We start from the raw sequence: 53274 nt of genomic DNA, 5'->3' as shown, positions 1-53274 counted from the left end.
GCTTCAAGGCTAGTGGAAATAGCCTGGTGATCGGTGTGGCCGGATCCGTCGATGCGAGCGGCAAGGGCAGCACATTGGCGATCGCGAACTATTTTGCCAATGGTGTGCCAGTGGCAAACGTGGGCTCGATTGTGTTCAGCGATGGCAGCAGCTTGTCGATGAGCCAGGTCAATCAGCAGTTCGCGCCAGCTACGTCCGCAAACGCGAACTCGGCCAAGTCGACCATGGTGCTGGCACCGGCGCCTTCTATCGCTGCGGCCACCGATACTTTCAGTATGCCCTCAATGCTCTCGCAGGCCGGTGGGTCCACTGGCCTCAAACGGCAAGGCGCCACAAGCCTTCAAAGTGATGGAGCACTTGCCGTCTCATCCAAGGCTGGAGGCGCGGTGAAAGCGTCACCCGCCAGTTCGAATAGCAGTCAGCCTGGCGCTTCGCCAAGGGCCACCAGCACAGTTGCCGCGTCGCTGCTGCCAGCGGCATCCATCGATGTTGCCTCTACGTCGAGCGGATCGCATCTGTCGACTCAAAGCCGCATGCCGACGCTGACGGCAACGCCCGACGCCTCGCCCGGTGCGCCGCAGGATCCAATGACAAATGATACGGATGACCCATCGCAGGCTCCACTCGGCGTTGAAGATTCAATTGGCGGCATCAATGGGGGCGCGGCCCCGGCTGGCCTGATGTCTCCAGCCGCAGCTGGGTTCAATGGCTCACGCGCACAACGTGGGACGCTGGGTCGAACCATCAATGCGGCCAATGACATGGTCAAGGCGCTGCTGGCGTCGGGCGGTCTGCAACATCCCGCCATGGCAGGAAACACTGCGGCGGCGGCTGCGCAGGTCCAGTTGCAGGGCGGAACCGTGTGGTCACTCAGCACGCTGGATCGAACCATGGCCGCATTGACAACGGGGGCTGCCTCAAGGGCAGGCGGCGTTGGGCCCCATGCGTCCTTAGGATCGGCGGATCTGGCCCACGCGCAATTGATCAGCGCGATGGCGTCGTTCAGTCCCGCAGCTTCGGCTGACACCACGCTGCCGCCGATGGCTTCTGAAGCCTATGCGGTCTCGATCGCGGTACACGCGCACTGAGTCCGAAAGCAGAGCATGCCGCTCCTTCCTCATGAAGGAGCGGGTAAGGAATTCAATCGGTTGATGAAGGCGCGATGGAAGCATCTGAAGCAGTGACGGTAGATAGCGGCTTGGCGTGCCTCGTGGTGCTCGCTCGTTTCCATGGGGTGGCCGCAGATCCAGCGCAGTTGGCACATTTGTACCAGGAGGAAGGCCGCTCATTTGATGTGACGAGTGTCCTGCTGGCTGCCAAGGCGTTGGGATTGAAAGCGAAGCAGGTGAATTCCAGCGTGGAGCGGCTGCTCAAACTGCCATTGCCGGCAATCGCCGTCGATGAGGATGGCGGGTTCTTCGTGATGGCGCGAGCCGATGAGCAGACCGTGCTGATTCATGAGCCGAAAAGTGATCGGCCGCAAATCATGTCGCATGCGCAATTGCAGCAGCGCTGGTCAGGCAAGCTGATCTTGTTCACCTCCCGTGCGTCGATCCTCGGTGAGTTGGCGCGTTTCGATTTCAGTTGGTTCATTCCCGCCATCGTGAAATACCGCAAGTTGCTTGGCGAGATCCTTCTGATCTCGTTTTTTCTGCAACTCATCGGCCTGGTGACGCCACTGTTTTTCCAGGTGGTCATGGACAAGGTGCTGGTCCATCGGGGGTTGAGTACGTTGGCTGTCATTGCCATCGGACTGACGTTTTGCTCAATTTTCGAGTCGCTCCTTAGTGGTCTGCGTACCTATGTGTTTTCACACACTACAAGTCGTATCGACGTGGAACTGGGCGCCCGCCTGTTCCGGCATCTGCTCGCTCTCCCTTTGGCGTATTTTCAGGCACGCCGTGTCGGTGACTCTGTGGCGCGGGTGCGCGAGCTGGAGAATATTCGAAGCTTCCTCACCGGTAACGCCATCACGCTGGTGATGGACGTGTTCTTTTCCTTCATCTACATCGCCGTGATGCTCCTGTACAGCGGCTGGTTGACCTTGGTAGTGGTCGCTTCATTGCCTCTTTACGTCTTGCTGTCGGTACTTCTTACCCCGCTCCTGCGCGCTCGGTTAGGGGAGAAATTCAATCGTGGAGCAGAGAATCAGGCATTCCTGGTCGAGACAATCAGCGGCATCCAGACGCTGAAGGCGATGGCGGTGGAACCGCAGATCACGCGCCAGTGGGACAACCAAGTGGCTGGTTATGTGGAAGCGGGATTTCGCACGACAACGTTGGGCACGCTGGCTCGCGAGGGTGTGAATTTCGTTGGCAAGGTTGTCACGGTAGTCACCATATGGATGGGCGCCCGACTTGTGATCAGCGGTGAACTGACAGTAGGCCAGTTGATTGCCTTCAATATGCTGGCTGGCAGGGTGGCACAGCCGATCATGCGTATTGCCCAGCTTTGGACGGACTTTCAGCAAACCGGGATTTCCATGCAGCGATTGGGCGATATTCTGAACGCCCCGACCGAAGCCCCCAGTACGAGTCGCAGTCCGCTGGCCACTCTGGAAGGGCGGATTGAGTTGGATGCGGTGACCTTCCGCTATCGACCAGACACGCCGGAAGTATTGCGCGACGTGAGTCTTTCCATTGAGCCAGGTGAGGTGATCGGGATCGTCGGGCGCTCGGGATCAGGTAAGAGCACGCTGACCAAGTTGGTGCAACGGTTGTATGTGCCCGAGCGCGGTCGAGTGCTTGTTGATGGCATCGATCTGGCGATGGTGGAGGTGTCTTCGCTGCGCCGCCAGATTGGGGTGGTGCTGCAGGAGAACGTGCTATTCAACAGGACGGTACGAGAAAACATTGCACTCGCGGATCCGGGTGCGCCGCTGGAAAATATTGTCACGGCAGCCAAGTTGGCCGGTGCACACGAATTCATTCTAGAGTTGCCGGAAGCCTATGACACGGTGGTCGGCGAGCAGGGCTCCTCGCTTTCCGGTGGTCAGCGGCAACGCGTGGCAATCGCGCGCGCGCTGATGACCAACCCGCGTATCCTGATTTTCGATGAGGCGACCAGTGCGCTCGACTATGAGTCCGAACGCATCATCCAGAACAATATGCGCGCGATTTGTCAGGGGCGTACGGTGATCATCATCGCGCACCGCCTTTCGGCGGTGCGCGATGCCCAGCGCATCGTTGTGATGGATCATGGACGCATTGTGGAACAAGGCAGCCATACTGAACTGCTCGATCATCAGGCGGGCCACTATGCGCGCCTCTACCGGCTGCAGCAGGCATGAGTGTGCGGCAGGCTTTGCGCGATCTGCGTCAGCGCTATATGCAGGTATTCCAAGCGGCATGGAGGATTCGGCACGAACTGGATACAGTGCCGCGGTTGCGTCACGAGAGCGAGTTTCTGCCGGCCACCCTGGCCTTGCGCGACACGCCCGTGCACCCGGCTCCACGCGTCGCAATGAGTGTGATCATCGGCCTGCTGGTGATAGCGGTCAGTTGGGCGTGCCTGGGAAAGGTGGATGTGGTGGCCACGGCGCCGGGCAAGATCGTTCCGAGCGGGGATGTCAAATTCATCCAGTCACAAAATACCGCGGTGATAACCGCCATTCACGTGAAGGACGGGCAGCGGGTCACGCGCGGCGAGGCGCTGATTGATCTGGACGCCACCGATTCGATTGCCGATGCGGCGCACGCTCAATCTGATCTTTTTGCGACACGTGACGAAATCGCCCGCGCTCAGGCCATGCTCGATGCAATCGATCATCACCATGCGCCGATACTGAGAGCCGATCCAGCCTTGGGTACCATGGCGTCGCAGGACTCGGAACGAAATGTGCTGAAAGGGGAATATGCCGACTACGTCAGCAACATGAGCAAGATGCGGGCCGACGTCGCACAAACTGTGGCAAGTTTGCATCAGACCGAAGACGAAATCCGCAAGTTGGAAGGCACGTTGCCGATTGAGCAGCGCAAGGAAAAGGACTATGCCGAGCTGATCGTCAAGGGTTACGTCGGCAAACACGAGTACTACAACGAGCAGCAGGCGGTCATCCAGATGCAGCAGGACCTGGCCGCGCAGCAGTCCAAACGGATGGAGACCCTGGCGGCACGCGACTCTGCATTGCGCAAGCGGGACGCCTATGTGAATGATGTTCGCCGCACCTGGCTGGAAAAAATCCACGACGACGAGCAAAAAATCGGTGGTCTGGCTCAGGAGCTGGTCAAGGCAAATCAACAGCGCCACTTGTTGCATCTGACGGCACCGGTGGACGGAACCGTGCAGCAGCTGGCCGTGCATACGGTGGGTGGTGTGGTGACGCCTGCTCAGACGCTTATCACGCTGGTACCCGACCATCAAACCTTGCTGGTCGAAGCGATTGTGGATAATCAGGACATCGGTTTCATCAAGGATGGACAGCGCGCTGAGGTCAAAGTCGAGACATTTTCCTTTACGCGCTACGGTACGCTGCATGGCACGGTCGTGCAGGTCGCCAACGATGCCAAGCAAGACGACAAACTTGGGTTGATATTTACAGCCGAAATTTCACTGCCGCAGGACACTATGCAGATCGATGGTCGGCGTATGCGCTTGACGCCAGGGATGGCGGTGACCGCCGAAATCAAGACCGGTCGCCGCCGTATCATCAGCTATTTGCTGAGCCCGCTGATTCAAAATGCTAGCGAGAGCTTGCATGAGCGATGACTGCTTTCAGCTTGGGCATTTCATTCGATCAACCTGTTTTGCGACTGGACGGTAATTTACCTTGCGTCTCTTGTTCATTCACCAGAACCTGCCGGGCCAGTACCGTCATCTGCTGATCCACTATGGGCAACAGCCCGGCCACCAGGTGGTCGGGTTGGCAGAGATGAAACGGCTGCGGGAAAACATACAGCGGCCCATCGCGGGTGTGCGATTGGTTGGCTACGACAGCCCTCCCGCGGCCGTGGGAACAACGCTTGCTACGCTGCGTACGACTGAAGCCGCAGTGCAACGCGGGCAGCTTGTCCTGTCTGTGCTGCTCAAGCTCAAGAAGGCTGGCTTCTATCCGGATGTCGTCTATGCACATCCTGGCTGGGGGGAGACTTTGTTTCTTAAGGACGTATTTCCTCGGTGCACGCTGATCCATTTTTGCGAATTTTACTATCACACCGATGGCCAGGATTTCAACTTCGATCCCGAATTCCCCAATAGCGCGGATGACGTTCTGCGGCTGCGGATACGCAATCTGCACCATCTGATGGCCTTGGAGCAAGCCGACATCGGCATTGCGCCAACGATGTGGCAGCGGACGCGCTTTCCAGCGATCTATCAACCTAAGATTTCAGTGGTTCATGACGGGGTCGACACTTCCGTCGTCAAGCCCGATTCCGAAGCCTTTCTCAAATTCCCTCATAAGAATCTGACATTGCGACGACATGATGAGGTGATCACGTTCGTCAGCCGAAATCTTGAGCCCTACCGTGGTTTCCACACCTTCATGCGGGCACTTCCCGAGTTACTCAAAGCACGACCGAAGGCTCACGTGATCATCGTGGGGGGGGATGACGTCTCTTACGGCCGTCGGCTGGTCAAGGGCAGCTACCGCGAGAAGTATCTCGCCGAGATCAACGGCCACTTCGATTCCAGTCGTGTGCATTTTGTCGGCAAACTGCCATACGCGACATTCCTTCGCGTGCTGCAGGTCTCTACCGCGCATGTCTATCTGACTTATCCGTTCGTACTGTCCTGGTCGATGATGGAGGCCATGGCCGCCGGTTGTCTGGTGATCGGGTCCCGAACGGCGCCGGTCGAAGAAGTGATCTCCGACGGCAAGAACGGGCTGCTGGTGGACTTCTTCTCTCCTAGCGAGTTGGTTCAGACAATCCAGCGTGTTTGCGACGACCCAACGAGAATGCAGGCCGTGCGCGCTGATGCACGCCAAACCATCCTGGAGCGGTATGACCTGCAGACGGTCTGTCTACCTCGACAGAAGGAGCTGATCGAATCCAGTCGTGATCTGTCCCCGGGCACTCCTCATGTCGCACCACGCAACCCCTTAATGGCGTGGTCATTTCAGCACTAGGTTGAGCCTGAGGCACTCGCGGGATCGTGAAGTCCTGGGGTTCTACAGATCGGGGCAAGTCTACCTATTTCCGGCACCAGAACTTCAGAGGCCCGCCAACGCGGGCTTTTGCTTTTTTTCTTGTACACCTGCTTCCCTCATGTTGCCGATACTGCCCGCCTGCGTGCCAGGTGACATTCGCAGGGTGACGGTGTTCGCTTTTTTTGCGGCGCCACGGACCGCTTGTCGGGCAATTCCTACCGTTTGTCGGATGGGGGCTGGCCGGGGCCGGTCGGTTGGGTACAGTGGATGCAGGGGTATCAGGGAGAATTCCATGCAAGTCTTGTTGCGTCAGCGAGGCGTCTCGTTGATCGAGGTGCTGGGGTCGACCGCGTTCCGCGGACGCCGGTGGAGTTCCCATCTGTTGCAGCCGGCCAATCAGGGGGCGGTCGAATGATGCTTACAACTGCGCGGCGCATCCGTGGTTTCACGCTGGTCGAGCTGATGATCACCGTCACCATTGCGGTGGTGCTGATCATGATCGCCGTGCCGAGTTTCAAGACGATCATTCTTTCGAGCAAGTTGACCACGACGGCGAATGACGTGGTCGGCGCGATCAATCTCGCCCGCGCCGAGGCGGTCAAGCACAACGGCAACGTCCAGTTCTGCAGCGATTCCGCCACCAGCAATACATCCAGCACGCTTGGTACTGCCTGCGGTACGGAGGTCGGCGCGGTTTATTTCCAGACCGTTACCCCGACGACTAAGTCCGCAACGCAAATTCGCTCCGGAACGGTGGGGCTCACCTCCTCGCTCCAATTGAGCGGCAATGCGGTCGCCTTGAGCTTTTCCGGAGACAGCCTGGGTCACAAGGTCGGTGTGGCTGCGCCCTATTCGGGCACGGTGATGACCATATGCACCGCTTCGCTGACTACCGACAACATGCGGGTCATTGGGTTGACCTCCGGCTCGATCCTAGACGTCACCAACAAGACAGGAACCTGCCCCTGATGAACGGCCTCGATCCCACTGCACTTCCAGTTTCCGCTGGCTTGGTCGGTGCACCCGACCGGCTTGTCGGTCGGGCTGCCGCGAGCAGGGTGCGCAGTAACTACCTGACCGCCATCACCGTGCCCCGGCGGCAGTCCGGCGTCGGCCTGATCGAAGTGCTGGTGGCCGTGCTGGTGGTCTCGATCGGTTTTCTCGGCATTGCGGCATTGCAGGCGATGTCGATGTCCACCAACAACAGCGCGATGGCGCGCAGCATGGCCACAGTCGCCAGCTACTCGATTCTTGACGCGATGCGAGCCGATATCAACAGTGCCAAGCATGGCGACTACAACGGTACCGTCACACCGGCTACAGCCGCCGTTCCTGCCGTCGGCGGCACAGCGGCTATTCCGGCCAACTCCGCCGCCTGCCCAGCGGCGGGGACAACCTTGGCTGCGTACCAGCTAAGTCAGTGGTGTGGTCAGCTCAGTACGAGCCTTGGTTCATCGACCAACACCACCGGTACGATCAGTTGCGATGCCAATGGCCAATGCACCGTCACGATCGTCTTCGACGACAGTCGGGCAGGGTTGGGTGGCGGAACTCAACAGAAAGTCATCACCAAGGGGATGTTATGAGCGATTGTCGCGCCATTCGCCCCGGCAAGGGGCGGCGGGTATCCGGGCCGGCAAGATCGTCGCTCGGGTTCACCTTGATCGAGTTGATGATTGCCATGCTGCTGGGTCTGATCGTCATTGCCGGTGTGGTCAGCGTGTTCCTGGCCACTCAGCAATCCGCGCGCACCAATAAGGCCCTTGGCGACGTGGAAGACGGCTCACGCATCGCGTTCGAGATGATGGCGCGCGACATCCGCGACGCCGGTCTGACCGGCTGCGGCAACGCTGGGCGCGTCGCCAACGTACTCCAAAACGGTCCCGGGTCGGCTACGCCGGATTGGTGGGCCAACTGGGGCAATGCCGTGCACGGATACCCGGTCGGTTCCACGACTGACCCGGCCTTGACCGTCGGCACGGCGGCGACCGACCAGGTGACCGGCACGGATTCATTGCAACTGATTGGCGCCGCCGACACAGGTTTGAGCGTGGCCGCCACCCCCAGTTCGACCGCTGCAAATTTCAAGCTCAACGACACCACCTCGGATCTCACAACAGGTGATGTGATCATCGTATGCGACCCCGATCATGCCACCATCGTCCAGATCACCAACTACACCAATTCCAACGTCACTGTCGTGCACAACACCGGCACCGGTACACCAGGCAACTGCTCCAAAGGCATGGGCTATCCCACCGTGTGCACCGCCAATGGCAATGGCTACCAGTTCGGACCCAATTCGCAGATTTTCAAGTTGGCTGCGGTGGACTGGTACATCGGGACCAACCCGATTGGTGGCAAGTCACTGTATCGCGTCAGCGTGGTCACCTCCGGCGCCAAGCCCACGGCGACGGCGCAGGAGATGGTGCGCGACGTCACAGCCATGACCATCAAATACCACCAGAGCAATCCGCTTGGTACCGGCTTCGTGAATGCGACGACGATAGGTGCCGACGCCAACTGGGCCACGGTCGACGCCGTGCAGGTCACGCTCACGCTGGAGAGCGTCGACAAGCGCGCCGGCACCGATGTCAAAGCCATCTCGCGCAACTTTACGGCCACCACCACCGTGCGCAATCGAGTGCCATGAAATGAGCCACGTCTCCGAAACCCATGCGTGTGTATGTCCCTCGGCGAATTCCCGGTCGGCCGTGGCTTCCTTGAGGGTTCGTGATCGCGGCCGTCTGGGATCGCCGGCCCGCGCCGGCCAGCGCGGAGTGGCGCTGGTGGTGGCGTTGATCTTGCTCCTGGTGATTACCCTGGTCGGCCTTGCCGCCGTGCGCGGCACCATCATGCAGCAGAAGATGACCGCCAACATGTACGACCGACAGATCGCCTTCCAGAGTGCCGAGGCGGCCATGCGTGTGGCGGCAGCAAGCATCCCGAGCAGCCCTGCCGATGTGGCGCGCAACTGCCAGTCCGCCAGTGTGGTCTGCCTGTCCGATCCGTTCAACGATACCCACCTGCCGACGGGCAGCATCAAGACTCTCAGTGCCGCTCAATACACGGCAGGCTCACTGGCGAGTGGCCAGCCCCAGTACGTGATCGAAAACATGGGTGATTTCCAGAATCCGGCTGCCGACACGGGCTTCAACCAGAGCGCCAATTCGCACAACTACGGCGTCAATGGCGGCTCCATCAAGAACATCTATTACCGCGTGACGGCCCGCAGCGGCGATCCCGCCAAGGTGGGTAATCGCGCCGTGGTCGTGCTGCAGGCCATGATCAAGCAGGGTTGAGTTTCCAGTCATACCTTGGCAAGGGTGCATGGGCCTTCCCATGCCGCACCATCGCACAGAGCGGAACCGTCATGAAAATCGCCTCTCGTCTGCACAGCAAGCCCGGCAGTTTTTTCGGCAAACTGCTGACCATCGGTTTCTCCGTCTGGCTGCTGGGCGTCGCCTTCTCGCCAGCGCTGGCGGCCGTCACGGTCGATCAGACACCGCTGATCATCCAGAAGCCTCTGCCGCCGAATATCACGTTGATGCTGGATGACTCCGGGTCGATGGCATCGGATTACATGCCGGATTGGGGGTATCTGAAAAATAACGGCAACAACGATGCTCTGATCGATGCAAGCAATAATGGTGTTTATTACAATCCGACGGTTACCTACAAACCTCCGGTCAACGCCGATGGTACGTCCTATGCCAATGCAACGGGCCTGACCAGTGCCTGGGTTGACGGGTTCAAGCAATCCTCGGGAAGCATCGATTTGACTGCATACAGCTCAAATGATGGCAACAATAATATCGATTACTCAACAGGGTCCGCTCAGTACTACAGCACAAGCATCTCCTCCGACAGCGATTGTGCAGATAAATATAGCAACCTGAAAGGCTATGGTGGCTATACGTATAGTTGGTGGAGCAATATATGCTATTTCACCTACCACACATCAAATGCAAAATATTTTCAGTATTCGACTGGCCCTGCGGCTGGCGCATATGTGGTGCATTATGTTGCGCCGTCGGATTGTGGCAGCCTGAGCAGCACCAGTACGCCGATTGACTGTGTATTGGCGTCCGACAAGTCCGGTGCCGCCGCACCCGTGGGTGTCGCGGCCGGGCAAAACATCGCCAATTGGTTTTCGTATTACCACACCCGGATGCTGATGGCCAAAAGTGGCCTGATGAATTCATTTTCCGCCATCGACTCCACGTTTCGCGTCGGCTTTGGATCAATCAACGGACGAAACAATAGCGCACTGCCTGCGCCAACTTCCAAATATAACTACAAGACCATCGCGGACGTCCAGCCTTTTGGTGATGGATCTTCCGGTACTCAGAAAGATAGTTTCTGGAAATGGCTGATTGGTGAAACTCCGGGAAATTCAACGCCCTTGCGGGCGTCGCTCGACGCTGTGGGTCAGTATTATGAATCAGCGCAGCCCTGGCAGACCTCGAGCACAGATACGACCGAGCTCGCCTGCCGTCAGGCATATACGATCCTGACCACCGACGGGTTCTGGAATGGCTCGGATCTCGGCAATGACAATATCGACAACACTGACGGACCTACCATTGCCGGTCCGAATAATCAGAGTTACAGCTACGTGGCGGCTTCGCCCTACAAGGACTCGGCCAGCGATACCCTTGCCGATGTGGCGATGAAGTACTGGAAGACGGATTTGATGTCGAGCACCACCGGCACGTCCGATATTGCCAACGAAGTGCCTACCAGCACCGATGATCCGGCTTTCTGGCAGCACATGACGACGTTTACCCTGGGTCTGGGCTTTACACCGCAAGGCATTACCCCGACGGGTACCACGATCGACCAGATTTTCAGTTGGGCTAACGGCGGTACGGCAATCACCGGCTTCAGCTGGCCGGCACCATCCTCGAACAAAATCAGCACCATCGCCGATCTGGCGCACGCGGCGGTCAATGGTCATGGCGGCTTCTATGCTGCTACCAGTCCAGAGGCATTCGCCGCGGGTCTGGCGGACGCGTTGAAGCGTGCTTCCGAGCGGGTGGGTACCGGTGCAAGCCTGGCGGCGAACTCCACCCAGTTGAAGTCCGGCGCGTTCGCCTACCAGGCGAACTACTACACTGCGAAGTGGAAGGGTGATCTGAAGGCGATTGCGGTGGATCCCAATACCGGCGCGCTTGCCACGACGGTCACCTGGAGTGCCGCCGATCCCAAGGTTCTACCCACCTACGACAAGCGGAATATCTACACCTACAACCCGAGTGTCACCCCGGTGGCGCAGGTGGCGTTCGATGATCCCGCCACACTCTCGAGTACCGAACAGACGGCATTGGGCAGCACCACCGCCAGTCAGCAGGACTTGATCAACTATTTGCGCGGCGATGCTTCGAAGGAGAAGTCGAAGACGAACGGCATTTATCGGAGCCGCGATACCGCGCTCGGCGATATCATCGACTCCCAACCGGTGTATGTGGGGCAACCGGACGCCAATCAGTTCGTCGGTCAGGCGTTCACGGGGTCGGACGGTTTCCTTTCCTACGCCGCCACCACGCGCCAGGGTCTGATCTTCGTGGCGGCCAATGACGGCATGCTGCACGCGTTCAACGCCGACACTGGCGCCGAGGTGTATGCCTACCTGCCGGCGGCCGTCATCACCAATGGATTGAAGAAACTGTCAGATCCCGATTACGGCACCACGGCGGCGTCGCCGCATCAGTACTTCAACGACGGCGAACTGACGGTCGCCGATGTCTATTTCGGATCGGCCTGGCACAGCGTGGCGGTGGGCACCACGGGCCGCGGCCTGGCCAAGGCGGTCTACGCGCTGGATGTCACGAATCCGGCCAAGATCACACTGTTGTGGGAGCGCTCCGCCGGCGACGGTAAAACCAACGCCGACTATATCGGCCAGATGACCGGCAAGCCGATCATCGCGCAGACCAACGATGCCGGCACCACCGACACGACTGGCAACAGTAACTGGTCGGTATTGATCGGCAACGGTTACAACAGCAAAAACGGCACGGCGGCCCTGCTGCAGTTCGCCATCGCCGATGGCAGCCTCGACGTGCACCCGACGGACACCGCCACCGGGAACGGTCTGGCTGCTCCGGCGGTCTGGATGGATGATCTCTCCAACGGCATCAGCACGATGGCCTATGCGGGCGACGCGCAAGGTCGGGTGTGGTCGTTCCAGTTGAACTATCTCAAGAAGTCTGGAAACACTTACACGCCAACGGCTACCCCCAACAGCACCGGTACCCAGCTGTTCGTGGCCAAGGATTCGACTGGCACGGTGCAGCCGATCACCGCTGGCATGCTGGTCGGCAAGAATCCAGTCACGCATGACTTGTGGGTATTCTTCGGTACCGGCCAGTACTTGAGCAGCGGCGATCTCGTCTCGAAGGCGACTCAGTCCTGGTACGGTTTGATCGTGCAGTCCACCACCAATAACCTGGCTGTCGACGGAAGCAAGACTCGCAGCGATCTCGTGAAGCGCTATATCATTGCGGAGACACCGGGAACGGCTGCAGTCGCAGCGGATCCCACGGCCGTACCCCCGGTGCTGGCCGCACCGGCGGTTGCACCGGCGCGGGCCGTGACAGCGGCTCCGTCGTCCTTGGGTGGCAAGTCAGGCTGGTACATGGATCTGTTGTCGCCTACGTCCACCACGGATCCGACAACAAAGAAGGTCACCTATACGCCCAACCAGATTGCCGAAGGCGAACGGATCGTCACCCCTAATCAGTTCCAGGGTAATCAACTGCTGGCGACGACGCGCATTCCGACGGCGGTGGATCTGTGCAATCCCTCCGGGCGCGGCTGGATCATGGCGGTCGATCCGTTCACCGGAACCAGCCCCACGTCGAGCTTCTTCGATCTCAACGGGGACGGCCTGATCAACCAGCCGGCCGACTACATCATGGTGGACGGGAAGGCCGTGGCGACCAGCGGCATGGGCTTCAGCTCGTTACCCAACAACCCGATCTTCATGGGTGGCAGCATGCTGGTGAGCTTCGATAACGGTAGCGCCACCAGTGTCAAGACATCCGGCACCTCCAATACCTTGCAGCGTGTTTCCTGGCGAGAGCTGATCAACCAATAAGGAACGAAGATGAAAAAGCTTTTGTCAGTTGACATCTGCGCGACGGGATTTCGCGAAGGCGGCGCGACCGGTACGGAAGCTCGCCGCATCCGGGCGCGGAATCACCACTTCCGCAGCACGGGATTTACCCTGATCGAATTGATGATCGTGGTGGCGATCGTTGCCATCCTGACCGCGATTGCCTATCCCGCCTACACGAACTACATCACCAAGACGCGTCGGGTGGCCGCCGAAGGTTGCCTTTCGGAAGACGCGAATTTCATGGAGCGCTACTACACGACCAACCTGACCTACAAGGCGGCCGTGCTGCCGGCGCTCGATTGTGCGTCCACCCAGCAGACCGGGAACTATTACGACTACGACCTGCCGGCGAGCTCACTCAGCGCGTCGTCGTACGTCGTGCGCGCCAGTCCCAAGGGGTCACAGCAAACCAACGATGCCAAGTGCGGAGTCCTGACGATTGATGAGAAGGGCAAGCGCGTGGCAGCGGGTGATCCCACTGCCGTGGCGAAGTGCTGGTAAAAGCGCTGCGGCAACCACGTGCTGCAGTCGGGACTGCAGCGCGCCATAGCCCGATGGCTCGGCGGCTGCGCTGATGTGACTTCCCACCGCAGGCGTCAGTCGCCGGCCAGGCGTTCGGCCAGTCCCGAGTAGCGGCGGGTACGTCGTTCGATGGCACCGTCGACGATGTCCCGGCTGCCGACCAGGCTGAACCAGTGGCGGGCGCGGGTGATCCCGGTATACAGCAGCTCGCGGGTCAGCACGTTGCTCGCCTGCGCCGGCAGCACCAGCGCCGTGTGTTCGAACTCCGAGCCTTGCGACTTGTGCACGGTCATCGCGTATACCGTGCTGACTTCGCCCAGGCGTGACGGTGCGACCCGGCGTGTGCGGGTGTCGCTGGGGCCGGTCGCCGCATCGGCGAGAAATACCACCGACAGCTGGGGTTTGCCGCTGTCATCGGGCAGGCGCAGGCAGATGCCGACATCGCCATTGGCCAGGCCCAGGCTGTAGTCGTTGCGGGTCACCATCACCGGACGGCCTTCATACCAGCCGAGGCTGCTTTCGATCAGCCCGCACGCATGCAGCGACTCGGCGATCAGCTGGTTCAGCCCGTCCACGCCGCAGGGGCCGTGACGCAACGCGCACAGCAGCTGGAAGCGATTGAATGCCTGCAGTACGCCGCGCGCCCAATCATCATTTGCCGCCGCATCGTTGCGGGCCGGGCGCTCGCGCTGGATCAGCTCGAGATAGTGCCGATAGCCCGCGGGCAGGGCGGCGGTTGCGCCCGGCGCGAACTGCCCGCAGTTGCCGTCGATGGCCAGCTCGGCCAGCTGTTCGCGAGTGGCCGATGGCATCCAGCCGAGATCGGCCGAGCGGGCGTCCAGCATGGCATGCACGCGGCCGACGTCGCCCGCATTCACCGCACGGGCCAGCTGGCCGATGCCGCTGGCGTCGCCGAAGCGATGGCTGTGACGCAGCATGGCCAGTTGCTGATCCAGCGGCTGGGCGTCCTCGCGCACGAATGGCTGGATATCGTCTGCCGTGGTCACGCGCAGCCAATCGGCGGTGGCGACGCTGTAGTGGCCGTCATCGGCGCGGCGGCACAGGTCGCCGAGTACCGCGCCGGCTTCGACCGAAGACAACTGATCCTTGTCGCCGAGCAGGATCAGCCGGGCCGCCGCGGGCAGCGCGGCGAGCACGGCGGACATCATCTCCAGATCGATCATCGAGGCTTCGTCGATCACCAGCACATCCAGGTGCAGCGGATGGGAGCGGTCGTGGCGGAAGCGCCGGGTATCCGGTCGCGCCCCGAGCAGGCGATGCAGCGTCTCGACTTGGGCGGGAATCACCGCCCGGGTTTCGTCGTCCACGTCGAGACGGGCCAGTTGCGCGGCGATGGATGCGTTCAGCCGGGCGGCCGCCTTGCCGGTGGGAGCCGCCAGGCGGATGCGCAGCGGTCGCGCCTGTTGCCGCAACTGCAGCGTCTGCAACAGGCCGAGCAGGCGCACCACGGTGGTGGTCTTGCCGGTGCCGGGGCCGCCGGTGATCACGCTGAAGGCACCGCGTGCGGCCAGCGCGCAGGCGATCTTCGGCCAGTTCGGCGACGGTTCGGCGGGTGAGGCGGGGAACAACCGGGCCAGTTCGTCGGCCAGCTGCAGGGGAACCTGCTGCGGTCGGGCCAGCCGCTCGCGGATCGCGGACGCCACCTGGCATTCATGGTTCCAGTAGCGGCGCAGATACAGCCGCGTCCCGTCCAGTACCAGCGGCGCATTCAGCGGATGTCCCCGCCGGCCGTCGGCCACCAGGGGCGAGGAGGCGAGCAGGCGTTCGCGCTGATCCTCGACATCGCGCGACATTCCCCGCCATGCGGGCGGCCAGGCCTGTTCGTCGGCCAGCTCGGCGAGCGCATCGAGTTCGAGGCACAGGTGACCGTCGGCCAGCTGCCGGCTGAGCAGCGCGGCCAGCCACAGCAAGGGAGTCGATGCACCGGCCTCGCGTTCGGCAAGGAAGCGCGCCAGCGCCACATCCAGCTGGCGCAGCCGGTGTTGCCCGATGTCCTGTTCGAGCTGCTCGAACAGCGTGTCGCGCGACATCATGCGGGTGCTCCTTCGGCGAACAGCCGGTCCATGGCGTCGATCAGTGCATAAGGCAGCCGCTCGCGATGGACCCCCTGTCCGCTGCCGCCGACACCGCGCAGATACAGGTAGAGCACGCCACCGACATGTTGCGCGTAGTCGTAGCCGGGCAGCCGCGCACGCAGCTGCCGATGCAGGGCCAGCGTGTAGATCGCGTACTGCAGGTCGTAGCGACTGTGCCGCACCGAGGCATCCATCGCCTCGACGGTGTAGGCGCGGTCGTCGGGGCCGAGCCAGTTGGATTTGTAGTCGACGATGTAGAAACGGCCATCGTGTTCGACCACGAGATCGATGAAGCCCTTCAGCATGCCGTTGAGGCGATCCGCCAGCAGCGGCGGCCGCGGTCGTGCGCCCAGCGTCTGCGCCGTGACCAGCCGGTCGAGTGCCTGAGTATCGACGCCGGTCGCCTCGAACCAGAATTCCATCTCGGCACGGCAGCGGTCGGCATCGGCAAGCGCGACCCGGCTGCCGTCGGGCAGCCGCAGCGGCGTGCGCAGGAACGCGGGCAGCCAGGCGATCAAGGTGTCGCTGAAGGGTTGCCAGCCACGACGACGGCAGCGCTGCTCGATCTGCTGGCGCAGCGCATCGGGCATCTGCGCTGCCGCGGCAAAGCCTTCGTGCGACGCCCCCTCGAGCAGGTCGTGCAGGAAGGTGCCGGGCTCCGCCCCGCGCGGAAACGCGTGGATGCCCGCGGCCACGACCGGGGCGGTGACGACCGGCGCGTCGACCCGCTCGGCCAGTGCTTCGGTCATCACGTCCTGTTGCGCGGTTTCCGGCGCGCTGTAGTGTGATGCGTCGTCGCTGGCCACGCGCAGGGCGCTGTAGCTGGCGATCCACCACGGCTCGATCGGCGCGCCGTGATAGCTGCGCGCCGGCTGCGCCGGCGGGGTGTCCCGGCTCGCTCGATGGCGATCGTGACCGACCTCGTCGGCCAGCTGCACGAACTGGACGTCTGGATGGCCATCGCCGAGGGCCTTCAGCTGGCCGGCGAGCTTGCCTTCGCCGAACGCCTGGCTGCCGTTGAGCACGTAACCGAACGCGGATTTGTGCAGTCCTGAAACCTTCTTCTGGCCATCCCTGAGGTCGGCGACACCCAGCCAGCAGGCGTGCTGCGCCCGGGTCATCGCCACGTAGAACAGGCGCAGATCCTCCTGCAGGCGTTCTTCGTCGGCGCGTTCCCGCGCCGCCTCCGATGGCTGCAGGTCGAGGGTCGCCTCGCCGTCACCGTCATGCAGCACGAAGCCGTCGGCCAGTTTCGTTTCGCGCATCGCACAAGCGAACGGCAGCAGCACCAGCGGGTATTCCAGGCCCTTCGACTTGTGGATGGTGATCACCTGGATCAGCGCGGCTTCGCTTTCCAGACGGACGATCTTCTCCTCGGCGGTGTCGACCCGACCATCGTGGGCCTCGGCGATCTGGTGGGCGAGGTGGCGCAGCAGGGCATGTTCGCCGTCCAGCGCGGCTGCGGCCTGTTGCAGCAGTTCGGCCAGGTGCAGCAGGTTGGTCAGCGTGCGCTCGCCCTGCGGCATGGCGAGCAGTTGCGCGGGCAGGTCGAACAGGTGCAGGAGTTCGTGCAGCATGGCCAGCACGCCCTGGCGCAGCCAGCTGTCATGCAGCTGGCGAAAGCGTTCGCCCATCTGTTCCCAATGGTTTTCATCGCGATTGAGCCGGTCGAGTTCATGGTAGGCCTGGCTCAGGGTGGTGCTGGCCAGCGCCGCGCGCATCGCCCGATCCGAGCCGGGCGTGGCGCAGGCGTGCAGCCACAGCAGCAGGTCGCCGGCTTCGGGCGAGGCATACACGGAGTCGCGATCGGACAGGTAGACACTGGCCAGTCCGCGCGCCTGCAATGCCTGGCGCATGCAGGCGGCCTCGGTGCCGCTGCGGACCAGGATGGCGACATCGCCGGGCGCCAGCGGCCGCCAGCCGCCGGCATCGTCGGCGAAGCCGCACTCGCCCTGTTCCGCGGCGTTCAGCAGCGCGACCAGCCAGGCGGCGGCATGGCCGGCCAGCTGCGCCTGGTAGGCCGCCTTGCTCATCGGCGCGCGATCATGCGCCAGTGCCAGCTGCAGCGCCGGAATCGGTTCGCCGAGCAGCAGCAGTTGTTCGCCGCGACCGCTGGCCTTTACCGGATGGAACGGCAGCGCGTTGTCACCCTTGCCGAACGCGAATGCACCCTGCGCATGCTGCTCGGCATGTTCGAACACATGATTGACCGCACGCACCAGCGAGCGGGTCGAGCGGTAGTTGGTGTCCAGCGTCCAGGTGGGCGTCCCGGCCTGGCGGCGGGCGTGCAGGTAGGTGTGGATGTCCGCACCACGGAAACCGTAGATCGCCTGCTTGGGGTCGCCGATCAGCAGCAGGCCGGTGTCGGCACGGTCCGCGTAGATGCGCTGGAAGATGCGCCACTGCTGCGGGTCGGTGTCCTGGTATTCGTCGATCAGCGCGACCGGATACTGGCCGGCGATGGTCTGCGCCAGACGCTCGCCCGTGCCGCCGTGCAGCGCCTGGTCGAGCCGCTTGAGCATGTCGTCGTAGCCCATCTGCGCCAGGCGCTGCTTGGTCGCGTCCAGCCGCGCGGCGATCCATGGCACAGCCTGCGCCAGCAACAGCGGGCGCAGCGGTGGCGTGGCGTCCAGTGCCTCGAGCAGGTGGTCCATCAGGACGAAGCTCGCATGCGTGGGAGTCGTGCCGTTCTTGTTGGTCGCCCTGGCGAGCTTGCCCTGGCTGGCACGCTCGATCACGGCGCGATCCGGTCGCGCGCCACCGTCGGCCCAAGTGGCGAGTTCGGCCAGGTCGCTGTCGAGCTTGTCCTGCTTGTAGCTGCTGCCGCTGAGCGACTTCGTCTTCAGCGCATTGACGAGCATCGCCGCCAGCTCGGCGGCATGCGTGCTCCAGCTCTGACGCGCCCGTGCCTCCGCCTCGTGCACGGGGACAAGACGTCGCGCCAGCAGATCGGCGATGTCATCGACCGGCGGCAGCGGCCGGCCCTCCACGCGCAACTGTTCCAGCGTCCGGCGCAGCAGCGGCGCGACGTCCTTCTGCAGTGCCTGCGGTCCCGACCACAGCTGGCTGATCTGCATCGCATCGCCGCGATCGAGGGCGAAGAAATGCTGGCGCCAGTAGTCGCGCACGGCTTCGCCCAGCAGCTCGCTCTCGTCGCCGCTGACGTTCTGCACGAACGGGTAGCCGCTGTCGAAGGCGTGCTGGGACAGCATGCGCTGACTCCAGCCGTGGATGGTGTGCACGGCGGCCTCGTCCATCCACTGCGCCGCCAGTTCGAGCTGTCTGGCCGCCAGCGCCCGGGCTGCCTCGTCGGGGTAGTTGGCGATCAGTGCACGCAGATAGTCATCCGTCGCGGCGTTCGCGCGGAACGCCCCGGCCGCTTCGCCCAGGCGTCGGCGGATGCGCTCGCGCAGTTCGGCGGTGGCGGCCTTGGTGAAGGTCACCACCAGGATCTGCGGCGGCAGCAGGGGCTTGGCGTGCTCGTAGCGGCCCAGTACCAGGCGCAGGTACAGCGCCGCGATGGTCCAGGTCTTGCCGGTGCCGGCGCTCGCCTCGATCAGGCGGATGCCCTGCAGCGGCAGGGTCAGCGGCTGCAGCGGTTCCGTCGCGATCATGCGGCGTGCTCCAGCGGCAGCAGGGCCGTGATCATTGGCTGATAGAGCGACAGCCAGCACTCGAAGCCGGCATCGAGCATCCGTCCGAACTCGGGCCAGGCGCGCGCGAGGCAGGGGTCCTGCGCGCGCTCGCCCGCGACGTAGTCATTGCCGTCGTAGCAGACCGCGGCGGCCCGCGCCGGATCCTTGTCTCCGCCGGCCGCGATCAACCACGCGAAGGCACTCTTGCGCGCGATCGGCAACGGCGCCTGCATGCCCTGGCGCAATGCGTCGAGCAGGTGGTCGAGAAGCGTCGCGGCTTCGTCACCCGACAGCGCCGCGAAAACCGGCTGGGCATCGATGCCGATCAGCTGGGTCTGCACCGCCAGTCCATTCGCATTGGCCAGCAGGTGGATGACCCAGGCATGGGTGAGCTTGTCGAAACGCAGCACGCCACTCTTGTCGAGCAGGGCGCCGTTGACCAGTTCCAGCCGCCGGTGGCGGCCATCGGCATCCTGGCGCAGGTCGGTCAGCCAGTCCTCCACCAGCAGGTCGTCGTGGGCATGGCGCAGCTCGAACTTGTCCTCCTGCGGCGACCAGCGTTGGCAGGCGTCCTGCCACAGACCGGCCAGTCCGCGCGCCTGCACGGCCAGGCTCTCCTGCAGTGCGGCGCCGAAGCCGCCCGGTGGCAGCAGGCCTTCCTCGCCCAGCCGGCGCACCGCGTCCGCCACGTTCTGCTCGATCGACTGGCCGGCGTCGGTGTCGAGGGCCGTCTGCAGCACGCGGCGCATCGCGTCGTGGTGCTGCAGGCCATCGAGGCCGAACGGTTCGTCGTCCAGCGCCTCGTCGTCGGCCGGCGTGAAATACACCTTGAGCCGCTGGTTGAAGAAATAGCTCACCGGCCGGGCCAGGAAACGTTGCAGCTGGCTCAGCGACAGTGCCGTCTCCGGCACCCAGGGTTCGAGCGTGTCGGCTGGCGTCTGCGCCGCGGTAGCGCGATGCGCCTGCTGCCACTCGCGCGCATAGGTGAACACGCGTGCATCGTGGCCGGCCTCGAAATAGCGGCGGCTGAAGGGCTGCAGCGGATACTCGGTGGTCAGCGCCCGGAGCAGATGCGTGCCGGCGTCGACGGCGTCGGCCGCCTCGTCGGTGCGATGCCAGCCGGCGGCGAGGTAGTCGCGCAACTGGCCGACCAGCACCGACGGCGGCAGCTCGCTGTTGTCGCGGGCGCTGCGCCCGACCCAGCTGATGTGCAGCGCATCGCGCGCCGACAGCAGGGCTTCCAGGAACAGGTAGCGGTCGTCCTCGCGGCGCGAGCGGTCGCCGGGCCGGCTGTGCCCGGACGACGCCATCAGGTCGAAATCGAGCGGGGTCTGCCGGCGCGGATAATCGCCGTCGTTCATGCCGAGCAGGCAGACCACGCGGAACGGAATCGCGCGCATCGGCATCAGCGTACCGAAGCTCACCGCACCGCCCATGAAGCGCTGCGACAGCCGGCTCTCGTCGATCGCCTGCAGCCAGTGCTCGCGCACCACGGGCAGCGGAATCGGTTCGTCGAACGCGGCCTCGTCGCAGGCCTGCAGCCAGGCGTCCAGGGCATCGTGCAGGCGGTTCAGGCGCAACGCGTCCTCGCTGTCCGCGTTGTCGAAGAAGCTGTCGAGCAGGCCGTGCAGCCGTTCGGTCCAGGCGCCCGGTGTGGCCGGCGTGCCCAGCAGTAGCCAGTACCGCTCCAGTTGGTCGAGCAGGGCGCTCAAGGGGCCGAGCAGGGCGGCGTCGAGGCCGCCGATTTCGGCATAGGGCGCGATGCCGTCCAGGCTTTCGCCGTCGCCGACCGCATAGCCCAGCAACATCCGGCGCAGGCCGAAGCGCCAGCTGTTCTGCTCCAGCGCGGGCAGCTCGAGGCTGCGCTTCTGCGCACCGTCCAGGCCCCAGCGGATGCCCGCGCCTTCGATCCAGCGGCGCAGCGTGGGCAGGCTGTCTTCGGCCAGGTCGAAGCGGCCGCGCAGGGCCGGGACGTCGATCAGGTCGAGCACGTCGCTCACCGTGAAGCGCGATTCGGGCAGCGCCAGCAGATGCGCCAGCGCCATGATCAGCGGCGCGCTGGTGCGCGCCGACTGGTCGGCCACGCTGTATGGCAGGTGGCGCGGGTCGGACGGGGACAGCCGGCCGAATACCGCCTGCACGTGCGGCGCATAGCCCTGGATGTCCGGCACCATCACGATCACGTCGCGCGGGGCCAGCGGGCGGCCTTCGCGTGCGGATTGTTCGAACAGCGCCAGCAACTGGTCGTGCAGGATTTCCACTTCACGCTGCGGGCTGTGCGCGATGTGGAAGCGCAGCGTGGCGTCGCCGTCGCGCCAGGGCCGGCGTTGCGCGGGTTCGGCCGGCAGCGGCTGCAGGTCGAGCACGGCCTGCTGCACCTGCGGCAGCAGACCCTCGCCGTCGACATCCTGGAACAGGTCGATGCTGCGTCCGATCGCGGCGAATTGCCCGCGATAGCGGTCCGGCTGGTCGAAACTGTCGAGCAGGCGGATGTAGTCGCGGCCCTGCTTGCCCCAGGCCGCCAGCAGCGGGTTGGCGTGCAGGTGCAGGTCTTCGTAGCGCGGCAGCGCGGGCAGCCCCGGCTTGTCGAGCTGGCGCCGATGGTCGGCGCGCAGCAGTTCGCGGTCCTCGATGATGTCGGCCCAGTAATGCCGGCACGGATTGGCGACCACCAGCAGCACCTGGCTGAAGCGGGCCATCGCGGTGAGCGCCTCCAGCGTCTGCTGCGGCAGCGAGGAAATGCCGAACACCACGATGCGTCGCGGCAGCGTCGCCGGCCGCTCGCCGAGTTCACCGATGCGGGCGACGAACGCGCGATGCACCGCGGCGCGATGATGCTCGCGTTCGCCCGCGCCGACGTCGGCCAGCAGCAGTCGCCACAGTTGCGGCTGCCAGCGCTGGCTGGCGTCGATCGGGGTGACGGCGCCGCGCAGGTCGTCGCGCAGCACGTCCTTGCCCTGTTCCCAGTCATCCAGCCAGTCGGCGCGGTAGACCTGGTACTGGTCGAACAGGTCGGCGATCTGCTGGGCGAGCTGGAACTGCTTCAGCCAGTCGGTGCCGTCCGGCTCGCCCGAGCCGGTGCCGGCCCGCAGAAAATCGCGCAGCGGCGCAAAGCCCTCGTCGTCCAGGTGCGGCGGGATCAGCCGCAACAGCCGCCACGCCAGCCGCGACTTGTCGAACGGCGAGGTGGCCGCGACCGCGTCGCGACCGAGTACCGCCCGATACGCGGCCCACAGGAACCGCCCGGGCAGCTGCACCTCGACCGCGGCGCTGATGCCCAGCCCGCCGGCCGCGGGCGATCGCGCCAGCGCCAGCTTCAGCCACTGCGCGATGCCGTTGCTCTGCACCAGCATCAGCTCGTCCTCGAGCGGCTGCAGCGGCGCGCGCGCCAGCCACGCGGCGAGCAGGTCGCGCAGATCCTCAAGCCGATTGCCGTGCAGCACCATCAGCCCCGGTTCGATCGGGGCCGGGGTTGAGGGGATGGCGGCGGTCACAGCGGGCGATGCTCGTAGGCGCTCATGCGGGGGATTGTCTCCGAGTGAGGCGTGATTGTCGCCGGCGCCGGTCTCAGCGGCTGCGAAAAATGTTTTTCTCGCGTTGTCGATTTGGCGCCGCGTCATTCGTCGCATGCATGAAACCGGCGGGAAAGGCGCCGCCGGTCCAACCCCCGACATGGAGACCCGACGATGCGATGCATGGTGATAATCAAGGCCACCCGGGAATCGGAAGCCGGCGTGATGCCCAGCGAGCAGTTGCTCGCCGCGATGGGCAAGTTCAACGAGGAACTGGTCAAGGCCGGCGTGATGCTGGCGGGCGAAGGGCTGCAGCCCAGTGCGAAGGGCGTCCGGGTGCAGTTCTCCGGTAGCTCGCGCATGGTGGTCGACGGACCGTTTGCCGAAACCAAGGAGCTGATCGCCGGCTTCTGGCTGTGGCAGGTGAAGTCGATGGACGAGGCGATCGCCTGGGTGAGGCGCTGCCCGAACCCGTTCGAGGGTGACTCCGAAATCGAGATCCGCCCGGTGTTCGAGCCCGAGGATTTCGGCGAGGAATTCACGCCCGAGCTGCGCGAGCAGGAAGAACGGCTGCGGGCGCAGATCGCCGCCAGGAGCTGAACGCGACGAAGCGGCACGACACGGCGGTCCCTGAGATCCTCGTGGCAACCCGCGCGATCGAGTCACGAAACGCAACGCTGCTGCGTCCACTCCACAGCAAACCCGAGGAAAGATCATGCGTCTGAACAGCTATCTCATTTTCGACGGCAAGGCCGAGGCCGCGTTCAACTTCTACGCCCAGGCCCTGCACGGCAAGATTGCCATGCTGATGCGTTTCGGCGAAGCGCCGGGGGCCGGGAACACGCCGGCGGAAACGCGCGACTGGATCATGCATGTGCGGCTGGAAGTGGGCGACCAGGTACTGATGGCATCCGACTGCCCGCCGGATCGGCCGTACCACGGCATCCACGGTTGCTCCGTGTCGATCGCGGTGGACACAGTGGCCGAGGGCGAGCGCATCTTCAAGGCGCTGGCCGAGGGCGGCACCATCCAGATGCCGTTCGAGCAGACTTTCTGGGCCGAGCGCTTCGGCATGGTGGTCGACCGGTTCGGCGTGTCGTGGATGGTGAACTGCGAGAAGGGGCAATAACCGATGCGCTTCATGCTGCTGCTGATCCCCGGCTACGACGGGGACGCCACGCCGGACACCCGGTCGGACGCGGAGGCCGTGGCCGAGATGGCGGCTTACCACCAGCGGCTGCACGAAGCCGGGGTCCTGGTGGCGCTGGATGGACTGCATCCGCCGTCGGCGGGCGCGCGGGTCTCCTTCGCCGGCGGTGAGGCGACCGTCATCGACGGCCCGTTCGACGGGGTGTCGGACGTGCTGGGCGGCTACTGGATGATCGAGGTGGCCTCGCGTGAGGACGCCATCGCCTGGGCCACGCGCTGCCCGGCGGCGGGCAACGAGGTGATCGAGGTGCGCCAGGTACAGGAATTCGCCGACTTTCCGCCGGAGTTGCAGCGTGCGCTGACCGGTGAGCCGGACGGGCATGGCGACGGCAGTCCCGCCACGGGCTCGTGGCGGCACCTGCTCGCGGCCGTGTGAGGTACGTCGGGTCGGTGCATCGTTGCGGTTGAAGGGAGCGGTCGCCGGCATCGGCCTTGCGTCGGGGCGACGCCGGTGGTGTGATCAGGTGCCATGACCGCCACCGACACCCATCGCGCCATCGACGCCGTCTGGCGCATCGAGTCGGCCCGGCTCATCGCGGGCCTCGCACGCATGCTGCGCGACGTCGGCCTGGCCGAGGAGCTGGCGCAGGATGCGCTGGTCATCGCGCTGGAGCAGTGGCCGCAATCGGGCGTACCGGACAACCCCGGCGCCTGGCTGATGACGACGGCGAAGCGACGCGCGATCGACCGGCTGCGGCGCAGCAAGCTGCTCGAGCGCAAGCACGCGCAGTTGATGCACGAGCTCGAGGCCGAACAGGAGCAGCAGGTCTCCGCGGTCGAGGCCGCGCTGGACGATCCGATCGGCGACGACCTGCTGCGGCTGATATTCACCGCCTGCCATCCGCTGCTTTCGGTCGAGGCACGTGTGGCGCTCACCCTGCGCCTGCTCGGCGGGCTGAGCACGGACGAGATCGCGCGGGCGTTCCTGCTGCCCGAGGCCACCATCGCGCAGCGCATCGTCCGCGCCAAGCGCAGCCTGGCGAAGGCCGAAGTGGCGTATGAAGTGCCGCGGGGCGAGCAGCTCGCCGGCCGGCTTTCGGCGGTACTCGGCGTCATCTACCTGATATTCAACGAGGGCTATTCGGCCACGGCGGGCGACGACTGGATGCGACCGGCGCTGTGCGAGGACGCCCTGCGTCTGGGCCGCGTGCTGGCCGGACTGATGCCGCGGGAACCGGAGGTGCATGGCCTGGTGGCGTTGATGGAGATCCAGGCCTCGCGCACGCACTCGCGGGTGAACTCGCGTGGCGAACCCATCCTGCTGCTCGACCAGGACCGTGCGCTATGGGACCGGCTGTTGATCCGTCGCGGGTTGGCGGCGCTCGAGCATGCCGAAAAGCTGGGCGGCGCGCTCGGCCCCTACGCGCTGCAGGCCGCGATTGCCGCCTGCCATGCGCGCGCACTGACCGCTGCCGATACCGACTGGGAGCGCATCGCGGCGCTGTACGCAGCGCTGGCGCAGGTGGCACCGTCGCCCATCGTCGAGTTGAATCGTGCGGTCGCCGTCGGCATGGCGTTCGGCCCGGCCGCCGGCCTGAGCATCGTCGATACGCTGATCGACGAGCCGGCCTTGCGGGGCTATCACCTGCTGCCGGTCGTGCGCGGCGACCTGCTGGCCCGGCTCGGTCGTCTCGACGAGGCCCGGCCGGAATTCGAACGTGCGGCGGCATTGACCCGGAATCTGCGCGAGCGCGAACTGATGCTCCGGCGCGCCCGGGCGTGCGGGGGCACGTGAGGGCGGCCGATGAATGTCGGTGGTGAGCGGCCGGAGCGTATTGGCCAGGGGATTGCGTTTGCTGACCAGCGCGGTTTCTCCCCACGGCGAACAAGTGGAAGATGATTGAGACTATCCTGCGGAACATGGGTCACTTGTTGCGGTGCGGTGGTCGATCGGGACTGCGCATGTGACAGACCCTGGACGGACGCGCTCAGTCGGGTTCGGGTGGCGGTGTCTCGCTGCAGAACAAGGCATGATCGGTCCTGGGGGCGAAGCTGCCGGGAGGTGGTGCGATGGAGGGGCAGGAATGGCCACGTAGCGAATTGCGCGAGCACTTCTACGAGAGTGTGGCCGAGACGCTGACGTTGCTGCATGCGGCCCCTGGTTACGACCGCCGCCTGGCGCTGGTCGAGGTGGCTCGTATTCTCGCGATCACCATGGACCTGCCCCTGGTATGGATCGGACGGCGTGAGCCGGGGCGATCACGACTGGAGCTGACGGCGGCGGGACCCGCCGCGGACTACGCATCGTCGCTGCGGGTAAGCGACGATGCCCGCGAACCGGGCGGGCGCGGCCCGGTCGGCATCGTCCTGCGCGAGGGGCGCGCCAGGGTGGCGACACTGGACTCACCGGAATTTGCGCCATGGCGCGAGGCGGCCCTGCGTCATGGACTGGGTTCGTGCATTGCAGCGGCATCGGGGACATCGGATGGCGGTCAGTTGGTCCTGGTTGCCTATTCGCACATGGACGGACCCGCGCTGACGGACGAGTTGCTGGACTGGGCGCAGCGGCTCGTCGACGAACTTGCCCGGTTCTGGGATGACCAGGCTCTGGTTGAACGCAATCTGCGCTTGAGCCGCTATCGGGATGCGCAGAGGACGATCCAGCGGGCGATGCTCGATCAGCCCGATCCGGATGCGGTTTTCTTCACCCTGGCGCATGCGCTGGTCGATGTGGCCGGCGCGGTGGCCGTGGACGTCTATGTCGCCGAAGGCACGGTCTTGCGTCGTGTCGCCCTGGCCGGCCCGATGGCCGAAGCGATGCGTGCGTTGCCCGAGCCACCGATCCAGCCGGACGCTCATTCCCTGTCGGCACCCACGCTGACCTTCACGCAGGCCTTGCCGGTGGTACGGGTGCAGCCATCCGGCCATCCGGACGAACCGGAGGTGTGGCGTACGGAGCCATTGACGCGGGTGGGCGCGATCGGCTGCTGGCCGGTTTTTTCCGAACCGGCCGAGGAAACCACGGCCATTCGTACGCCAGCTGCGGTATTTCTGGTGGCAACCACCGAGCCGGATGCCTTCGATGCCGACATGCACCAGTTGCTGGAGGAAATAGCCGAAGCCGCGGGTCTTGCGCTGAGACAACACCAGCAGCGTCATGCCTTGTATCAGGAACAGGAGCGGCAGACGTATCTGGCGCTGCATGACGCCCTGACCGATCTGCCCAACCGGCGGGCACTCGACTATCACCTCGAACATGCGCTGGCCCGGGCGCAACGGCATCGGAGCCTGGTCGCCGTCGGGCTGCTGGACATGGACGACTTCAAGCCGATCAACGATCGCTACGGGCATGCGGCCGGCGACCGCGTGCTGGTCGAGTTGGCGACGCGGTTGCGCGAGGCGCTGCGCTCGGAGGACTACGTGGCACGCCTGGGCGGCGACGAGTTCGTGCTGGTGTTCGAGGATCTCGAGCACGAAAACGATCTGGAGCCGCTGCTGGATCGCGTCGAACAATCGCTGCGGCGGCCGATGACCATGGAAGGCGCGAGTTTTCCGTTGGCGGCCAGTCTGGGGATCGCCCTGTATTCGATCCATGCCCATGCCAGCGGCGAACAACTGTTGCGGCGCGCGGATCAGGCGATGTACCAGATCAAGGCGGACAAGCGGCAGCGGTCCCGCTGGTGGGCGGTGGCACTTCCCAGCGATGCGGCCGAGCCGGCAGTCGAGCACGCGGGTGCCTCCGCGATGCCGCCTTACGGCGAGCGCGCCGCGGCGAGGCTGGCCATATGCCTGAAGGCGTGGCAGGCAGAGATGCCTGGAGTCGCGGACAGCTTTTATGAAGGGCTGCTGCTGAAGGAAGGGATCGCACGGCTGCTGGGCGCGATCCCGGCGGCTGACGTGGACGCCTTCAAGCATCGCTTGTCACAGCACCTGCTGATCCTGCTGGATCCGCATCTCGAAGTGGCTGCGCACCGCAGCAAGGCGAAGCGCTCGGGGCTTTTCCATGCCGCCTGCGGCCTGGAGGAGGTATGGCTGCTGGAAGCGATCGAACTGCTGCGCGACATCCTTGCGACCGCCCTCGGCGCGCTTGCCCATGGCGATCGCAAGGCGCTGTCCATCGTCTTGCAACGACTCGGCATGGAGCGGCAGTGGCAACTCGAGAGCATGCGCGAGCTGCAGCGTCGCCGCGTCGCGCTGCTGGCCCGGCTCAATGCGATTGCCTGGTCGGCGGAGGGTTACCTCGAGCTCATTCAGGGCGCGGTCGACATCCTCGCGTCGCACGAGGAGATCATGGCCTGCGCCGCGGGACGTCCGGACGAGTCGGGCTACCTGACCTATGAAGCCGTGGCGGGCGCGGCGTTTGCGGAATATCTGCGCGCACTGGTTGCCGGCCATGCACGGCCGATCCGGGTCAGCCAGAGCGGGATGGAAGGTGACGGGCCCAGCGGCCGCGCGTGGCGTACGGCCCGCATTCACCGCTGCGCGCACTATGGCAGCGACCCGGCGATGCTCGCCTGGCGCGATATGGCAGCCAGTCTCGGCGTGGTTTCCAGCGTGGCCATTCCATTGTGCCCGCTGCCGCTCCAGCCCGCGGTGGTGCTCACCCTCTACAGTCCGTATGCCGGAGGGTTCCACAGCGAGGACCAGCAGGCATTCGTCGAACAGATAAAGACCGTGCTGGATCTCGCGCTGGCCCGTCTGGCGCCACCCCGGCAGGGCACCGAGCTGTTGCCGTTCTTCATGCGCGAGCGCTGGCGGGCGCTGGTCGCCACCGAGGCGATCGAGATGCACTATCAGCCCGTGGTGAGGCTCACCGATGGTCGGGTCGGCGAGCTCGAGGCGCTGGCCCGATTGCGTGACGAGGACGGTGTCTTGCTGGCGCCGGCCCGGTTCCTTCCGGCGCTGGGTGCCGACGACCTGATCGCGCTGTTCCGCCAGGGTCTCACGCAAGCCATGGCGTGCCGGGAATCACTGCGGCAGGCGGGTCACACGCTGGACATGTCGGTGAATGCCCCGGCAGCAGCGCTGGAGGATTCCCGCTATGCCGAAACGGCAGCCACGGCGATCGCGGCAAGCACGTGCCCGGCCGCGGCCCTGCTGTTCGAAATCCTGGAATCACCGATCGGTACCGAGCATTCGGTGCTGCTGGCCGAGTCCGGCATGCAGTCGCTGAAGGCGCTCGGCGTGCGCCTGGTCGAAGACGATCTGGGTGCCGGTTACAGTTCGCTCATCCGCCTGCGCCAATGGCCGTTTGACCGGGTCAAGATCGACCAGGCGATAGTCACGCAGGTCAGGCGCGAGCCATTGAGTACCTTGCGCTTCATCCGCCAGCTGATCCGGATCGGACACGATCTCGGGCTGGAGGTCGTCGTCGAGGGACTGGAGTCGCCCGGCCTGATCGAGGCCGCATCGATCCTGGCGGCGGATTTCGGGCAGGGCTACGCGCTGGCGCGGCCGATGCCGCCGCAGGCCGTGCCGGCCTGGCTCATCGGCTTCCGGCCGGGCTGGGACAAGGCGCACCCGCGGACTTGTCTGGGCGCCCTGGCGGGCGAGTTGCGCTGGGAGGAAGAGTTCATGACACTGCCGGCGGAGCCGGCTTTCTGGGCCAGGCATGCGCAGGTGGATTGCGTGCCGGGCGAGTACCTGCGTGGTGATGCAGGAACGTTCGCGGCCCTGAGCGCCAGTCACCACGTCATGCACAAGGCCGCCATCGGTGGACCTTTCGATCCGGACTACCGACGCGAGCGCAGTACGTTTCTCTCCTTGCTGACCGAGCAGGCACTGGTCGAGGAGAATGGTGACGAAGGCAAATCTGCCCTCCGGGGCTGACGACCCTTCGCAGTCATTCAAACGAGAGCCGCCGCGGCCGATCCCCCACGAGGTTCATCGTGTGCCGGATCGTCGACGGAACGAGTTGTGATCTTGAAAGTATCACTTTCCTGCGGTGCGAATCCCGCCGGGTTTCCCCGGGTGCTCCAACCCTCGAGAGGATGGAGCAATGTGAACGGCAACGAGATGCTTTCCGGAAGTGCGGGAGCGGACGGTGCGGGAACATCAGCGCGAGCCTGGCTCGCCGTGGCCAGCGAGCAGCGCGATTGCCGGAAAAATTTGCTGCAGGCGAAGACCTGGATTTGCCGCGCCGAGCGTGACCCTCGTCGATCGTGACCAAGGGCCGGCGGCGGGTCCCACGAACGAGGCGCACGCGCCGCATTCAGCGCGGCTTCGTGCTGGCAAGATTCTGGGCGAGACCATCGAAAACAATTTGCAGGCCCCCAAAAAATTCCTTGTCGGGGTCAACCTGCAGAGCGGCGCGTGCCGTTGCAGCCAGCAACGGATAGTCATCGGGCGACAGGCTGGCCAGCACCATGGTGCCCTGGCCGTCCAGCGCACCAAGATGCTGTGCCTGAAGCGCACCGCTCACGTAGCTGACCAGCATGCGTAAGGCGATCACCCGTGGCGTTCCGCGGAAACCGGCCCTGGTCAAGGCGCGCAGCAGCTCCTCGGAGCAGCGCCTGATCGAAGGAGAAGCGTGGCGATGTGCGATGAATAGCGGCACCGTCGCAGGATGAGCAATCACTGCATGGCGGATGCGTTCGACAATACAGGTGATCTGTTCGCGCCATGATTTTTCCGCAGGCACGACCGGATCCACTTCGCCCAATACCAGTTCCACGACACGCCGTTCCAGCTCCTCGCGATCCTTGACGTAACGGTAAAGCGACATCGTGCCGACACCCAGTTGGGTCGCGACCGTCCGCATGGAAAGCGCGGGCAAGCCGTCACGGTCCATGACGGCGAGCGCGGCACAGGCAATGTCCGAATGGTTGAGGGATTTGGGGCGTGACATCGCTTGACAGCGTACTCCCTGCACCATAGAGTTTAAGAGTACAGTGTACTCTTATCGTGGGACGACGTATGGAGAGACCACCAATTGCGGATACCCCTGCGGGGATCGTGACCGAGTTCCTGCATGCCTTCATGTCCGGTGACATCGAACATGCCCGGCTTCTGGCCAGCGACGAATTTTCATTCCAGGCGCCACTGCAGCGGGGCCATGGAAGCAGGCAGTCCTATTTTTCCGGCGCTGCGGCCAAGACCAGGTACGTCAAGGCAATTCGCATTCTGCAGCAATGGGAAGACGGCACGAACGTGTCGACGTTGTACGAACTCGTCGTCCGCACCCCAAATGGCATTGCCGCGATGCCGGTGAGCGAATGGCACACCGTCGAAAACGGGAAAGTCACATCGTCGTTCATGGTGTTTGACACGGGTGCGGTCGCCGCCGAACTGATGCGGGACGCGCTTGCTTCCGGGCACTGAGCTCGCCGAAGCCCGGTCGGATAAAATCTTTGGAGTTGGCATGAAAATGAATACTCTTGCACAGCTTGTTCGCGTGCTGCTCGGGGTCGCGGGCGTTGCTCTTGTCCTGCTCGGCATCGCGTTCTGGACTGGCCACGCATCGAGCTTGATCCCGGTGCATGCGGCTATCGGCCTGCTATTCGTCGTCTGTCTGTGGGTGCTGTCGATTCTGGGTCTGAAGGCGGGTGTGAATCGGAGGCTCGTCGCGTTCGTTTTCATCTGGAGCCTCGCCGTGCCGATTGTCGGCGCGATCCAGATGCTGCTGTTGCCGGGCGCCTGGCATTGGGTGGTGCAGGTGACTCATCTGCTGACAGGCATCGTTGCGATGTATCTGGGGGCACTCCTTCACAAGCGAATTTCGTTGGCCATATCCTGAGGGTGCGGGCCGGCGGGCCGGACCCTCGAAGTTCGGGAAATCGATATGAGAAAGACCACCGTCCTTCCGTTGCTTGCCTTGCTCGTTCTGCTGGGTGGAGCATCCACCGCGTTCGCCGGGGACCGTCCGGACAAGATCATCCTTGCGGCGAAAGAAGCCAGTGGCGGCTCCGCATGGGATCGGGCAAATGGCCTCCACCTGCATGGCAGGATTGTTGCGAACGGGTTAAGTGGAAATTTCGACGACTGGATCGATCTCCGCGGCATGCGGGAAACCAGCATGTTCGAACTCGGCCCTTCCTCGGGCGGGCAGGGCTGGGATGGCAAACGGTTCTGGAGCATCGATTCTTCCAGGGATGTCCGTATCGAGACAAGCCACGGTTCGATCGCGGCGGCGATTCAGCATGCCTACCGGGACACCTTCGCGTTCTTTTTCCCTGACCGGGTTTCGGCGACGAGAGCATTCCTCGGCCAGCGCTCAGCCGGTGGCGAGACGTTCGATATAGTGAGGATTACGCCAAGGGGAACCGATCCATTCGACTTGTGGATCAATGCGAATAGCCATCTCATCGCGCGTGAGGTTCAGGTCGGCGGCGAAGAAGCTCACACCTTCATTTTTTCCGACTGGCGGAAGGTGGGTGCCATTTTTTTGCCGTTCCGGACTATTCAGAGAACGGCGAATGCAAAGCGCTTTGACATGGTCTACGAGGTGACGAAGGCCGAACTGACCGGTCCCCTCCCTGCGCGCCGCTTCGCCCCGCCTGAGGCGACCGCCGACCCTGCCCGTTGGCCGGAGGGGAAGACGTCGGTGACAGTGCCGTTCGAACTGCTCAACAACCACATCTACCTGCGGGCATCCATTGATGGGAAGCCGCCGGTCAGGATGATCTTCGATACCGGGGCGACGGATATTCTCGACGCCGGACATGCGAAGGCGCTCGCGATCGGCATGTCCGGCGCGCTTCCCGCCCAGGGGATCGGCGACAAGGTCGCTTCGTACGGCTTGGCGAAAGTCGGGAGCATCTCGATCGGCGGCCTCACCTTGCGCAATCAGGTCTTCGGTGTCGTCGATCTCTCGCCGATTCTGCGTGTCGAAGACGCGGATGCAAGCGGACTTGTCGGATATGAGTTTGCCAAGAGAACGGTGCTGACTGTCGACTATGCGAATCGCAAACTCATATTCCGGAAGCCGGGCACTTTCCATCCGCCTGCGGGCGTTCCGGCGATACCCTTTTCATTTCATTTTCACAGCCCGCTCGTCAAGGCGGCCATCGATGGCATTTCCGGCCAATTCGAATTGGATACGGGAGCGCGCACAGGCCTCGTCATCATGGGTCCCTTTGCGCGGAACCATGACCTGATGCACCAATATCGCGCGACGCCGGAAACGACGATTTCCTATGGCATCGGTGGACCCGAACGGGCGCGTCTCGCGCGGCTGGGGAAACTCCGCATCGGCCAGGTCACGCTCGATGCCCCGGTCGCGGAATTCACCACTGGAACCGGGGGCGATGCGGCATCCAGCCATACGGCCGGCAATATCGGCGGCGACATTCTGAAGCGCTTCAAGATCACTTTCGACTATCGCCATCGGCTTCTCTGGCTGCAACCGAACGCGTCGGCTTCGTCGAGGGAGGTATTCGATCGCGCCGGCATCTGGATGTCACGAGGTCGCAACGGCGCTGTTTCCGTCGACGACGTCGCGGCACACAGCGCTGCAAGTTCGGCCGGGTTGGTCATCGGAGACGAGATTGTCGCCGTCAATGGCGTCCCTGCGACGAAGATTGCGTTGTCGGATCTTCGCGAGCGATTCAAGGCCGAGCCCCGCACCGCGATCGAACTGACCGTGAGGCACGCCGGCAAGGAAGAGAAGCTCCGACTCGTGCTCGAAGATCAGGTGTAATTCGAGTCTGGATATACGAAGCAAACGTCTTTTTTCGTGCTGATCGACCGGAAAAGGGTGACCCTTGGTTCCTGCTGGTCTGTTTCGTCAGGAAACCGAAGCACCAGGCGGCACTGGACAACGGCGTCATGTCGACATGGATTTCCACAGACTGCGCGTATGGCGAATGAACTTGTGACGCTGACCCGGGTGAAAGTGTTCGGGAGAACCGCGGACGTCCTCGTGGTCGTGATCGGCATGGGGGTGATCCTGATGACCACCCCCGGCGTGCGCCAGGTCGGCACCAGCCTGCCGGCTTCGGCCGGCGTGGCCGGATTGGTGCTGGGTCTGGCGGCGAAGGTGGCGCTGAGCAATCTGCTGGCGGGCCTGCAGATCGCGCTGGTCTGGGCGACGTGGTGATCATCGAAGGCGGATGGGGCGGGATCGAGGAGATTACCGGCCACTAGGTAGTGGTGCGCATCTGGGAAGAGAGGCGGCTGATCTTGCCGTTGAACTGGTTCATCGAAAATCCCTTCCGGAACTGGACACGCACCGGTGCACAGCTGATCGGCACGGTGTTCCTGTGGCTGGACTTCTGCGTGCCGGTGGACGCACTGCGCGAGGAGCTGAGGCGCTTGTGCAGCGAAGCGGATGAGTGGGACGGCCGCGTCTGCCTGCTGCAGGTCACCGACGCCAGCGACCGCGCAATGCAATTGCGCGCCTGGTCAGCCCCACCGACTCCAGCCGCAACTGGGATCTGCGTTGCCGTGTGCGCGAAGGCCTCATTGCCTATGTCCAGACCAGCTACCCCGATGCCCTGCCACGCTGGCGCGGCGAACTCGAGCGCAGCCATCACCCGTCGTCGGAACCGTCGCCCGTACGGCAGGCGGATCCTAAGCCGGTTACCAGCCCTTCGCCGCGGAAGATGGCGGGCCGATGCGGGCGGGAGGGCAGCGGCCAGGCCATCGGTTGGCTGTTGGCGGCGGAGTCGCGCACCGGCTTTCCTGGACACGCGGTGGAGTTGTGCATTTGCGGTGCGGTCGGTGGCGCGGGCGCAGACGAAAAAAAGGCATCTGGAGGATGCGCTTGGTCGCTTTTTCCGGCACCGACACCCGGGCTCTCAATCATAAAACACGAGAGGTGCCATCGGCGAACGCGGGTGGCCCCCCTCGTGCACTTGCCGTGCACTCGTAACGACTCAGGCCGCCCTTGCGAGGCGGCCTGAGTCGTTGCATCTAGTGGTGGGCGGTACAAGGATCGAACTTGTGACACCTGCCGTGTGAAGGCAGTGCTCTACCGCTGAGCTAACCGCCCGCCGAGAACGCGCAATTTTAGGGGTAGCCGGTGGGCGGGTCAATGCCTTTGATGGAGCCGGCGTGCTTTTCCGGCCGGGTTGCTAGACTTGCGGACCTTTCACACACGCAAATGGCCGCCATGGACTTCCTCAATACTCATCTGGCCTCGATCCTCCATGCGCTGCAGCAGTTCCATCTGACGCCGTGGAAGGCCGTGGGTTATGCCGGCACCCTGATGTTCACCAGCCGCTGGTTCGTGCAGCTGTACTACACGCGCAAGTACAAGCGGGTGGTGATGCCGCTGGCCTTCTGGTGGCTGTCGGTGTTCGGCAGCGCGCTGCTGCTGGCGTATTTCATCGTGGGCAAGAACGACTCGGTGGGCATCCTCTCGAACTTCTTCCCGGTCTTCGTCTCGGTCTACAACCTCGTCGTGCATCTGCGTCACCGCAAGAACAGCATCACCGGCGACATCACCGCCTGAGGGCGAGGCTTGTTTGCAGGAGCGAATACTGTGGGAGCGGCTTCAGCCGCGATGCCTTTGCCCTTGGATGGCTCAGAGCAGAAGCATCGCGACTGAAGTCGCTCCCACGGAGTCCTGGTGCTATTCCGGGTCGTAGTCGAGGTTGGAGGCGAGCCAGCGTTCGGCCTCGGCCAGGCTCCAGCCCTTGCGCCGGGCATAGTCCTCGACCTGTTCCTTGCCGAGTCGTCCGACCACGAAGTACTGGCTGTCCGGGTGCGAGTAGTACCAGCCGGAGACGGCGGCCGCGGGGTACATCGAGAATCCTTCGGTCAGTTCGATGCCGGTGTTGCGGGTGACGTCGAGCAGTTCGAACAGGGTGGCTTTCTCGGTGTGCTCGGGGCACGCCGGGTAGCCCGGGGCGGGGCGGATGCCGCGGTATTTCTCGGCGATCAGCTCGTCGTTGCCGAGCGCCTCGTCCGGCTGGAAGCCCCAGAATTCCTTGCGCACTCGCTCGTGCATGTGCTCGGCGAACGCTTCGGCGAGACGGTCGGCCAGGGCCTTCAGGATGATCGAGGAGTAGTCGTCGTGGTCGGCCTCGAAGCGCGCCAGGTGCGGCTCGATGCCGATGCCCGCGGTGACCGCGAAGCCGCCGATCCAGTCCGGCCTGGCGAACTCCTTCGGGGCGATGAAATCGGCCAGGCACAGGTTCGGCCGCTCGATCGGCTTGTCGGCCTGCTGGCGCAGGCTGTGCAGCGTGGCGAGCCGTTCGCTGCGGCTGGCATCGGTGTAGACCTCGACGTCGTCGCCGATATTGGCGGCGGGCCACAGGCCGATCACGGCCCGGGCGCTCAGCCACTTCTCGTCGATGATCCGGTCCAGCATCGCCTGCGCGTCGCGGAACAACTCGCTGGCCTGGCTGCCGATCACCGCGTCGGTGAGGATGGCCGGATAGTGGCCGGCCAGTTCCCATGCCTGGAAGAACGGCGTCCAGTCGATGTACGGGCGCAGCACGGCCAGGTCGTAATCGTCGAACACGCTGACGCCGGGCTGCTTCGGTTGCGGCGGCTGGTACGCGGCCCAGTCGCAGCGGAAGCGCTGCGCGCGGGCCTTCTCCAGCGGCACCAGCTGCTTGCCCGGGCCGCGGTTGCGGTGGCGTTCGCGCACGTCGGCATAGTCGGCGCGCACCTTGGCCAGGAAGTCCTCGACCAGGTCCTTGCTCACCAGTGACTGCGCCACGCCGACCGCGCGCGAGGCATCCTTCACCCAGACCGTGCCGGCCTTGTAGTGTGGCTCGATCTTCAGCGCGGTGTGCGCGCGCGAGGTGGTGGCGCCGCCGATCAGCAGCGGGATGTGGAAGTCGCGCCGCTGCATCTCTCGGGCGACCTGGCTCATTTCCTCCAGCGACGGCGTGATCAGGCCCGACAGGCCGATCATGTCGGCGTTCTCGGCGATCGCGGTCTCCAGGATCTTCTGCGCCGGCACCATCACGCCCAGGTCGATCACCTCGAAGTTGTTGCAGCGGAGCACCACGCCGACGATGTTCTTGCCGATGTCGTGCACGTCGCCCTTGACCGTGGCCATGATGATCTTGCCGTTGTTCTTGCCGGTGTCGCCGGTGCGCAGCTTTTCCGCCTCGATGTACGGCAGCAGGTAGGCTACCGCCTTCTTCATCACGCGGGCGGACTTCACCACCTGCGGCAGGAACATCTTGCCAGCGCCGAACAGGTCGCCGACCACGTTCATGCCGTCCATCAGCGGGCCTTCGATCACGTCCAGCGGCCGCGTCGACAGCTGGCGCGCTTCCTCGGTGTCCTCGACCACGTACTGGTCGATGCCGTGCACCAGCGCATGGCTGAGCCGCTCGCGCACTGGCTTGTCGCGCCAGGCCAGGGTCTCTACCACGGCAGCGCCGCGCTTGCCCTTGTAGTTGTCGGCGATCTCCAGCAGCCGCTCGGTGGCGTCGTCGCGACGGTTCAGCACCACGTCCTCGACGCGCTCGCGCAGCGGCGGGTCGATGTCGTCCATGATCGTCAGCGCGCCGGCGTTGACGATGCCCATGTCCATGCCGGCGCGGATCGCGTGAAACAGGAACACCGAGTGGATCGCCTCGCGCACGATGTTGTTGCCGCGGAACGAGAACGACACGTTGGAGACGCCGCCGGAGATGTGGCAGTCCGGGAAGCGCTTCTTCAATTCACTGGTGGCCTCGATGAAGTCCACCGCGTAGTTGTTGTGCTCCTCGATACCGGTGGCGATGGCGAAGATGTTCGGGTCGAAGATGATGTCTTCGGGCAGGAAGTCGAGCTGCGTGGTGAGCAGCTCGTAGGCGCGCGAACAGATCGCCACCTTGCGCTCGCAGGTGTCGGCCTGGCCCTGCTCGTCGAACGCCATCACGACCGCGGCGGCGCCGTACTGCTGCACCTTGCGCGCCTGCTCGAGGAAGGCGGCCTCGCCTTCCTTCATCGAGATCGAGTTGACGATGCCCTTGCCCTGCAGGCAGCGCAGGCCGGCCTCGATCACCGTCCACTTGGACGAGTCGATCATGAACGGCACGCGGGCGATGTCCGGCTCGGAGGAGATCAGGTTGACGAAGCGGGTCATCGCCGCTTCGGAATCGATCAGGCCCTCGTCCATGTTGATGTCGATGATCTGCGCGCCGTTGGCAACCTGCTGGCGGGCGACCTCGACCGCCTCGTCGTAGCGGTCTTCCTTGATCAGCTTCTTGAATTGCGCCGAGCCGGTGACGTTGGTGCGTTCGCCCACGTTGACGAACAGCAGATCGGGCGTGATCACCAGCGGTTCGAGGCCGGACAGGCGGGTATGACGCGTATTCATGGTGACGGGCTTCTTGCGTTGGCCTCCTCTCCCCTGCGGGGAGAGGATTGAGGTGAGGGGGCGGCGGTCATGCCGCCTCCGCGTCGAGCGATGGTAGAGCGCGAGGCGGGTGGTTGCGTACGGCCGCGGCGATCGCACGGATGTGCGCCGGGGTGGTGCCGCAGCAGCCGCCGACCAGGTTCAACAGGCCGTCGCGGGCGAAGCTGCCGATCACCTCGGCCATGTGCTCCGGGGATTCGTCGTATTCGCCGAACGCGTTCGGCAGGCCGGCGTTCGGATGGGTGCTGACGTAGCTCTCGGCGATGCCGGACAGGGTCTGGATGTGCGGACGCAGGTCGTCCGCGCCGAGCGCGCAGTTGAAGCCCACCGACAGCGGCCGTGCATGGCGCACCGAATAGTAGAACGCCTCGGCGGTCTGTCCCGACAAGGTGCGGCCGGAACGGTCGGTGATCGTGCCGGAGATCATCACCGGCACGCGCGCGCCACGCTGGTGGAACAGCTCGCTCAGCGCGAACAGGGCGGCCTTGGCGTTCAGCGTGTCGAAGATCGTCTCGACCATGATCACGTCGGCACCGCCGTCGATCAGGCCGTTGGCGGCCTCGGTGTAGTTCTCGGCCAGTTCCTCGAAGGTGACGTTGCGGAAGCCCGGATCGTTGACGTCCGGCGACAGCGAGGCAGTGCGGCTGGTCGGGCCGAGCACGCCGATCACGAAGCGCGGCTGGTGGGGTGTCTTCGCGGTCATCGCGTCACAGGCGGCGCGTGCCAGTCGCGCGCCTTCGAGATTCAGCTCGTGCGCCAGGTGCTGCAACTTGTAATCGGCCTGGCTGATGCGGGTGGAGTTGAAGGTGTTGGTTTCGATCAGGTCGGCGCCGGCCTCGAGGTAGGCGTCGTGCACGCCGCGGATGATGTCGGGCCGGGTCAGCGTGAGCAGGTCGTTGTTGCCCTTGAGGTCGCAGCCGCCCGGATGGGCGTGGTTGTCGTGAAACTCGGCGTGGCCGTCGTGGCCATGCTCGAAACGCGCGCCACGGAATCCGCCCTCGTCCAGCTCGTGTCCCTGCAGCATGGTGCCCATGCCGCCGTCGAGGATCAGGATGCGTCGGCGCAGCGCCTGCTCCAGCAGCGCGACGCGATCGGGGTGAAGCCAGGGCAGGGTACTCATCGGACGTCCTCGTGAAACGATGGAATCAGCGTCAGGCCGGCTTGCGCGCCAGCAGGCTGATCACTTCAAAATGCGGTGCCTTGCGCTCGCGGCTGAGCCGGACGCAACTCAGTACCTCCAGGCCGGCGGCGCGGGCGTAGCCGTCCAGCTGTTTTTCGCTGAAACCGAGATTGCGGTGGTCGAACGGCTCGACCGCGGTGCGGTGATCGTGCTGGCCCAGGGTGACCGCCAGCAGGCGGCCACCGGGCCGCAACAGACGCGCGGCTTCGGCCACGGCCCGGGTCGGATGCTCGGCATAGGTCAGTGCGTGCAGCATCAGCACCAGGTCGAAGCGTTGCTCGCCGAGGTCCAGCGCATGCATGTCGCCCTGGCGTACCTGCACGTTGGTGAAGGTGCGCAGACGTTTGGCCGCGGCCTCGACCACGCGCTCGCTGGAGTCGACGCAGACGATCGAATGCGCATGCGGCGCCAGCAGTTCGGCCGTGATGCCGTCGCCGGAAGCGATATCCAGCACATCGCCGGTGGCCAGCAATTGCAGCAGCGAGCGCGCCAGCGTCTCCCAGGTGCGGCCGGGTGAATAGTGGCGTTCCATGTCGCCGGCGACGGTGTCGGCCCAGCCTTCCTCGCGCGCGCGATTGGCCAGCACGTCGGGCAGGCGGGCGTTGTCCTCGCGCAGCAGCGCGTCCTCGATGCTTTCGCGCAGTGAACCGAGCAGGCGGTGCTGGGCCTCGTTGCCGTCGTTGTTGGCGCGGTAATAGGCCGACACGCCGGCACGGCGGTCGCGCACCAGGCCCGCTTCCTTCAATTTGGCCAGGTGGGTGGAGACCCGTGGCTGCGCCAGATGCAGTACCGCGGCCAGCTCGGCCACGGTGAGCTCCTCATGTTCGAGCAGGGCCAGCAGGCGCACCCGGGTGGGGTCGGCCAGCAGCCGCAGCACGCTGGAAGCCATCGCCAGATCCATCAGGAGGCGCTCTGGCGGTGGCTCGGCAGGAGTGCTTTCGAGGCTGGGGACATGCCATGCCATCCTTTTATCGCGATAGAGAGATAACAAGTCTGGCGGCGGTTTGCCGAGGCGTCAAGCGCCATAGCAGACCGGTTTCATCCGGGCTGTCGGGGACGTGGCGGTCGCGGGCCGCTACAATAGGCGGCTGGCCAGTGGCCAACGGTTTTGTCTAGATCAGCCGCCGGTTCGCGGCGCCGGGAGTAACTCATGGATTTCCGATTCACCGAAGACCAGTTGTCGATCCAGGCGATCGCCCGCGATTTCGCGCAGAAGCGCATCGCCCCCGTGGCGGCCGAACTCGACGCCAGGGGGGAATTCCCGCTCGAGAACATCCGCGAGATGGGCCAGCTGGGCCTGATGGGCATCGAGGTACCGGAGGCCTACGGCGGCGCCGGCATGGATCCGATCGCCTATGTGCTGGCGATGATCGAGATCGCGGCGGCCGATGCGGCCACCTCGACCATCATGTCGGTGAACAACTCGCTGTTCTGCAACGGCATCCTCAAGCACGGCAACGAGGAGCAGAAGCAGAAGTACGTGCGTGCGATCGCCACCGGTGAAGCGATCGGCGCCTACGCCCTGACCGAGCCGCAGTCCGGTTCGGATGCTTCGGCGATGCATACCCGCGCCAGCAAGAACGAGAACGGGGACTGGGTGATCAACGGCAAGAAGAGCTGGATCACTTCCGGCCCGGTGGCTCGCTACATCGTGCTGTTCGCGATCTCCACGCCGGGCATCGGCGCCAAGGGCGTGTCGGCCTTCATCATCGACACCCAGTTGCCCGGGTTCCATACCGGCAAGACCGAACCGAAACTCGGCATCCGCGCTTCGGCGACCTGCGAGATCGAGTTCGTCGAGTACGTCTGCCCCAAGGAAAACCTGCTGGGTCCGGAGGGCAAGGGCTTCTCGATCGCGATGGGCGTGCTCGACGCCGGCCGCATCGGCATCGCCTCGCAGGCAGTGGGCATCTCGCGGGCGGCCTACGAGGCGACCCTGCAGTGGGTGCGCGATCGCAAGGCGTTCGGCCATCCGATCGGCACGTTCCAGATGACCCAGTCCAAGATCGCCGACATGAAGTGCAAGCTCGACACGGCGACCCTGCTGACCCTGCGCGCGGCCTGGCTGAAGGGCGAGACCGAGAAGCACGGCGGTCGCTTCGGCACCGAGGCGGCGATCGCCAAGCTCACCGCCTCCGAGGCGGCGATGTGGATCAGCCACCAGGCAGTGCAGATCCACGGCGGCATGGGCTACTCCAAGGAAATGCCGCTGGAGCGTTACTTCCGCGACGCCAAGATCACCGAGATCTACGAAGGCACCAGCGAGATCCAGCGGATGGTGATCGCGCGGGCGGAGACGGGACTGCGCTGAGGGGGCGAGGAATGAGCGGAGAGGAACGAGGAGTGAGTGTGGAGGAGTGAGAAACGAGAGAGAGCGGCGTGCGGCGCTCCTCTCTCCACGGCACTTTCGGATCGCTTCAAAGCAAAAGCCCCGGCATCGAGCCGGGGCTTTTTGTTGTGAGTGCGTGCAGCGACGGCGAGCTCTTGCGATTGCCCTTACTCGTTTCTCACTCCTCCACACTCACTCCTCGCTTCACTGTCCTCGTCGCGGATCCGAATCGAACGGCTGCATGCCGTTGGGGCCCTGCAGGGACGGTGGCGGCGCGTCACCGTCGAGGCGGTCGCCGAGCAGCTTGCGCACCACTACGTAGAACACCGGGATCAGCAACACACCGAAGAACGTGGCGAACAGCATGCCGCCGATCACGCCGGTGCCGATCGCATGGCGTGCGTTGGCGCCGGCACCGGTGGAGACGAACAGCGGGAACACGCCGAGGATGAAGGCCAGCGAGGTCATCAGGATCGGTCGCAGTCGCAGCCGGGCAGCGGTGACCACGGCATCGCGCAGGGTCTTGCCGTGCTGTTGCTGCTCCACTGCGAACTCCACGATCAGGATCGCGTTCTTCGCCGCCAGGCCGATCACCGTGATCAGGCCGATCTTGAAGTAGATGTCGTCAGTCAGGCCGCGCAGCAGGGTGAACACCACGGCACCGAGCATGCCCAGTGGCACGACCAGGAGTACCGCGACCGGAATCGACCAACTTTCATACAAGGCCGCCAGCGCCAGGAACACGATGAAGATCGACAGCACCATCAGCAGGGTGGCGGCGTTGCCGGAAAGGATTTCCTGGTAGGACTGGCCGGTCCAGTCGTAGCCGAAACCCTTGGGCAGGTCGTCGTTGACGATCTTCTGCATGGCGTCCATCGCCTCGCCCGAGGCATGCCCCGGTGCCGGCGAGCCGACGATCTCGACCGAGGAGTAGCCGTTGTAGCGGGTCAGCGATGGCGAGGCCGTGGTCCATTGCTGGCTGGTCACGCTGGCCAGCGGGATCATCGCCGGGGTGCCGTCGCCGAGGGTATGGGTGCTGCTGGGCGAGAAGATGTTCTGCAACATGTCCGGTCCCTTGCGGAACGGCGCATCGGCTTCCATCAGGACCCGCTTGACCCGGCCGCCATAGGTGAAGTCATTGACGTAGACCGGTGCGAGCATCAATTGAACCGCGTTGTAGACATCGCCCACCGACAGACCCATCGACTGGGCCTGCACGCGATCCACGTTGAGCTTCAACTGCGGTGCATCCTCCAGCGTGTTCGGCCGCACGCTGGTCAGCACCGGGCTTTGTGCCGCCTTGCCCAGCAGCAGGTTGCGTGCGTTGGCCAGCGCGGTGCGGCCGGCACCGGAGCGATCCTGCAGGTACATGTCGAAACCGCCGAACCGGCCCAGGCCACGGACCGTGGGCAGGTTGATCACGAAGATCTGTGCATCACGTACCTGCTGCACCTCGCCGTTGGTCCGCTGGATGAACTGCTCCGCGGTGACCTTGCGCTTGCTCCAGTCCTTGAGCCGGATGAAGGTCATGCCGACGTTCTCGCCGGAACCGACGAAACTGAAGCCGGCAATCTGCATCATGCCTTCCACGGAAGGATCCTTGCTGATGATCGCGCGCAGCTGGTCCAGCACCCGGTTGGTGCGCAGGATGGTCGCTCCGGGTGGCAGTTGCACGATTGCCAGCGCGTAGCCCTGATCCTCTTCCGGCAGGAAACTGCCGGGCAGGCGCGTGAACAGGAAGCCGCCGAGTGCCGCAATCAGCGCGAAGGCCAGCATCCAGCGCGGTGCATGCCTGACCGCGCCACCGACATGCCCCACATAGGTCCGCGTGGTCCAGTCGAAAACGCGGTTGAAGGTGCGGAAGACGATGTTCTTCTTCTTTTCGTGCTCCGGCTGCAGGAAACTGGCGCACAAGGCAGGTGTGAACGACAAGGCCAGAAAGGCAGAGAAGCCCATCGACGCGGCAATGGTCAGCGCGAACTGCTTGTAGATGATGCCGGTGGCACCCGGTTGCAGCGCCGAGGGCACGAACACCGCCGCCAGCACCACGGTGATGGCCACCACCGCGCCGGTGATCTGGCCCATCGCCTTGCGGGTGGCTTCCTTTGGCGAAAGGCCCTCCTCGGTCATGATGCGTTCGACGTTCTCGATCACCACGATCGCGTCGTCCACCACGATGCCGATGGACAACACCATGCCGAACAGGGTCAGCTGGTTGATGCTGAAACCCAGCACCAGCATGCCGACGAATGTGCCGAGCAGCGCGACCGGTATCACCAGGGTCGGGATGATGGTGGCGCGGAAGTTCTGCAGGAACAGCAGGATCACCAGGAACACCAGGAACACCGCTTCGCCCAGCGTCTTCACCACCTCGTCGATCGAGATCTTCACGAAGCCGGTGGTGTCGTACGGGCTGAACCAGCTGACCCCTTGCGGAAAGCTGGGGGCCAGTTCATCCATCTTGCCGCGCACCGCCGTGGCCACGTTCAGGGCATTGGCGCCGGGCGTCAGCAGGACCGCGAAGGCGGCGACCGGGTCACCGTTGTAGCGGGTAGTGAAACCGTAGCTGGCGGGCCCGAACGTGACCCTGGCAACGTCGCCCAGGGTCACCGTGGTGCCGTCGCTGTTCGCGCGCAGGATGATTCCGCGGAATTGCTCGGGTGTGGTGAAGCGGCCCTCGGCGGTCACGCTGGCGGTGAAACCCTGGTCGACCGGGGCCGGGTCGCCGCCGATCGAGCCGGCGGCGAACTGCACGTTCTGCGCCCTCACCGCGGCCAGCACCTGGCTGGCGGACAAGCCGTAACCCTGCAGCTTCTTCGGATTCAGCCAGATGCGCATGGCGTATTCGGCGCCGAACTGGCGGGTGCTGCCGACACCCGGCAGGCGGGCGATCTGGTCGAGTACCTGCGAGGCGACGATGTCGTTGAGCTTGCCGCTGTCGGTCGCCGAATTGTTCGAGCGCAAGGCCACGACCATCAGGAAGTCGGAGTTCGACTTGGCCACCACCACGCCTTGCTGGTTGACCTCCGAGGGCAGCCGCGGGGTGGCCTGGCTGACCTTGTTCTGCACCTGCACCTGGGCGATGTCGGGATCGGTGCCGCTCTCGAAGGTCAGCGTGATATTGGCCGAGCCGCTGTCGCTAGAAGACGAACTGAAGTAGAGCAGGTGATCGATGCCGGTCAGTTGCTGCTCGATCACCTGGGTGACCGATTTCTCGGTGGTGTCCGCGCTGGCGCCGGGATAGGAAGCGCTCACGTTGATCTGTGGCGGGGCGATCGATGGATACGATTCCACGCCCAGGTTGAGGATGGCCAGGACGCCACCGAGGGAGATCAGGATGGCCAGCACCCAGGCGAAGATCGGGCGGTCGATGAAGAAACTCGGCATGCGCTGCGCTCCGTTACTTGCTGGCCGGGGCGGCGCCCGGAGCGTCGGGCGCGGACGATCCGCTGGCGGAGGCGGGCTGCCACGGGCTGGTCTTGGCCGGAGCCCCGGCCTTCACCTTCTGCACGCCCGAGACGATCACCTGGTCGCCTGGCTTGAGGCCGTCGGTAATCACCCAATTGCCTCCCATCATTTCGCCGGTGCTGACGTCCTTGCGCACGACCTTGCCATCCGTGCCCACCGTCATCAGGTAGGCACCGGCGGTATCGCGCTGCACCGCGGCCTGCGGCACCAGGAACACCTTGTGCTGCTGGCCCAGGCTGGCCTTCAGGGTCACGTACATGCCCGGCAGCAGGCTGTGCTTCGGGTTCGGAATCGTGGCGCGCAGGTTGACCGAGCCGGTGGACGGATCGACCGTCGCGGCGGAGAAGTCCAGCGTGCCTTTTTCGGCGTAGATGCTGCCATCGGGCAGGGTGACCTGGACGCTGGTCTTGTCCGGATCGGCCAGGGTGACACTGCCGCGGCTCTGTGCGCGCCGCAGCTGTTCCAGTACGTCCGCGCCGATGGTGAAGTTCACGTACAGCGGATCGATCTGGTCGACCGTGGTGAGCAAGGTGGCCTCGCCGCTGCCGACCAGCGCGCCCTCGGTGACCTGCTGCTGGCCGGCGCGGCCGTCGATCGGCGAAGTCACGTTGGCGTAGCCCCGGTTGATCCGCGCCGATTGCACGTTGGCGCGGGCCACCTGTACCGCGGCGGCGGCGGTGCGTTCGGCGGCATCGGCATTGTCGACGTCGGATTTCGACACATAGCCCCTGGGGGCCAGTTCGTGCATGCGCTGGGCGGCAACCTTGTTGTTGGTGTAGGTCGCCTGGGCCTGTGCCAGCGAGGCCAGGCTGGCGTTCAGTGCGGCCTGCAACGGCGCCGGGTCGATCTGGAACAGCAACTGGCCTTTCCTCACGTCGGTGCCTTCGTCGTAACGCCGCTTGAGCAGCACCCCGGGCACCCGTGCGCGCACGTCGGCGCTGCGGTAGGCGGACAGGCGGCCGACCAGATCGCGGGTCAGCGGCGAGCTCTGCGGCTGCGCCCGGACCACGCCGACTTCCGGTGGCGGCATTTTCGGCGGCCCCTGCTCCTTGCCTCGGCCGCAGGCAGCCAACACCAGCAGGCTCAGGCACAACAGGGGTGTGCGCAGTGACGGGGACTTCATGAGGACTCCAGAACTTGGCTTGTACGGGGAATGGGCGTGGCCGGGGTGCAGTCCGGCAATTCGGGGGAGGACTGATACTGCATCGTGACGGGGGTGTCTTGTGCCACAGGTCAGCCGCACTGCCGCAGCAGCTGGCGGCCGCCGTCCTGGCCACACGCAGAGCGCCATGCCATGCGCTTCGCGGTTCAGACTATACCGGTGAGTTTACATTTTATCGCTGCCACGAATCCAGCCATTGACCGGTCGCGCGGTGATCTGCGCAGCCGCCCTCGTCCTGTTGGCTCGCCGGGACGGTGCAGCGGAGATGGTGCGTGCATGAGGGTGGATACCTCGGGTGAGGCGATCGATCTGCCGCTCGATGGCAACGCCCGAAGACTGGCTGAATCCATGCGCACGGGGATGGTGGAATTCGCGTCGCGCCGGTGGATTCACCTTGCTGCGCGGCGTATCCTTTCGAGGCTTTTTACCCGCGTTCCCGAACAACGTCTCCACTGACCAGTAGAAGCCATGAATTTGACCCGTGCGACGAATGACCAGTCCCTTCCGTCGATCGTGCTTGCAGAGCTGAAGAAGAGCGGTTTGCCATCCCGGCGCCTCGCCGAGATCGAGGTTTTCAGCGAGGCTTTCTTCGCGCGCATCGGCAGCGGCGACGTGGATCTGCACACGCCGATGCAGTGGGCCGCGCTGGTCACCAGCCTGCTGGATTTCATGCAGCAACGCCCGGCCGGGCGCGCCGTGATCCGCGTGCTGAATCCCGCGGATATGCATGCCGGTCGCAGCCTGTTGCAGATCGTCACCGACGACATGCCATTCCTGGTCGACACGGTCAGCATGATCGTGTCGACCCACCTGCAGATCCATGCGGTGATCCATCCGGTGCTGAAGGTCGTGCGCGATGCGTCCGGCGCCTTGCAGAGCCTGGGCGACGATTCGGGGAATGCCGAATCGGTCATGCACTTCGAGATCGACCGGGCGGCCGATGCCACCGAGCGGGAGCAATTGCAGGCACAGGTCGAGGCCGCGCTGGACGACGTGCGCGCCGCCGTGAACGACTGGGAGGCGATGCGCGACAAGGCACTGGCGATCGCCAGCGAGCTGCCGCAGCGTCAACTGCCGCTGGACGCCGCTTCGGTGGACGAGGCCAGCGAGTTCATGCAGTGGGTCGCCGACGACAATTTCACGTTCCTCGGCTACCGTGAATACGAGGTCACCGACGACGACGGCGAGCGCGTGCTGCGTGCCGTCAATACCTCGGGTCTGGGCATCCTGCACAAGAGCGAGCGGTCCGTGGCTCCGCGCTCGTTGCGGACGCTGGCTGCCAGCGAACTGCCGCAGTCGGGTTCCACCGATGCGATCATCCTGACCAAGACCAACGCGCGTTCGCACGTGCACCGTTCCGGCTACATGGATTACATCGGCGTGCTGAAATTCGGCGCCGACGGCAGGCCGGTGGCCGAGCAGCGCTTCCTCGGCATGTTCACTTCCAATGCCTACATGGCCCGTCCGCAGGACGTGCCGCTGGTGCGGCAGAAGGTCGAGGCGGTGATGCTGCGCTCGGGCCTGAAGCGCGATTCGCACTCCGGCAAGTCGCTGGCCAACGTGCTCGAGATGCTGCCGCGCGACGAGCTGTTCCAGAGCAGCGAGGACGAGTTGTACGCCACCGCCACCGGCATTCTCGAAGTGCGCCAGCGCTCCCGCACGCGGCTGTTCGTGCGCGGGGACCGCTACGGCCGTTTCTTCACCTGCCTGGTGTTCGTGCCGCGCGAGCGGTTCAACACCACGGTGCGCGAGCGCATCGAGCATCTGCTCAAGGACGGCTTGCGCGGCGAACACCTCGATTCGGCCGTGCTGATGGGCGACGACGTGCTGGCCCGCCTCTACGTGGTGGTCCGGCCGAAGATCGGCGATCGCCCCACGCCCGATATCGCGGTGCTGGAAAGCGGCGTGGCGGCCATCGTGCGCAACTGGTACGACGACCTCCGCGATGCGCTGGTGCAGTCGCGTGGCGAGCATGAAGGCGTGGTGCTGGCCAACCGCTATGCCAAGTCGATGCCTGCGGGCTACGTCGAGGACGTGAGTCCGGTCGTGGCGGCCGATGACATCCACCAGCTGTCGCTGCTGCAGGGCGACAACGCCCTGCGCATGTCGTTCTACCATCCGCCCCACGCGCCGGAAAAACTGCGCTTCAAGGTCTATCGCAGCGGCGGCGACATTGCCCTGTCCGAAGTGCTGCCGCAGCTGGAGAACCTGGGCCTGCGCGTGCTCACCGAGCACGTCTACGAGATTCCCGGCGATGCACCGCTGTCGATCCAGGATTTCGAGGTGCAGCCGGTCGGCCGGCTCACCTTCAGCGTCGAGCAGGTCGGCGCCCTGTTCGAGGACGCCTTCGAGCAGATCTGGCGCGGCCAGGCCGAGAGCGACGGTTTCAACCGGCTGGTGCTGGGCGCCAAGCTCAGCTGGCGCCAGGTGGCGATGCTGCGTGGCTATTGCAAATACCTGCTGCAGACCGGCGCCACGTTCTCGCAGTCGTACATGGAAGAGACCCTCAACCGCTATCCGGCCATCGCCGGCCTGCTGGTCGAGCTGTTCCTGGCGAAGTTCGATCCGCGTCGCGAAGCGCTTTCCGCGGAAGAGCTGAAAGCCGCCGGTGCCACCCTGGCGGCGGAGATGCATGCGCTGATCCCGGACCAGCTGCAGGCCGCACAACCGGCCCTGATCGAGGGTCTGAGCGCGGTGCTGTCCAGGCCCCGCGATGAACAGATCCGGGTGGTCGAACAGGTCATCGGCGCGCTGCTCGAGGAGGTCTCCAGCCTCGACGAGGATCGGATCCTGCGCAGTTTCGTGGCGCTGATCCGGGGCACCTTGCGCACCAGCTTCTTCCAGAAGTGGGACGGTCAGCATCGCGACTACATCAGCTACAAGCTCGACTCGCACCAGGTCCCCGAACTGCCCAAGCCGGTGCCGTACCGGGAGATCTGGGTATGCGCGCCGCGCGTGGAGGGCATCCACCTGCGCTTCGGCGCGGTGGCGCGTGGCGGCTTGCGCTGGTCCGACCGCCGCGAGGATTTCCGTACCGAGGTGCTGGGCCTGGTCAAGGCGCAGATGGTCAAGAACACGGTGATCGTGCCGGTCGGCTCCAAGGGCGGTTTCTTCGTCAAGAAGGCCCCGCTGGGTGGCGACCGTGATGCGCAGCAGGCAGAGGGCATCGCCTGCTACCGCATGTTCATCAGCGGCCTGCTCGACATCACCGACAACATCGTCGAGGGTGCGATGGTGCCGCCGCACGACGTGGTTCGCCATGACGGCGACGATCCCTACCTGGTGGTGGCTGCGGACAAGGGCACGGCCACGTTCTCGGACATCGCCAACGCGATCTCGATCGAGCATGGTTTCTGGCTGGGCGACGCGTTTGCTTCCGGCGGTTCCAACGGCTACGACCACAAGGTGATGGGCATCACCGCCAAGGGCGCATGGGAATCGGTGAAGCGCCATTTCCGGGCGCTGGGGCGCAATTGCCAGACCGAGGATTTCACCTGCGTCGGCATCGGCGACATGTCCGGTGACGTGTTCGGCAACGGCATGTTGCTGTCGCGGCACATCCGCCTGCAGGTGGCGTTCGACCACCGCCACATCTTCTTCGATCCGAATCCCGACATCGAGCGCTCGTTCGTCGAGCGCGAGCGCATGTTCAAGCTGCCGCGCTCGAGCTGGGACGATTACGACAAGTCGCTGATTTCCGCCGGCGGCGGCGTCTATCCGCGCAGTGCCAAGTCGATTCCGGTCACGCCGGAGGTGCGCGCGGTGCTCGGTCTGAAGGCCGACGTCGAACACATGGCACCCAGCGACCTGCTCAGCGCGATCCTCAAGGCGCCGGTGGACCTGCTGTGGAACGGCGGCATCGGTACCTACGTGAAGTCGTCCACCGAGACCCATGCCGACGTCGGCGATCGCGCCAACAACGCGCTGCGCGTCAACGGCGCCGAGCTGCGCTGCAAGGTCGTCGGTGAGGGCGGCAACCTCGGCATGACCCAGAAGGGGCGTATCGAGGCGGCCCAGCACGGCGTGCTGCTGAATACCGATTTCATCGACAACTCCGCCGGCGTGGATACCTCCGATCACGAGGTGAACATCAAGATCCTGCTCAACGATGCGGTGCAGCGTGGCGAGCTCAGCGACGACGCACGCAACGCGCAACTGGCGGCGATGACCGACGAGGTCGGCCAGCTGGTGCTGTGGGACAACTACCGGCAGAACCAGGCGATCACCCTGATGGAACATCAGTCGGTGAGCCGCATCGGTTCGATGGCGCATTTCATCCGCACGCTGGAAGTCGAGGGGACGCTGGACCGCCAGGTGGAGAACCTGCCTTCCGAAGCGGAGCTGATCGAGCGCAAGAGTCGCGGGCACGGACTGACCCGACCGGAGCTGGCGGTGCTGCTCTCGTACGACAAGATCCGCCTGTTCCAGCAATTGCTGGATTCGGACGTGCCGGAAGATCCGTACCTGTCGAAGGAACTGGTGCGCTACTTCCCGGCGCCGCTGCACGAGAAGTATGCCGAGCACATGCAGCGCCATCGGCTGAAGCGCGAGATCATCGCCACCGCGGTGACCAACTCGACGATCAACCGCATGGGCGCGACCTTCATGATGCGCATGCAGGAGGACACCGGCCAGCGTCCGGCTGCGATCGCCAAGGCGTACACCGCGGCGCGCGAGATCCTCGACGCGCGCGAGTTGTGGGCGCTGGTCGAGGCGCTCGACAGCCAGGTCGCCGAGGACACCCAGATCGACGCGATCAAGCAGGTCTGGTCGCTGCTGCGTCACATGACGCGCTGGCTGCTGAATCGTCCCGGTGGCTCGCTGGACATCGCCGCCAACGTCGAGCGTTACCAGGCAGGTGTCTACGCCCTGCGCAAGGTCCTGCCGGAGGTGTTGACGCCGACCGGCAAGGCGGACTTCTCCAGCACCCAGGAGAAATGGGAGGGTCTGGGCCTGCCGGCCGAGCTGGCCCTGCGGCTGGCCCGCATGCCGGATCTGCGCGCGGCGCTGGACATGGTCGAGGTGGTGCAGCAGAGCGGCCAGCCGATGGAGCGGGTCGCCGGCGTGTTCTACGAACTGGAAGAAGCGCTGGATCTGGAATGGCTGCGCGGTCAGATCGAGGCGCTGCCGGTCGAGGGCCACTGGCATGCGCAAGCACGCGGCTCGCTGCTCGACGAGCTGAACCATCAGCATCGTGCGCTGGCGCTGCAGGTGTTGGGCATGGCCGGCGAGCGCCCGGATATTTCGCCGGTGCAGGCGTGGCTGCAGCGGGACGACGCGACGCTGCAGCACACCCGCAGCATGCTGGCGGAAATCCTCACCCAGAATGCGGACTACCCGATCGCTTCGGTCGCGGTACGCCGTCTGGCCCAGCTGGCCCAGGTGCCGGTGGGCTGAGCCCGCCCGTTGGCTCTGCATGAAGGCGCAGGACCCGTCATGGTCTTGCGCCTTCATGCTGTGTAATCTGGGCCGACTTCAGCCAAGGGGTTCCACGCATGCGCTTTGCCTTCGTCGCCAGCGATACCGGTGTCGCCCAGCAGGCGCGGCGCAAGCTGGTGGATCGGTACGGCGACGTGCCGCCCGAGCAGGCCGAACTGATCGTGGCGCTGGGCGGCGACGGTTTCATGCTGCGCACCCTGCATGCCTACGGCGCGCTGGAGTTGCCGGTCTACGGCATGAAACTGGGGCGGGTCGGCTTCCTGATGAACAAGCACAAGCTCGACGACCTGCCGGGACGGATCGCGCGCTCGCATACCGCCTCGCTGTTCCCGCTGCAGATGCAGGTGACCGATGCGGACGGTGAGGAGTGCACCAGGCTCGCGTTCAACGAGGTGTCGCTGTTGCGCCAGAGCAACCAGGCGGCGCATCTGGAAGTGCAGCTCAACGACACGGTGAAGCTGGCGACCCTGGTGTGTGACGGCATCCTGGTCTCGACCCCGGCCGGCTCCACTGCCTACAACCTGTCCGCCCACGGCCCGATCCTGCCACTGGACGCGAACGTGCTGGCACTCACCCCGATCAGCCCGTTCCGACCGCGCCGCTGGCGCGGCGCGATCCTGCCGCATCGCACCGAGGTGATCCTGCGCGTGCTCGATCCGGGCAAGCGCCCCGTCAGCGCGACCGCCGACTTCCATGAGGTGCGCGACGTGCGCACGGTCTCGATCCGGCAATCGGGAGGGCAGGGTGTGCGCCTGCTGTTCGATCCGGAACACAACCTGGAACAGCGCATCCTCGACGAGCAGTTCGCCGCGGAATGAAAAGGCGGGAGTGAGTGAAGAGGAGTGAGAGAAAGCCGGCACCAGCCCTCCTCTCGTTTCTCACGCCTCTTCACTCACTCCTCGCTCAATGCGGTAGATTCACGGTATGCCCGATCCTGCTTCCAGCCACGACCCTGCCTCAGCTACCGACAACCGCCTCGTGGTGGCCATTTCCTCGCGCGCTCTGTTCGATCTCGGCGACAGCCACGCGTTGTTCGAGCGCGACGGCCTGGATGCGTACCGCTCGTTCCAGATCGAGCACGAGAACGAGATCCTGCAGCCGGGCGTGGCCTTCCCGCTGGTGCAGAAGCTGCTGGGACTGAACCGGCTGGCCGGCGACGTGCCGCCGGTCGAGGTGATCCTGCTGTCGCGCAATTCCGGCGACACCGGCCTGCGCATCTTCAACGCGATCCAGCATTACGGCCTGGAAATCAGCCGCGCCGCCTTCACCAGCGGCGCACCGACCTCCGACTACATCGCGCCGTTCAAGGCCGATCTGTTCCTCTCC

Annotated in this window: 35 protein-coding genes and 1 tRNA gene (1 of these 36 running past the window's edge); 25 read left to right on the top strand and 11 right to left on the bottom strand. The window is 64.6% G+C overall.

The window, feature by feature from the left end; translation table 11 throughout:
• The 11 genes from ACFPPA_RS11860 to ACFPPA_RS11810 all read left to right on the top strand — a co-directional run.
• Positions 1 to 1088 (top strand): calcium-binding protein (locus ACFPPA_RS11860; RefSeq protein WP_377320090.1); only part of this gene is annotated, 1088 nt, incomplete at its 5' end.
• Between the two features lie 74 nt (positions 1089 to 1162).
• Positions 1163 to 3289, top strand: a complete 2127-nt coding sequence (locus ACFPPA_RS11855; RefSeq protein WP_377320088.1) for a type I secretion system permease/ATPase — start codon at positions 1163 to 1165, stop codon at positions 3287 to 3289.
• Positions 3286 to 4707 (top strand): HlyD family type I secretion periplasmic adaptor subunit, encoded by a 1422-nt coding sequence (locus ACFPPA_RS11850; RefSeq protein ID WP_377320086.1) that lies wholly within the window; start codon positions 3286 to 3288, stop codon positions 4705 to 4707. Before ACFPPA_RS11855 ends, ACFPPA_RS11850 begins: the two co-directional genes overlap by 4 nt.
• Before the next feature lie 61 nt (positions 4708 to 4768).
• Positions 4769 to 6067, top strand: coding sequence for a glycosyltransferase family 4 protein (locus tag ACFPPA_RS11845; RefSeq protein WP_377320084.1), 1299 nt, complete (start codon positions 4769 to 4771; stop codon positions 6065 to 6067).
• 313 nt (positions 6068 to 6380) lie between these two features.
• A complete protein-coding gene (locus ACFPPA_RS11840; protein WP_377320082.1) occupies positions 6381 to 6503 on the top strand; it encodes a hypothetical protein in 123 nt (40 codons plus the stop codon).
• Positions 6500 to 7057, top strand: coding sequence for a pilus assembly FimT family protein (locus ACFPPA_RS11835; RefSeq protein ID WP_377320080.1), 558 nt, complete (start codon positions 6500 to 6502; stop codon positions 7055 to 7057). The genes ACFPPA_RS11840 and ACFPPA_RS11835 overlap by 4 nt, the downstream gene beginning before the upstream one ends.
• A complete protein-coding gene (gene pilV / locus ACFPPA_RS11830; RefSeq protein WP_377320078.1) occupies positions 7057 to 7674 on the top strand; it encodes a type IV pilus modification protein PilV in 618 nt (205 codons plus the stop codon). The genes ACFPPA_RS11835 and pilV overlap by 1 nt, the downstream gene beginning before the upstream one ends.
• On the top strand, positions 7671 to 8741 hold the full coding sequence (locus tag ACFPPA_RS11825; RefSeq protein ID WP_377320076.1) for a PilW family protein: 1071 nt from the start codon (positions 7671 to 7673) through the stop codon (positions 8739 to 8741). Before pilV ends, ACFPPA_RS11825 begins: the two co-directional genes overlap by 4 nt.
• Before the next feature lie 127 nt (positions 8742 to 8868).
• Positions 8869 to 9390: a pilus assembly PilX family protein gene (locus tag ACFPPA_RS11820; protein WP_377320074.1), complete on the top strand. Its 522-nt coding sequence runs from the start codon at positions 8869 to 8871 to the stop codon at positions 9388 to 9390.
• 71 nt (positions 9391 to 9461) lie between these two features.
• Positions 9462 to 13190, top strand: a complete 3729-nt coding sequence (locus ACFPPA_RS11815; protein ID WP_377320072.1) for a pilus assembly protein — start codon at positions 9462 to 9464, stop codon at positions 13188 to 13190.
• Positions 13191 to 13199: 9 nt separating this feature from the next.
• Positions 13200 to 13712 (top strand): type IV pilin protein, encoded by a 513-nt coding sequence (locus tag ACFPPA_RS11810; RefSeq protein WP_377320070.1) that lies wholly within the window; start codon positions 13200 to 13202, stop codon positions 13710 to 13712.
• A gap of 95 nt (positions 13713 to 13807) precedes the next feature.
• On the opposite strand, the gene recD is transcribed toward ACFPPA_RS11810, so the two are convergent.
• From recD to recC, 3 genes are read right to left on the bottom strand one after another with little or no spacing between them, the layout of a single operon-like run.
• Entirely contained in the window at positions 13808 to 15787 is a 1980-nt protein-coding gene (gene recD / locus ACFPPA_RS11805) for an exodeoxyribonuclease V subunit alpha (protein WP_377320068.1), read from the bottom strand.
• Positions 15784 to 19443 (bottom strand): exodeoxyribonuclease V subunit beta, encoded by a 3660-nt coding sequence (gene recB / locus ACFPPA_RS11800; RefSeq protein ID WP_377320066.1) that lies wholly within the window; start codon positions 19441 to 19443, stop codon positions 15784 to 15786. Before recB ends, recD begins: the two co-directional genes overlap by 4 nt.
• Positions 19440 to 22958, bottom strand: a complete 3519-nt coding sequence (recC, locus tag ACFPPA_RS11795; RefSeq protein ID WP_377320064.1) for an exodeoxyribonuclease V subunit gamma — start codon at positions 22956 to 22958, stop codon at positions 19440 to 19442. The genes recB and recC overlap by 4 nt, the downstream gene beginning before the upstream one ends.
• 192 nt (positions 22959 to 23150) lie before the next feature.
• On the opposite strand from recC, the gene ACFPPA_RS11790 reads away from it, so the two are divergent.
• The 5 genes from ACFPPA_RS11790 (at position 23151) to ACFPPA_RS11770 (ending at position 29954) form a co-directional block, all read left to right on the top strand.
• Positions 23151 to 23576 carry a YciI family protein gene (locus ACFPPA_RS11790; RefSeq protein WP_377320062.1) on the top strand — a complete coding sequence of 142 codons (426 nt, stop codon included), beginning with the start codon at positions 23151 to 23153 and terminating at the stop codon, positions 23574 to 23576.
• Positions 23577 to 23691: 115 nt separating this feature from the next.
• The gene (locus tag ACFPPA_RS11785; protein ID WP_377320060.1) at positions 23692 to 24105 is read left to right on the top strand and encodes a VOC family protein; all 414 of its coding nucleotides are present in this window, start codon (positions 23692 to 23694) and stop codon (positions 24103 to 24105) included.
• Between the two features lie 3 nt (positions 24106 to 24108).
• Positions 24109 to 24561, top strand: a complete 453-nt coding sequence (locus ACFPPA_RS11780; protein WP_377320058.1) for a YciI family protein — start codon at positions 24109 to 24111, stop codon at positions 24559 to 24561.
• Between the two features lie 93 nt (positions 24562 to 24654).
• Positions 24655 to 25920, top strand: coding sequence for an RNA polymerase sigma factor (locus tag ACFPPA_RS11775; RefSeq protein WP_377320056.1), 1266 nt, complete (start codon positions 24655 to 24657; stop codon positions 25918 to 25920).
• Positions 25921 to 26195: 275 nt separating this feature from the next.
• Positions 26196 to 29954, top strand: a complete 3759-nt coding sequence (locus tag ACFPPA_RS11770; RefSeq protein ID WP_377320054.1) for a diguanylate cyclase domain-containing protein — start codon at positions 26196 to 26198, stop codon at positions 29952 to 29954.
• 382 nt (positions 29955 to 30336) lie between these two features.
• Here ACFPPA_RS11770 and ACFPPA_RS11765 read toward each other — a convergent pair whose 3' ends face one another.
• Positions 30337 to 30972 carry a TetR/AcrR family transcriptional regulator gene (locus ACFPPA_RS11765; protein ID WP_377320052.1) on the bottom strand — a complete coding sequence of 212 codons (636 nt, stop codon included), beginning with the start codon at positions 30970 to 30972 and terminating at the stop codon, positions 30337 to 30339.
• A gap of 107 nt (positions 30973 to 31079) precedes the next feature.
• Between ACFPPA_RS11765 and ACFPPA_RS11760 the strand changes: the two genes are divergently transcribed.
• From ACFPPA_RS11760 to ACFPPA_RS11745, 4 genes are all read left to right on the top strand, one after another.
• Positions 31080 to 31445, top strand: coding sequence for a nuclear transport factor 2-like protein (locus ACFPPA_RS11760; protein ID WP_377320050.1), 366 nt, complete (start codon positions 31080 to 31082; stop codon positions 31443 to 31445).
• Between the two features lie 40 nt (positions 31446 to 31485).
• Positions 31486 to 31860, top strand: a complete 375-nt coding sequence (locus tag ACFPPA_RS11755) for a hypothetical protein (protein ID WP_377320048.1) — start codon at positions 31486 to 31488, stop codon at positions 31858 to 31860.
• 45 nt (positions 31861 to 31905) lie between these two features.
• A complete protein-coding gene (locus ACFPPA_RS11750; protein ID WP_377320046.1) occupies positions 31906 to 33762 on the top strand; it encodes an aspartyl protease family protein in 1857 nt (618 codons plus the stop codon).
• Between the two features lie 159 nt (positions 33763 to 33921).
• Positions 33922 to 34161 (top strand): hypothetical protein, encoded by a 240-nt coding sequence (locus ACFPPA_RS11745; RefSeq protein ID WP_377320044.1) that lies wholly within the window; start codon positions 33922 to 33924, stop codon positions 34159 to 34161.
• A gap of 43 nt (positions 34162 to 34204) precedes the next feature.
• Here the strand turns inward: ACFPPA_RS11745 and ACFPPA_RS11740 are convergent, their stop codons facing one another.
• Together ACFPPA_RS11740 and ACFPPA_RS11735 are read right to left on the bottom strand one after the other, a co-directional pair.
• Complete coding sequence (locus tag ACFPPA_RS11740) at positions 34205 to 34594, bottom strand: hypothetical protein (RefSeq protein WP_377320042.1); 390 nt, start codon at positions 34592 to 34594, stop codon at positions 34205 to 34207.
• 386 nt (positions 34595 to 34980) lie between these two features.
• Positions 34981 to 35055, bottom strand: a tRNA-Val gene (locus tag ACFPPA_RS11735).
• A 120-nt stretch (positions 35056 to 35175) separates the two neighbouring features.
• On the opposite strand from ACFPPA_RS11735, the gene ACFPPA_RS11730 reads away from it, so the two are divergent.
• Entirely contained in the window at positions 35176 to 35517 is a 342-nt protein-coding gene (locus tag ACFPPA_RS11730) for a lipid-A-disaccharide synthase N-terminal domain-containing protein (RefSeq protein ID WP_377320040.1), read from the top strand.
• Positions 35518 to 35637: 120 nt separating this feature from the next.
• Here ACFPPA_RS11730 and metH read toward each other — a convergent pair whose 3' ends face one another.
• The 3 genes from metH to ACFPPA_RS11715 form a co-directional block, all read right to left on the bottom strand.
• The gene (metH, locus tag ACFPPA_RS11725) at positions 35638 to 38331 is read right to left on the bottom strand and encodes a methionine synthase (protein WP_377320038.1); all 2694 of its coding nucleotides are present in this window, start codon (positions 38329 to 38331) and stop codon (positions 35638 to 35640) included.
• Between the two features lie 67 nt (positions 38332 to 38398).
• The gene (locus ACFPPA_RS11720; protein WP_377320036.1) at positions 38399 to 39490 is read right to left on the bottom strand and encodes a homocysteine S-methyltransferase family protein; all 1092 of its coding nucleotides are present in this window, start codon (positions 39488 to 39490) and stop codon (positions 38399 to 38401) included.
• Between the two features lie 31 nt (positions 39491 to 39521).
• The gene (locus ACFPPA_RS11715) at positions 39522 to 40451 is read right to left on the bottom strand and encodes an ArsR/SmtB family transcription factor (protein ID WP_377320699.1); all 930 of its coding nucleotides are present in this window, start codon (positions 40449 to 40451) and stop codon (positions 39522 to 39524) included.
• 249 nt (positions 40452 to 40700) lie between these two features.
• Between ACFPPA_RS11715 and ACFPPA_RS11710 the strand changes: the two genes are divergently transcribed.
• Positions 40701 to 41861 (top strand): acyl-CoA dehydrogenase family protein, encoded by a 1161-nt coding sequence (locus ACFPPA_RS11710; protein WP_377320034.1) that lies wholly within the window; start codon positions 40701 to 40703, stop codon positions 41859 to 41861.
• A gap of 222 nt (positions 41862 to 42083) precedes the next feature.
• Here ACFPPA_RS11710 and ACFPPA_RS11705 read toward each other — a convergent pair whose 3' ends face one another.
• Both ACFPPA_RS11705 and ACFPPA_RS11700 read right to left on the bottom strand, forming a co-directional pair.
• A complete protein-coding gene (locus ACFPPA_RS11705) occupies positions 42084 to 45266 on the bottom strand; it encodes a multidrug efflux RND transporter permease subunit (protein ID WP_377320032.1) in 3183 nt (1060 codons plus the stop codon).
• 13 nt (positions 45267 to 45279) lie between these two features.
• Complete coding sequence (locus ACFPPA_RS11700) at positions 45280 to 46470, bottom strand: efflux RND transporter periplasmic adaptor subunit (RefSeq protein ID WP_377320030.1); 1191 nt, start codon at positions 46468 to 46470, stop codon at positions 45280 to 45282.
• Positions 46471 to 46977: 507 nt separating this feature from the next.
• Between ACFPPA_RS11700 and ACFPPA_RS11695 the strand changes: the two genes are divergently transcribed.
• The 3 genes from ACFPPA_RS11695 to ACFPPA_RS11685 all read left to right on the top strand — a co-directional run.
• Positions 46978 to 51906, top strand: coding sequence for an NAD-glutamate dehydrogenase (locus tag ACFPPA_RS11695; protein WP_377320028.1), 4929 nt, complete (start codon positions 46978 to 46980; stop codon positions 51904 to 51906).
• Between the two features lie 98 nt (positions 51907 to 52004).
• Positions 52005 to 52766, top strand: a complete 762-nt coding sequence (locus tag ACFPPA_RS11690; RefSeq protein WP_377320026.1) for an NAD kinase — start codon at positions 52005 to 52007, stop codon at positions 52764 to 52766.
• A 106-nt stretch (positions 52767 to 52872) separates the two neighbouring features.
• Positions 52873 to 53274 carry the beginning of a 5'-nucleotidase gene (locus ACFPPA_RS11685; RefSeq protein ID WP_377320024.1) on the top strand. Its footprint extends 525 nt past the window's final position, so 402 of the gene's 927 nt are visible here — the first part of the coding sequence; it begins with the start codon at positions 52873 to 52875; its stop codon lies beyond the right edge, outside the window.

This window comes from Rhodanobacter ginsengisoli (assembly GCF_042657065.1).
Taxonomy (GTDB): domain Bacteria; phylum Pseudomonadota; class Gammaproteobacteria; order Xanthomonadales; family Rhodanobacteraceae; genus Rhodanobacter; species Rhodanobacter ginsengisoli.
This window is presented reverse-complemented; position numbering and strand designations above follow the sequence as displayed.

Coding starts and splice junctions, on each gene's coding strand:
- ACFPPA_RS11855 (WP_377320088.1), top strand. CDS start 1,163: ATGGAAGCATCTGAAGCAGTGACGGTAGATAGCGGCTTGGCGTGCCTC.
- ACFPPA_RS11850 (WP_377320086.1), top strand. CDS start 3,286: ATGAGTGTGCGGCAGGCTTTGCGCGATCTGCGTCAGCGCTATATGCAG.
- ACFPPA_RS11840 (WP_377320082.1), top strand. CDS start 6,381: ATGCAAGTCTTGTTGCGTCAGCGAGGCGTCTCGTTGATCGAGGTGCTG.
- ACFPPA_RS11835 (WP_377320080.1), top strand. CDS start 6,500: ATGATGCTTACAACTGCGCGGCGCATCCGTGGTTTCACGCTGGTCGAG.
- pilV (WP_377320078.1), top strand. CDS start 7,057: ATGAACGGCCTCGATCCCACTGCACTTCCAGTTTCCGCTGGCTTGGTC.
- ACFPPA_RS11825 (WP_377320076.1), top strand. CDS start 7,671: ATGAGCGATTGTCGCGCCATTCGCCCCGGCAAGGGGCGGCGGGTATCC.
- ACFPPA_RS11815 (WP_377320072.1), top strand. CDS start 9,462: ATGAAAATCGCCTCTCGTCTGCACAGCAAGCCCGGCAGTTTTTTCGGC.
- ACFPPA_RS11810 (WP_377320070.1), top strand. CDS start 13,200: ATGAAAAAGCTTTTGTCAGTTGACATCTGCGCGACGGGATTTCGCGAA.
- recD (WP_377320068.1), bottom strand. CDS start 15,787: ATGATGTCGCGCGACACGCTGTTCGAGCAGCTCGAACAGGACATCGGG.
- recB (WP_377320066.1), bottom strand. CDS start 19,443: ATGATCGCGACGGAACCGCTGCAGCCGCTGACCCTGCCGCTGCAGGGC.
- ACFPPA_RS11790 (WP_377320062.1), top strand. CDS start 23,151: ATGCGATGCATGGTGATAATCAAGGCCACCCGGGAATCGGAAGCCGGC.
- ACFPPA_RS11785 (WP_377320060.1), top strand. CDS start 23,692: ATGCGTCTGAACAGCTATCTCATTTTCGACGGCAAGGCCGAGGCCGCG.
- ACFPPA_RS11780 (WP_377320058.1), top strand. CDS start 24,109: ATGCGCTTCATGCTGCTGCTGATCCCCGGCTACGACGGGGACGCCACG.
- ACFPPA_RS11775 (WP_377320056.1), top strand. CDS start 24,655: ATGACCGCCACCGACACCCATCGCGCCATCGACGCCGTCTGGCGCATC.
- ACFPPA_RS11770 (WP_377320054.1), top strand. CDS start 26,196: ATGGAGGGGCAGGAATGGCCACGTAGCGAATTGCGCGAGCACTTCTAC.
- ACFPPA_RS11765 (WP_377320052.1), bottom strand. CDS start 30,972: ATGTCACGCCCCAAATCCCTCAACCATTCGGACATTGCCTGTGCCGCG.
- ACFPPA_RS11755 (WP_377320048.1), top strand. CDS start 31,486: ATGAAAATGAATACTCTTGCACAGCTTGTTCGCGTGCTGCTCGGGGTC.
- ACFPPA_RS11750 (WP_377320046.1), top strand. CDS start 31,906: ATGAGAAAGACCACCGTCCTTCCGTTGCTTGCCTTGCTCGTTCTGCTG.
- ACFPPA_RS11745 (WP_377320044.1), top strand. CDS start 33,922: ATGGCGAATGAACTTGTGACGCTGACCCGGGTGAAAGTGTTCGGGAGA.
- ACFPPA_RS11740 (WP_377320042.1), bottom strand. CDS start 34,594: ATGGCTGCGCTCGAGTTCGCCGCGCCAGCGTGGCAGGGCATCGGGGTA.
- ACFPPA_RS11730 (WP_377320040.1), top strand. CDS start 35,176: ATGGACTTCCTCAATACTCATCTGGCCTCGATCCTCCATGCGCTGCAG.
- metH (WP_377320038.1), bottom strand. CDS start 38,331: ATGAATACGCGTCATACCCGCCTGTCCGGCCTCGAACCGCTGGTGATC.
- ACFPPA_RS11720 (WP_377320036.1), bottom strand. CDS start 39,490: ATGAGTACCCTGCCCTGGCTTCACCCCGATCGCGTCGCGCTGCTGGAG.
- ACFPPA_RS11715 (WP_377320699.1), bottom strand. CDS start 40,451: ATGGATCTGGCGATGGCTTCCAGCGTGCTGCGGCTGCTGGCCGACCCC.
- ACFPPA_RS11710 (WP_377320034.1), top strand. CDS start 40,701: ATGGATTTCCGATTCACCGAAGACCAGTTGTCGATCCAGGCGATCGCC.
- ACFPPA_RS11705 (WP_377320032.1), bottom strand. CDS start 45,266: ATGCCGAGTTTCTTCATCGACCGCCCGATCTTCGCCTGGGTGCTGGCC.
- ACFPPA_RS11700 (WP_377320030.1), bottom strand. CDS start 46,470: ATGAAGTCCCCGTCACTGCGCACACCCCTGTTGTGCCTGAGCCTGCTG.
- ACFPPA_RS11695 (WP_377320028.1), top strand. CDS start 46,978: ATGAATTTGACCCGTGCGACGAATGACCAGTCCCTTCCGTCGATCGTG.
- ACFPPA_RS11690 (WP_377320026.1), top strand. CDS start 52,005: ATGCGCTTTGCCTTCGTCGCCAGCGATACCGGTGTCGCCCAGCAGGCG.